The sequence below is a fragment of the Streptomyces sp. NPDC002125 genome, from assembly GCF_053593715.1.
The window spans coordinates 108,373-166,043 of record NZ_JBSFDD010000017.1 but is presented as its reverse complement, the minus strand read 5'-3'; the positions used below and the strand labels follow the sequence as shown (position 1 = coordinate 166,043).

The following is a 57,671-nucleotide window of genomic DNA, read 5'->3' as shown; positions in this document are numbered from 1 at the left end:
AGGACCAGGACGGTGACGAATCCGACGACGGTCTGGGAGTTCTGGCGCAGGATGCCCTGGTAGAGCTGGTAGCCGACTCCATGGATGTTGAAGATGCGCTCGGTGACGATCGCCCCGCCCATCAGGGCGCCCACGTCCGTGCCGATGAAGGTGACGACGGGGATCAGGGAGTTGCGCAGCAGATGCCGCACCACCACCCGTCGTCTGGGGAGGCCCTTGGCCACGGCGGTACGGACGTAGTCGGCGCGGGCGTTCTCCGCGATCGAGGTCCGGGTGAGCCGGGTGACGTAGGCCAGTGAGACGGAGGCCAGGACGAGGCCGGGCACGATGAGTTCGTCGACCGGGGCCTCGGAGGAGACGGAGGGCTTGATGATGCCCCACTCCACGCCCAGGAGGAGCTGGAGCAGCAGGCCGGTGACGAACGTGGGGACGGCGATGACCACCAGGGTCAGGATGAGCACCACGGTGTCGACGGGCCGTCCGCGGCGCAGTCCGGTGACCACACCGAGGCTGATGCCGATGACGATCTCGAAGACGATCGCGACGATGGTGAGCCGGATGGTGATGGGGAAGGCCGTGGCCATCAGCTCGGTGACCTTCTGCCCGTTGAACGCGGTGCCGAAGTCGCCGGTGAAGATGTTGCCCATGTAGGTCAGGTACTGCTGCCAGACCGGCTTGTCGAGGCCGAACTCGGTGCGCAGCTGGGCGGCGGTCGCGGGGTCGCACTGGCGGTCGCCGCAGAGGCCCGCGATGGGGTCGCCCATCACGTTCACCATGAGGAAGATCAACAGCGTGGTGCCGAAGAAGACCGGGATCATCTGCAGCAACCGCCGGATCACATAACGTCCCATGAGGGGCTCCGGGGGTTCGGGGGTGTCCTTCCGGGGCGACCGGGAGGGCACCTCTCAGGCGAACGGGCAAAGGGACCGGAAAGCCGCGTGGCCGGTGCGGTACGCCGCACCGGCCACCGGCTTCAACGGGTCACTTGACCTTGATCTGGTCGTACACCGGGACGCTGAAGGGGTTCAGCGAGACGTTCTCGACCCTGTCCGAGTAGCCGGCGCTGCCGTTCTGGTACCAGAGCGGAATGACGGGCATCTGCTCGACGAGGACCTTCTCCGCGTCCTGGAAGGTGGAGACGGCCTGGGCCTTGTCGCTCTCGGCGTTGGCCTTGTCGACCAGGTCGTCGAACTTCTGGTCGCTCCACTTGCCGTCGTTGGACGGGGCGTTGGTGTAGTAGAGCGGCTGGAGGAAGTTCTGGATCAGCGGGTAGTCCATCTGCCAGCCGGCGCGCCAGGCACCGGTCAGCTTCTGGGTGGAGACCTGGCTGCGGAAGTCGGCGAAGGTGCCGACCGGGCCGCCCACACAGGCCTTGTTGTTGCCCATGACGTTGTTGATGCTGTTGCAGACCGCGTCGACCCACTCCTTGTGGGAGCCGGTGTCGGCGTTGTACGAGATCTTCAGCTGGCCGCCGGGGATGCCGCCGCCCTCCTCGATCAGCTTCTTGGCCTGGGCCTTGTCGTACTCGCAGGGGGAGCCGCAGAGGCCCTTCTTGAAGCCGCCCTCCTCGCCGAGGACCGGGGAGGTCCAGTCGGAGGCGGGGGTGCGGGTCTTCTGGAAGATCTGGTCGGTGATCTGCTCGCGGTTGATCGCCATGGACAGGCCCTGGCGGACCTTGATGGCGCCCGGGGTGTCCCATGCCTTCTCGTAGAAGGGGAAGGCGAGCGTCTGGATGATGCCGGCCGGGGTGTTGATGTAGCGGTCGCCGAGGTCCGCCTCGACGTTCTTGAGCTGCGAGGCGGGCACGTCGTCGACCAGGTCGAGGTTGCCCGCGGTCAGGTCGGTGTAGGCGGTGTTGTTGTCGGTGTAGACCTTGAGGTCGATGCCGCCGTTCTGCGCCTTGTCGTCGCCGGGGTAGTCGTCCCACCTGCGCAGGTTCATCGACGAGCCCTTGGCGTACTGGTCGATGGTGTAGGGCCCGTTGCCGATCGGCTTGGAGAGCCAGGCGTCGTGGTCGTCGTAGAAGGCCTGGGGCAGCGGCACGAAGGCCGCGTAGCCGAGGGTGTCGGGCCAGAGCGAGAACTTCTGCGACAGCTTGACCGTGAAGGTCGTGTCGTCGACGACCTTCAGACCGGAGAGCTTCTCGGCGCTGGCGGAGCCCGACTCGGGGTGGACCTTGTCATAACCGTCGATGTACTGGAAGAAGTAGGCGTTCTTCTGGTTGTTCTTCAGCGCGGCGCCGTAGTTCCACGCGTCCACGAAGGACTTCGCCGTGATCTTCTCACCGTTGCTGAAGGTCCAGTTGTCCTTGATCGTGACGGTGAAGTTCTGCGAGTCCGTGCTGTCGATCTTCTCGGCGATCTCGTTCTCGGCCTCGCCGGTCTTCGGGTTGTAGCGCACCAGGCCCCTGAAGACCATGTCGAGCACCTTGCCACCCTGCACCTCGTTGGTGTTCGCGGGCTCCAGGGGGTTCTGCGGGTCACCCCAGGACGAGCTCACGATCCCGTCGGCGCCACCGCCACCGCCCCCGTCGTCCCCTCCGCCGCATGCCGTGGCCGTCAGGGCGACAGCGACGGCGCATGCGGCCCACCTGGCCTGTGTGGCTCCGCGCATGAAGTGCCTCCTAGGGTTCCCTTGAGTGGCTCAATGCCTCATATCACCTCATATGACACTTCGTCGCATGTTGGCCTACGCCGTACGCCGTACGTGGCCCGGGAACGCGAAAACGCCCGGCCCCTCGGGGGGAGGGCCGGGCGTCCTCGTCGGACCGGTCAGGTGCTACGCCGCGTGCACGACGTCCTTCTCCTCGGCGAAGTGGCAGGCCGACTCGTGCGCGGCCGGCGTGTCCGAGGCCTTGAAGCGCTCGGGGATCGCCAGCAGCGGCACCTCGGTGGCGCACTTCTCCTGGGCCTTCCAGCACCGCGTGCGGAAGCGGCAGCCCGACGGCGGGTTCGCCGGCGACGGGACGTCACCGGAGAGGATGATCCGCTCGCGGCCCTCACGGGCGTCGGGGTCCGGCACCGGGACAGCCGACAGCAGCGCCTGGGTGTAGGGGTGCGTCGGGTGGTCGTAGATCTGCGTGTCCGTACCGATCTCGGCCATCTTGCCGAGGTACATGACGCCGACCCGGTCGGAGATGTGCCGGACGATCGACAGGTCGTGCGCGATGAAGAGGTACGAGAGGTTGAACTCGTCCTGGAGCTTCTCCATCAGGTTGATGACCTGCGCCTGCACCGACACGTCGAGCGCGGAGACCGGCTCGTCGCAGATGATGATCTCCGGGTTGAGCGCGAGGCCGCGGGCGATGCCGATGCGCTGGCGCTGGCCGCCGGAGAACTGGTGCGGATAGCGGTTGATGTACTCCGGGTTCAGACCGACGACGTCCAGGAGGTCCTGCACCTTGCGGCGCCGCTCGCCCTTCGGGGCCACCTCGGGGTGGATCTCGAAGGTCTCCCCGATGATGTCGCCGACCGTCATGCGCGGGTTGAGCGAGGTGTACGGGTCCTGGAACACCATCTGGATGTTGCGGCGTACGGCCTTCAGCGCGCGGCCGGACAGCTTGGTGATGTCCTGGCCCTTGTAGAAGACCTCACCCGCGGTGGCCCGCTCCAGCGTCATCAGGAGCTTGGCGACCGTGGACTTGCCACAGCCGGACTCGCCCACGATGCCGAGGGTCTCGCCCTGGTACAGGTCGAACGAGATCCCGTCGACGGCCTTGACCGCGCCGACCTGCTTCTTGAACAGGATGCCCTGGGTCAGCGGGAAGTGCTTGACCAGGTTGCGCACCTGGAGGATCGGCTCCCCCTGCGACACCGGCGCCTCGATGGCGGCGACGGCCTCCGATTCGGTGGCGGCGTTGACCGTCGCCACCTCGGTGACGTTCGGGGTGGCGTCCACGGACTCCTTCTCGAGGTCAGCCATGGATCGTCTCCTTCCAGAAGTGGCACGCACTGCCGCGGCCGACGAGCTCGCTGCCGTCCTGCTCGGTGACCGGGCGCAGCGCCGGGATCTCCGTACGGCAGATGTCCTGCGCCATCCCGCAGCGCGGGTTGAAGGCGCAGCCGGAGGGCACGTGCAGCAGGTTGGGCGGCAGGCCCTTGATCGCGTAGAGCTCCTGGCCCTTCTGGTCCAGGCGCGGGATCGACTCCAGCAAACCCTTGGTGTACGGGTGCGCGGGGCGCTTGTAGATCTCGTGGACCGGGGCGGTCTCGACGATCCGGCCGGCGTACATCACGGCGATCTTGTCCGCGACGTCGGCGACGACACCGAGGTCGTGCGTGATCAGGATCAGACCCATGTTGAAGTCGCGCTGGAGCTCCGCGAGCAGGTCCATGACCTGGGCCTGGACGGTCACGTCGAGCGCCGTGGTGGGCTCGTCCGCGATGATCAGGTCGGGCTCCAGGGCCAGCGCCATCGCGATCATGATGCGCTGGCGCATACCGCCGGAGAACTGGTGCGGGTAGTCGTTGACCCGCTCCTTCGCCGCCGGGATGCGCACGCGGTCCATCAGCGCGATCGCCTTGGCCTTGGCGTCCTTCTTGGACAGGCCCTGGTGGACGCGGAACATCTCGCCGAGCTGGTAGCCCACGGAGAGCACCGGGTTCAGCGAGGACAGCGCGTCCTGGAAGATCATCGCGATCTTCCGGCCGCGGATCTGCCGGCGCTCCTCGCCCGACATCTTGAGCATGTCCTGGCCGCGGAAGAGGATCTCCCCCTTCGGGATGCGGCCGGGGGGCATGTCCAGGATGCCCATGATCGCCTGCGCGGTCACGGACTTCCCGGAGCCGGACTCGCCGAGCACGGCGAGGGTCTCGCCCGCGCTGACGCTGTAGTTGACTCCGTTGACGGCCTTGGCGATGCCGTCGCGGGTGTGGAACTCCACGTGCAGGTCACGGACTTCGAGCAGCGGGCCGCTCTCGTCGTTCGAACCACGCGGAGCAGGAACATCCGCCGTCTTGTCGATGATGGTCATGTACGCCTCCCTCAGCGCAGCTTGGGGTCGAGGGCGTTGCGTACCGCATCGCCGAGCATGATGAACGCCAGGACGGTGATCGACACCATGACCGACGGGATGATCAGCACGAACGCGGCGTTACGCAGCTGCTCCTGGCCGGAGGAGATGTCGACACCCCACGACACGGTCGGCTCGGCGAGACCGATGCCCAGGAAGGACAGGGTGGCCTCGGCCGAGATGTAGCCGCCGAGCGCGATGGTCGCGACGACGATCACCGGGGCGATCGCGTTGGGCAGGATGTGCCGGAGCAGGATGCGGGTGGTCGAGGCGCCGAGCGCCTTGGCCGCCATCACGTAGTCCGCCTGCTTGATCGTCAGGACGGAGCCGCGCGCGACACGGGCGATCTGGGTCCAGCCGAGGAAGGCCAGGGCCAGGATGACGACCCAGATCTTGCGCTCCTCGAACGAGGTCAGGACGACCATCGCGCCGAGGATGAAGGGCACGCCGAAGAAGATGTCGGTGACCCGGGACAGGATCGTGTCGATCCAGCCGCCGAAGTAACCGGCGAGCATGCCGACGACGGTGCCGAGGATCGTGACCAGGGCGGTGACGACGACGGCGACGGTGATCGAGGCCCGTGCGCCGTAGACGACACGCGCGTAGATCGAACGCCCCTGGATGTCGTACCCGAACCAGTCCTCCTGGAAGAAGTTCCCCCACTTGGGCTTCTGCAGGTAGTGGTGGGCCAGGTCCGCGTAGCGCGGGTCGGCGCCGGTGAACAGGCCGGGTGCTATCGCCATCACCAGGAGGAAGACGATGAGGATCGCCGAGACGACGAACAGCGGGCTGCGCCGCAGGTCGTGCCAGGCGTCCGACCAGAGGCTGCGCGGCTTGCCGACCGGGGCGGCGGCAGCGGGTGCGGCCACGGCCTCGGTCTTCTCCGCGGTGGTTTCCTTGAGCGTCTCAGGCATAACGGATCCTCGGGTCCAGGACCGCGTAGAGCAGGTCGACGACCAGGCTGGCGACGAGATAGACGATGACGATCAGCGTCACGATGCCGACGACGGTGGCGCCTTCGCGGTGCCGGAGCGCGTCGAAGACGTTGTAGCCGACACCCTTGACGTTGAAGATGCCCTCGGTGACGACGGCGCCGCCCAGCAGGGCACCGAGGTCGGTACCGAGGAAGGTGACGACGGGGATCAGCGAGTTGCGCATCAGGTGGACCCCGATGATGCGGCGGCGCGGCAGCCCCTTGGCCACGGCGGTGCGCATGTAGTCGGAGCGCAGGTTCTCGGCGACCGAGGTGCGGGTCAGTCGTGCCACATAGGCGAGCGACAAGGACCCGAGCACGACGGCGGGCAGGATCAGCTCGTTGGAGGTCGCTTCCAGACTGACGTTGGGCTCGACCCAGCCGAGCTGGAAGGCGAAGAAGTACTGGCCGAGGAAGCCGAGTACGAACGAGGGCACCGAGATGAGCAGGAGCGTCAGCACGAGCAGACCGCGGTCGCGAAGGGTGTCGGCCTTCAGACCCGCGAAGATGCCCATGGAGATACCGACGACGACCGTGAAGATGAAGGCAAACAGGGCCAGCCGGACCGTGATCGGGAACGCTTCCGAGATGATGTCGGCGACGGGCCGACCGCTGGCGATCTGCGTACCGAAGTCACCCTGGAACAGGTTGACGAGGTAGTTCCAGTACTGGTGCCAGAGCGGCAGGTCGAGCCCGAGCTCCTTCTTCATTGCGGCGATCTGCGTGGGGTCCACGGTCTGTTCACCCGCGAGTGCGCGCACGGGATCGCCGGGCAGCGCGTACATCATGGCGAAGACCAGCAAGGTTGACCCGAGGAAGACCGGGATCATCTGGAGCAGTCGCCGCGCGACGTAACGCCCCATGTTTGCCTCCGATAGGGGATAAAGCAGCCCAGGGGCCGCTCTCCCGATAGGAAGAGCGGCCCCCGGGACCTACTGCCTGGTGTGGGCGGCTGATGGCCGAGTGGGGGCCCTCAGGCGTGTGTTACTTGACGACCGTGACTTCGGTGATGTTGTAGTCACCGTGGAAGTCGATGGTCACGTTGTCGACCGACTTCGAGTAGCCACCGTTGGTCTTGTACTCCCAGAGCGGGATCGCCGGCATCTTGGCGAGGACGAGCTTCTCGGCGTCCTGGTAAGCCTTGATCGACTCGTCCAGGGAGGCCGCGTTGTCGCCCTTCTTGAAGGCCGCGTCGACCTCCTTGTCGGAGAACCGGCCGTTGTTGGCCTCGGCGGTGGTGCCGTACAGCTCCCGCATGAAGTTGACGTTCAGCGGGTAGTCGGCGACCCAGCCACCGCGGTACATCGACTTGACCTGGTCGTTGTCACGCGCCTCCAGGTCGGTCTGGAAGTCCGGCTTGGCGTCCGGGACGCAGTCGACCCCGGTCGAGTTGCGGATGGACTCGCAGACCGCGGTCACCCACTCCTTGTGGCCACCGTCGGCGTTGTACTGGATCCAGATCTTGTTGCCCGGAACGCCGCCGCCCTCGGTGACGAGCGCCTTCGCCTTGGCCGCGTCGAACTTGAACACGTCGGTGCCCAGGTCCTGGTTACCGGCGACGCCCGGAGGCGTGAAGCTGGTGGCGGGCTTGCGGGTGCCGTTGAGCACGGTCTTGGTGATCGTGTCACGGTCGATCGCCATCGACAGACCCTGGAGGACCTTCGGGTCGATGTCCTTGAAGGTCTTCGAGTAGAAGGTCGGGACCAGCGACTGGATGGCCGCGTACGGCTCGTCGATCGCGCGGTCGCCGAGGTCCTGCTTGTACTTCGGCAGGTCCTTCGGGCCGACCTGGCGGATCATGTCCAGGTTGCCGGAGAGGAGGTCCTGGTACGCGGCCTCGACGGTCGCGTAGTTCTTGAAGAGGACACCCTTGTTCTTGGCCTTGTTCGGGCCCTGGTAGTCAGGGTTGGCCTTGACCTGGATGAGCTTCTTGTGGTCCCACTTCTCGAAGATGTAGGGACCGTTGCCGACCGGCGCCTGGCCGAACGCCTTGGTGTCCTTGTAGAACACCTCGGGCAGCGGGGCGAAGGTGGTGTAGCCGAGCTTGTACTCGTAGTACGGAACCGGCTTGTTGAGCTCGATCGTGAAGGTGGTGTCGTCGACCGCCTTCAGGCCGGACATCTCCGTGGCCTTCGGGTCACCCTTCTCGGGGTGGACGTCCGCGTAGCCCTTGATGTCCTCGAACCAGAACGCGTTCTGCTGGGCGTTCTTGACGTTCGCGTACCAGTTCCAGGCCTTGATGTAGGACTCGGAAGTGACCGGGGTGCCGTCGTGGAACTTCCAGCCGGCCTTGAGCTTGACCGTCCACGTCTTGTTGTCCGTCGACTTCACGGACTCGGCGTTCGTGTAGACGATGTTGCCCTCGGCATCGAAGTCGAGCAGCTGGGTGAAGATCGACTGGATGACGTAGCTGCCGAGCGACTCGTTCGTGTCGGCCGGGATCAGCGGCTTCTGCGGCTCGCCGACGTCGATGGAGACGTAGCCCGCGGGCTTGCCCTTCTCCGTCGAAGCAGCCTTGTCCTCGTTGTCGCTGTCGCCCCCGCCACAGGCAGTCGCGGCCAGGGCGATGATTGCCGCTCCCGCGACCCACTTGGCGCTCTTGGCACCGCGCATGGGTTTCCTCCTCATGAGTCCACTTTTGACTACAAGAGGGGCACTGGAGTGATCGACCGACACCCCTGACGGCGATCGTTTCAGTGCCCCGAGTGTGCTCGTGAGTCCGCACTCCCCACAGTGCGACGACCCATTGACCCGAGCTCAATGGAGCCAACTATTAAGGAACACCGGGCTGTAAACCACACTTAAAGGGTCTCGGTTTGACAACATCGAGAAGGGCTGGTTGCCCGAAATCCGGACAAAGTGATCCCAGACAGACACCCCCGAAACGGACCGTTAACACATGTTCCGGAGAGCGACGCACGATATCCGGACACCTCGGTCAGGAAAACGGGTTGACGAAAGGCCCGGACCCCCACAGTGTCTGCGGGGGTCCGGGCCTCATGTCAATGACTCGTTCCGACGGTTCGCCGACCGGTTTCGGACGGCTCCGGCAGGTGTCAGCCGTTCTTGGCGCGCGAGGCCGAACGGCCGCGCTGCTTGGCGTCCAGGACGACCTTGCGGATACGGACGGTCTCCGGGGTCACCTCGATGCACTCGTCCTCGCGGCAGAACTCCAGGGACTGCTCCAGCGACAGCTTGCGGGCGGGCACCACGTTCTCCGTGGTGTCCGCGGACGCCGCACGCATGTTGGTGAGCTTCTTCTCCTTGGTGATGTTCACGTCCATGTCGTCGGCGCGGGAGTTCTCGCCGATGATCATGCCCTCGTAGACCTCGGTGCCGGCCTCGGTGAAGATGACGCCGCGCTCCTGGAGGTTGACCATCGCGAACGGCGTGACCGTGCCCGAACGGTCGGCCACCAGCGAGCCGTTGTGACGGGTGCGCAGCTCGCCGAACCACGGCTCGTGGCCCTCGAAGATGGAGTGCGCGATGCCGGTGCCACGGGTCTGCGTCAGGAACTCCGTACGGAAGCCGATGAGGCCGCGGGAGGGCACGATCCACTCCATGCGGACCCAGCCCGAACCGTGGTTCGTCATCGTCTCCATGCGGCCCTTGCGGGTCGCCATCAGCTGCGTGATGGCGCCGAGGTGCTCCTCGGGCGAGTCGATGGTCATGCGCTCGATCGGCTCGTGCGTCTTGCCGTCGATCTGCTTGGTGACGACCTCGGGCTTGCCGACCGTCAGCTCGAAGCCCTCACGGCGCATCTGCTCGACGAGGATCGCCAGCGCGAGCTCACCACGGCCCTGGACCTCCCAGGCGTCCGGGCGCTCGGTGTCGAGGACACGGAGCGAGACGTTACCGATCAGCTCGCGGTCCAGACGGTCCTTCACCTGACGGGCGGTGACCTTGTGGCCCTTGCCGCCCTTGCCGACGAGGGGCGAGGTGTTCGTACCGATCGTCATCGAGATGGCGGGCTCGTCGACCGTGATCAGCGGGAGCGCGATCGGGTTCTCGGGGTCGGCCAGGGTCTCGCCGATCATGATGTCCGGGAAACCGGCGACGGCGCAGATGTCACCCGGGCCCGCCTTCTCGGCCGGCTTGCGGGTGAGCGCCTCGGTCATCAGGAGCTCGGTGATGCGCACGTTGGAGATCGTGCCGTCGCGCTTGATCCAGGCGACCGTCTGGCCCTTGCGCAGCTCGCCCTGCTCGACGCGGCAGAGCGCGATACGGCCGAGGAAGTTGTCGGCGTCCAGGTTGGTGACGTGGGCCTGCAGCGGGGCGGCCTCGTCGTACTCCGGCGCGGGGACCGTGGAGAGGATGGTCGTGAAGAAGGGCTCCAGGTTGTCGCTGTCCGCGGGGACGGTGCCGTCCTCCGGCTTGGTCAGCGACGCGACGCCGTCACGGGCGCAGGCGTAGACGATCGGGAACTCGATCTGGTCCTCGTCGGCGTCCAGGTCCAGGAAGAGGTCGTAGGTCTCGTCGATGACCTCGGCGATCCGGGAGTCCGGCCGGTCCGTCTTGTTGATGCAGAGGATGACCGGCAGCTTGGCCGTCAGCGCCTTGCGCAGGACGAAGCGGGTCTGGGGCAGCGGGCCCTCGGAGGCGTCGACCAGCAGGACGACCGCGTCCACCATCGACAGACCACGCTCGACCTCGCCGCCGAAGTCGGCGTGGCCGGGGGTGTCGATGATGTTGATCGTGATCGGGTCCCCGCCGTCCTTGGGGTGATACTTCACCGCCGTGTTCTTGGCGAGGATCGTGATGCCCTTCTCACGCTCCAGGTCGTTCGAGTCCATCATGCGTTCGTCGAGGTTCTCGGCGGCGTGCGCGGCGAAGGCGCCGGCCTGCTTGAGCATGGCGTCGACCAGGGTGGTCTTGCCGTGGTCGACGTGGGCGACGATGGCTACGTTACGGATGTCGTGGCGCGTGGGCATGGGTGGCTTGCGCTTCTCTCGGATCGTGGGATCAGGCGTCTCAGTCGGTCTCGAGTCCTCGTACGCCCGCCGGGCGGCACGCCACGGCTAGTCCAATGGTACGGGCCCGACGAGTCCGGGGCTTCCCGGCCCGATCCACGGGGCCTGGCTTCAGCCACTATTCAGCCGATATTCAGCCGGTATTACGTCATCATCCGGCCGGAGAGCGGACGGACGGCAAGGGGTGTGAGAAGACGAGCAGCCCGGGTCTGGGCGGACACCACCTTGCCCGCCGGTGGTTCCGGCGGGCAAGGGAATTGAGCTGTATCTGAGCTTCGAATGTGGCTTTGACCTGCTACTTCTTACGATTCGCGGGGGAACCTGCCGCTTGTCGGGCGGTGTATCCGATGTCCTCGTACCGGGGAGCGGCGAAGCCGAAGGCGCCGACGTTCGCGAGCTTCTTGTCGACGGCGACCAGCTGTGGCCTCTGATACAGCGGAATCGATCCGGCAGCCGCCCAGATCCGGGCGTCGGCCTGCTTCAGGAGGTCCCGGGACTTCGTGGCGTCGAGCTCGGAGACGGCACGGTCGAAGAGCTGGTCGATGTGGTCCGAACCGACCCGGGTGTAGTTCTGCTCGACGAGCAGCGAGCCGTCGGTGGCGGGCTCCGGCTTGGCGAAGATCGGACGGCCGTCGGTCGCCGGGTAGGCGGTGGCGGGCCAGGAGTACAGCGCCATGTCGTAGTCCCCGGACGCGATGTGGTCCTTGAAGTAGCTCTCGTCGGAGACCTTCGTGATCTGCGTGCCGATCCCGATGGAGTCCAGCATCTCGACGATCTTCTCCCCGACGCTGCGCAGCGGCTGCGATCCCGGCCCCGACGGCAGGACGAAGCGCAGGGTCAGCGGCTTGCCGGCCTTGCCGATGCGGGTCTTCGCCGCCGCGGGGGCGGGCGCGGCGGTGCCTGCGGGGGCGTAGGCGCCGGCGGCGCCGCCCGTGCGCTTGTCCTGGGCATTCACCTCGCCGTCACCGGCGGGCAGGTCACCCGGCTTCTCGTCGCCGACGACGTACGTCCCCTCGTCCCGCGAGGCCGCGTCGTCCTTCTCCCCGGCCTTCCCCTCCTTCTCCGTCTTCTCCTTCTCCGTCTTCTCCTTCTCCGTCTTCTCGGCCTTCTCCCTCGTCTTCTCCCCGGCCCCGGCCTTCTCGTCGGCCTTCTTCTTCTCCGCCTCGCTGCCCGCCTTGGTGTCCTCGGTCCTGCGGACGGCTCCGGCCGGAGTCCATCCCGCGTCGGCCAGCAGGGCCTGCGCCTCCTTGGCGTCCCGGTCGCCGAGCGCTCCACTGCCGTCCTTGTACGCGGGCTGCCCGGCCAGGGCCAGGTGGCTCCCGGGCGGCTCGGCGGACAGGCCGAGCGGCTTCAGCACGATGTCGGCGAGCTCCTGCCGGTCCAGCGTGCGGGCGATGGCGCGGCGCACCCGGTCGTCGGAGAGGGCCCCGGACTCGCCGTTCAGCGCGAGCTGCGTGTAGGCGGGCTCCAGTGACTTGCGTACGTCGAAACCGCGCAGCGTCTTCTGCTCGGCCGCGTACACCGCGATCGCTTCCTGGTTCTTCTCCCGGGCGGCCCGCGCCGTCTCCGCGGCCTCCTCGTCCGAGCCGTTGGCCAGGGCCCAGGAGCGCAGGGCGGCGGCCGGGGTGATGTCGGCTCCGGGGCCGTGGGCGGGCGGCCCGGCGCTCCCGCCGCGGTAGCGGGCCGCGAGGGCGATGCGGCCGGCGGTCGCGGTGTCGATGTCGGCGACGTCCACCGTGCCCGCGGTCAGCGCGTCCGCCCGCTTGCCGGGCTCGACGGCACGGAACACCAGGGATTCGAGCTTGGCCTCGTTCCCCCACCAGCGCGGGTTCCGGTCGAGGACGACGGTCCCCTTGGCCTTGTTCACACTGCGCAGCCGGAAGGGCCCTGCCGTGTTCTTGAGGGTGGCCCTCGCGCCGTCGTTGAAGGTGCCGGGCGAACCGGTCACCTCCTTCGGGTAGAGCGGCGAGAAGAGCGAGCGCCAGTCGGCGTACGGCTTCGAGAAGGTGACCCGGACCTGGAGGTCGTCCTTGCCGCGTTCGATCTTCTCGATCCGCTCGTAGCCCGCGTTGCGCGCGGTCCAGAACGCCGAGTCCTTGCCGCTCAGCGCGCGCCACTGGGCGACGAAGTCGGGGGCGCCGATCTCGCGGCCGTCGCTCCACACGGCCTGCTGGTTGAGCTTGTAGAGGACGACCTGCTTGGGCTCCTGCTCGATGACCTTGGCGGACTCCAGGTAGTCGGGGTTGAGCCTGGGCTCACCCCTGGCGTCCATCGGGAAGAGGGAGGGCAGCACGGCACCGGCGACACGCGCGGTCGCCCCGTCGGCGTCGGCCTGGAAGGCGTTGAGGGTGGCGGGCACCGCGTCGATCGCCCAGGTGAGCGTGGAGCCCTCCGCCACCCGGTCCCGGGCGGCCGGGGAGATGTCCTGCGGGACGGCCACCGGGGCGGGGCCCTCGTTGTCCGAGGTGCAGCCCGCCAGTACCGGGATCGTGAGCACACCTGTCGCCAGGAGCGCGACCGAGCGGCGCTTTCGGGCCGTCCCGCGCGGGACGCCGACGTGGGCCATGGCTGATACCTCCGGGGCCGGCCCGGTCCACCCCGTACCGGAATGGACCGGATGATGCGTTCTGGTGGCATTTGCAGTTGATCACACTGATTCGCTGATCCACTGAACGCACTTTCACGCGCGGGCGGAGGCAGACGCGGCCGGTGGGGCCGCCGACGTCACCCGTGCGGCCCCCGTCCGGCCCCGGCCGGGAGGTCAGCCCAGCAGCTTCACGATCGCGTCGGTGGTGTCGGTCTCGCCGAGCCTCGGGAAGATCTTCTCGACGCTGTTGCGGTGGGCCTCGCCGTCCATGTCGGTGACGGCGTCCGTGGCGACCGTGACGTGGTAGCCGTGCTCGTGGGCGGCGCGGGCGGTGGACTCGACGCCGATGCTGGTGGCGATGCCGGTCAGCACGACCTGGGTGATGGACCGGCGGCGGAGTTCGAGGTCGAGCGCGGTGCCGTGGAAGGCGCCCCACTGCTGCTTGGTGATGACGGTGTCGCCGTCGAGCGGGCCGAGCTCGGGCACGATCTCGGCCCAGTCGGCGGCGGGCTCCCGGGACGGGACGCGGCTCTCGTTGCGGCCGGGGGCGCCGCCGGTCACACGGACCAGGAAGACCGGGAGGCCCTTGGCCCGGAAGGCGTCGGCGAGGGTGGCCGAGCGGGCGATGACGCCGTCCGCCGGGTGGGCCGTCGGCAGGGCGACGATGCCCTTCTGCAGGTCGACGACGACGAGCGCGGTGCGGGGGTCGAGGACGGTGGCAGTCATGTGCGTACTCCTTGGGGTGGTGCTGTGCGGGTGCGTGCGCGTGGCGCCGGGTCAGGCCCGGTCGGCCAGGGCGCGGTCGGTGAGGGTCAGGACGGTCAGCAGGACACCGAGGACGACGGCCACGGCCGCCATGAGGTGGAGTCCCGCGTCGCTCGCCGCGTCGGCGTAGGCGAGGGCGATCAGGCTGGAGGCGGTGATGGCGCCGATGTACTGCGCGGTGCGCTGGAGCCCGGCGGCGGCCCCGATGCTCTCGGGGGACGCGTAGGCCTGGACGGCCGCCTGGTTGCTGGTGCCGACGAGCCCCTGCGGGGCGCCGAAGCAGGCCCCGGCGACGAGCAGTACGGCGAGCGGGGTGTCGCCGGAGAGGAAGCAGAGGATTCCCGCGCCGGCGGTGAGCAGGACGCACGCGACGGTCAGCGGTCCGCGCAGCCCCTTGGTACGGGCCCCGAGCAGCGAGCAGACGAGCGCGGTGACGGACATCGGCAGCATCAGGAGCCCCGCGTGGCCCGAGGAGTAGCCGCGCACCTCCTCCAGCCACTGCGTGAAGCCGTACATCACGCAGTAGATGAGCAGATAGCTCAGCCCGTGGCGCACATACGTCCGCAGCAGCGCGCCGTTGCCCGCGAGCATCCGGAGGTCTATGAACGGCTGCGGGGCGCGCAGCTGCCACCCGGCCAGGACGGCGCTCAGCACGGCGAAGGGGGCGAGCAGCCACCACTGCGGGTGGGCGAGGTCGAGCAGGAAGAAGACCAGCACCGTCAGCGCGGCGGTGAACAGGCCGATGCCCAGCGGGTCGAGCGAGGTCTTCGGCTCGCTCCCGTCAGCGGCCCGCTCGCGCGGCGGGTCGGCGGGGACCCAGAGCAGAGCCGCGCCGAGAGCGAGCAGGGCGATCGGCACATTGACGGCGAAGATGCCGCGCCAGCCGACGAACGTCACGAGCAGCCCTCCGAGCGCGGGGCCGACGGCGGCGCTGCCGAGGGCGGCGAAGGAGAGCCGGGCGAGCACGGGGCGAGGGGTGGGGCGGCCGAGGCGCCGGGACTCGTCGCGCAGGACGGCCATGGCGGCCGGGTAGGCGGCCGAGGTGCCGATGCCGAGCAGCAGCCGGGAGACGATCAGCATGCCGAAGCCGGGGGCGAGGGCGCCGACCAGCCCCGACGCGATCACGACGAGGAGACCGGCCAGGAAGACCTTGCGGGGGCCGAGGGTGTCCGCGAGCTTGCCCAGGACGGGCTGGGCGACCGCGCTGGCGAGATAGAGGACGGAGATGAGCCACGCGGTGTCGGCGGCCCCGATGCCGAAGGAGTGCCCGATGGACACCAGGGCGGTGGAGATCATCGTGGTGTTGAGCGGGTTGAGCAGGGAGCCCATCAGGAGCGGGGCGGTGAGCCTGACGCCGAATCCGGGGGCGGTCCCCGCGTCCGCCGCGGCCGGACCGAATCCGGGGGCGGTCCCCGCGTCCGCCCCGGCCGGACCGGCTGCGGGCAAGGTCTCCGCGTCCGCCCCGGCCGGTGCGGCCGTACGCACTCCGGAGGCGCCCGGCCGGTTCACCTGTCGACCAGGCGGGCGATGAGTTCGGTGGCCTCGGCGAGCGCGCGGCGCTCCGCGCCGTCCAGCTCGCCCGCGATCGCGTCCGCCAGCCAGTTGCGCTTGGCGGCTCGCACCCCCGCCAGAGTGGCGCTCCCCCGCTCGGTGACGGAGACCAGCGACTTGCGGCCGTCGGCCGGATCGGGAGCCCGGCTGACGAACCCCTGGCTCTCCAGCGCGCCGAGCGTCAGCCGCATCGACTGCGGCCGTACGAGCTCGGCGCGGGCCAGTGCCGCCGTGGTGGCGGGCCCGCCGTCCGCGAGCCGGGCCAGGACCGACCGCTGCGAGGGGGTGAGCAGGCTGTCGGCCGATGAGCTCCGCAGCCGCCTGAGCAGCCTGCCGACCACGGCGGAGAGATCGGCGGCCACGGTCTCGGCGCCGGGATCGGAGTCGGCGGGGTGCTGGGCCTGGGGCCCCTCGGAGCTGCTGGACATGTTTTCCACCGTAAAGATGGACAGGGAAGCTTGCAAGGCAGCCTGTCTATTTTTGGGCAAACTCGACCTCGTCGGCACCCGGCATCGGGACGACGCGCGGAGCCGGTCGCTGTTGCCCGCAACCGGGCACGCGATCTAGGGTGAATGCGCTTTCAGAACAGGACGGCTCCCGCAGCGGCGGGCGTCGCGTACGGAATCAGAACAGGACGGCTCCCGCAGCGGCGGGCGTCGCGTACGGAACAAGAAGCGGACGGACCATCGAGTGAGCGCCCCCACGGTGTACGACGTCGCCGAGCGGTCGGGCGTCTCGATCGCCACGGTTTCCCGGGTCTACCGCAACCCCGATTCGGTGCGCGCCCAGACGCGCGAGCGGGTCCTCGACGCGGCGCGCGAGCTCGGTTACGTGCCGAGCGGGAACGCCCGGGGACTGGCCAGCCGCACCACCGGGGTGCTGGGGCTCTGCTTCCCCGACTACTCCGATCCGGACGCCGAGGCCGACGCGGAGTCCGACAGCGAGGCCGACGACGCGGCGATGCTGTACTCCGACCAGATCATCCGGGGCATGGAACGCGCGGCGCGCCGCCACGGCTACGCCCTGCTGATCGCGGCCTCGCTGGAGGGCGGCCCGGAGAGCCTCGTCGCGAAGGTCGCGGGGCGGGTGGACGGCTTCGCCGTGCTGGCGCAGACCGTGCCGACCGGGGACCTCGACGTCATATCGCGCCGGCTGCCCGTGGTGATGCTCGCCGGACCGCGCGGGATCGACCACCTGGACCACATCGTCGTCGCGAACGCGGCGGGGGAACGCGAGCTGACCCGCCATCTGATCGAGGACCACGGGCTGCGCAGGCTCGCCTTCGTCGGCGGCGATCCGGAGTCCCCCGACGCCGAGGCCCGGTTCCGCGGCTTCCAGGACGCCTGCCGGGACGCCGGGCTGTCTGTCCCCGAGGCACCGGACCTGCGGACCGGGATGATGATGCGGGCCGAGGGGGCGCGGGCCGTCGAGACGCTGCTCGACCGGGGCACCGAGCGGCCGGACGCGGTGCTCTTCGCCAACGACCAGATGGCGGTGGGCGCGCTGCGCGCGCTGGAGCGGCGCGGGGTGCGGGTGCCCGAGGACATCGTCGTGACCGGCTTCGACGGAATCCCGCTGAGCCGGATCGTGCGGCCGTCACTGACGACCGTGCGCCAGCCGATCCGCCTCCTGGGGGAACAGGCCGTGGAGTTGCTGGTGCAACGTCTGGCCGACCCGGGCCGCGATCCGGTGTCGCTGGAGCTCCCCGTCACCCTGGCCCGCCGGGCGAGCTGCGGCTGCGGCTGAGAGCGGCCCCCGCTCGGAGCCGCACCCCGGAGAAGCGGCCCTGCGGGCGGGGCACAGCGTGCCCCCGACCTCGGGGGCACGGCGAGGTGCGTACAGCGCGTGACCCGTCCCCGTAGCCGCGTACGCCTGCCGGGCCGGCCCTGCGAGCCGCGCCTCGGCAGGACCCGCGCCCCGACAGGACCCGCCCCACGGCTCGGAACCCCGCGTAACAAGCGGAACCGGTCACATCCACTTCAATTCCGCAAACAGTGCGCATACGGTGCCACGACGGGGCCTCCAGGTATCGAGCACGTTGCACGAGTGTGACCCAGCACCCTCTTGCGGATTCCCGAACGACTGCCGCAGAGTGATGTATGCGCTTACAGGCAGCGCATACATTCGGATTGCTCGAGGAGGAGCCCTCCATGTCCCGCACCGCCAGAACCGCCTCCGCCGCCCTCACCGTGGCGCTCGCTCTCGGCCTCTCCGCCTGCGGCAGCTCCGGTGGCGACGACGTCGCCGCGGACGCGAAGCAGACGCTCACCGTCTGGGCCATGGGCGCCGAGGGCGAGAAGCTCGCCGAGGTGGCCGAGGTGTACGAGAAGGCCAACCCGAACGTCACCGTCAAGGTGACGCCGGTCGGCTGGGACGTCGCCCACCAGAAGCTCGTCTCCGCCGCCGCGGCCGGCACCATGCCGGACGTGGCGCAGATGGGCGGCAGCTACATGGGAGAGTTCTCCGAGCTCGGCGTCCTGGAGCCGGTCGACACGAAGGTCTTCGACAAGGCGGACTTCTTCCCTGCCGGCTGGAACCAGGGCGAGGTGGACGGCACCGCGTACGGCGTGCCCTGGTACGTCGACACCCGCGTCCTCTACTACCGCACCGACCTCGCGAAGAAGGCCGGCGTCGACAAGGCGCCCGCCGACTGGCAGGAGATGCAGGCGCTGGCGACCGCGTACCAGAAGAAGGCCGGCACCAAGTGGGGCCTGTCCATCCAGCCGAGCGGCCTGGACACGGTGCAGAACTTCTACCCGTTCCTCTACTCCGCCGGCGGCACGATCCTCGACGACGACGGCAAGGCCGCCATCGACAGCCCCGAGGCGGTCGGGGCGCTGAAGGAGTACGGCTCGTACTTCGACAAGGGCCTCGCCAACAAGTCGGTGCAGCCGGGCTACGACGTCGTGAAGGACTTCGGCAACGGCCGCGTCCCCATGTTCTTCGGCGGCCCGTGGCACGTCACCCTGCTCGACGAGGGCCAGCCGCAGATCAAGGGCAAGTGGGCCGTGGCCCCCGTACCGGCGGACAAGTCCTCCGTGTCGATGGCGGGCGGCTCCTCCCTGGTGATCTCCAAGGACAGCGAGCACAAGGCCGCAGCCACGGAGTTCATCACGTACCTCACCGGCACCGAGGGCCAGGCCGACTGGTACGAGCGGACCAAGGACCTCCCCGCGAACACCGCGGCCTGGGAGTCCGGCGCGCTCGCCGACGACGCGAACCTCCAGGTCTTCAAGAAGCAGATGGACACCGCCAAGTCCTCCCCCTCCACCGCCACGCTGACGGAGATCACCGACAAGGTCGACCAGGCCATCGCGAAGGTGACGCAGGGCAAGGCTTCCGCCGAGGACGCGCTGAAGACCGCGCAGTCCGAGATCGAAGGCCTCGTGAAGTAGGAGCCATGGGCACCACGACCTCAACGGCCGCGCAGCCGGCCACGGTGAAGGACGGTTCCGGGGCGGTCCCGCCCGGGGCCGGCCCGGCCGGATCCGGACCGGGGCGCGGGAAGCGCTCGATGGGCGTACAGAACGCGGCGGGCTGGCTGTTCTCCATGCCCTTCCTCGTCCTGTTCACCGTCTTCATGGCGTTCCCGATCCTCGCCACGCTGCTGATGAGCTTCACCGACTTCGGGCTGCGCAACGTGACGCGCCCCTGGGAAGCGAACTTCATCGGCTTCGAGAACTACACCGAGCTGTTCGGCGACGAGAAGTTCCTCACGTCGCTCTTCAACACGGCGTACTTCGTCGTGGTGGGCGTCCCGCTCACGATCGCGATCGGGCTGGTCGTCGCCGTACTGCTGAACAACGGCATCGACCGGGCGAGGACCTTCTTCCGGGTCGGTTTCTACGCCCCGGTGGTCACCACCATCGTGGCCGTGGCCGTGGTGTGGCGGTTCGTGCTGGACCCGAGCGACGGGCTGATCGCGGGGCTCTTCTCCGAAGTGGGCCTCACCGCGCCCGACTTCCTCGGTTCCGAGGCGCTGGCGATGCCCTCGATGATCGCGATGGCGGTCTGGCGCAACGTCGGTACGGTCATGGTGCTCTTCATCGCGGGCCTTCAGGCCATTCCCACCGAGGTCCGTGAAGCCGCGCGGCTCGACGGCGCCGGAGTGTGGCAGGAGTTCCGGGGGATCACGGTGCCGCTACTGCGGCCGACGCTCCTCTACGCGACGGTGATCACCACCATCGGCTACCTCAACGTCTTCGAGGAGCCGTTCGTGATGACGCAGGGCGGCCCCTCCGACTCCACGCTGACCGTGTCGCTGAACATGTACCGCGAGGGCTTCAACTTCTTCCACATGGGCTACGCGAGCGCCATGGCGTATGTGCTCTTCGTGGTGATCATGGGCATCACGGTGCTGCAGCTCCGACTGCTGAAGGACAACACCAAATGACCGTCGGCCAAGCACCCGCGCGCACGGCTCCCCCGGGCAGGTCCCGGAACCTGAGGCGTCCTCTGGTCTACGTCCTGCTCTCGCTGGGCCTGCTGATCATGTCGGCGCCGTTCCTCTGGATGGCCGTGTCGTCCTTCAAGACGACGAGCGACCTCTCGGCCAGCCCGCCGGTGTGGATCCCTACCGAGTGGACCCTGGAGAACTTCCGGCAGCTGCTCGACAAGCTGGACCTGCCGCTCTACTTCATGAACTCCGTGATCGTGGCGGTGCTGGTCACCGTCTCGAACCTGGTCTTCTGCTCGATGCTCGGCTACGCCCTGGCCAAGCTGAGGTTCGTCGGCCGGAACAAGATCTTCGGCGTCGTCCTGGGCGCCCTGATGGTGCCCGGCAACCTGATGCTGCTGCCGCTGTTCGTGCTGATGAGCAAGCTCCAGCTGATCGACTCGTACGCCGGTCTGGTGCTGCCCTTCGCCGCCGGGGCCTTCGGGGTCTTCCTGATGCGGCAGTTCATGCAGTCGATCCCCGACGAGCTGCTGGAAGCGGCCCGGATGGACGGCGCCGGCGAGTGGTACATCTTCTGGCGGATCGTCATGCCGCTGGTGAAGCCCGCGCTCGCGACGCTCTCGATCTTCACCTTCCTCGGCTCCTGGAACAACTTCGTCTGGCCGCTGATCGCGACCAACGACCCGGACAAGTACACCCTCCCGGTCGCCCTGGCCACGTTCGCGACCGACCCCAACAAGGCGGGCGGCTCCAACGGCATGCTGATGGCCGGAGCCTTCCTCGTCGTCCTGCCGGTGCTGATCCTCTTCATCGCCCTGCAGCGGCACTTCACCCAGGGCATCGCCACGGCCGGCATGAAGTAGCCCGCCCGGCACACGTACGCACACGAGGCCGCACCCCGCACCGCGGCCGCACCCCTTCACGCACAGAAAGACACTCCGCGATGACGCACGCCTCCGTCCCGTTCCCCGAAGGCTTCCTGTGGGGGGCCTCCACGGCCGCCCACCAGATCGAGGGCAACAACACCAACAGCGACTGGTGGGTCAAGGAGCACTCCACCGGCACCCACATCCAGGAACCCAGTCTGGATGCCTGCGACAGCTACCACCGCTGGCCCGAGGACATGGACCTGCTGGCGTCCCTCGGCTTCACCGACTACCGCTTCTCCATCGAGTGGGCGCGCATCGAGCCCGCCGAGGGGCAATTCTCCCGGGCCGAGCTGGCGCACTACCGGCGCATGGTCGAAGGAGCGCACGCCCGTGGTCTGCGCCCGATGGTCACGCTGCACCACTTCACGGTGCCGCAGTGGTTCGAGGCGCGCGGCGGCTGGACGGCCGACGGTGCCGTCGAGCTGTTCGCCCGTTACGTCGCGGCCTGCGCACCGGTGATCTCCGAGGGCGTCAGCCATGTCTGCACGATCAACGAGCCGAACATGATCGCCGTCATGGCCGGCCAGGCGAAGCGCGGCGACATCGGCTTCCCGCCCGCCGGTCTGCCCACCCCGGACGACGAGACCACCGAGGCGGTCATCGCCGCCCACCACGCGGCGGTGAAGGAGGTCCGCGCGCTCGACGCCGGCATCCAGGTCGGCTGGACGATCGCCAACCAGGTCTACCAGGCCCGCCCGGGCGCCGAGGACGTCACCGCCGCCTACCGCCGGCCGCGCGAAGACGTCTTCATCGAGGCCGCCCGCGGCGACGACTGGATCGGCGTCCAGTCCTACACCCGTACGGAGATCGGCGCCGACGGCCCGGTGCCCGCGTCCGACGACATCGAGCGGACGCTCACGCAGTGGGAGTACTACCCCGCCGCCGTCGGGCACGCCCTGCGCCACACCGCCGAGGTCATCGGTGCCGACATGCCGCTGATCGTCACGGAGAACGGCATCGCCACGGCGGACGACACCCGCCGCGTCGACTACTACACGGGCGCGCTCAACGAGGTGGCCTCCGCGATCGAGGACGGGCTGAACGTCCAGGGCTACCTGGCCTGGAGCGCCCTCGACAACTACGAGTGGGGCTCGTTCAAGCCGACGTTCGGCCTGATCGGCATCGACTGGGAGACGTTCGAGCGGACCGCGCGTCCCTCGGCCGAGTGGCTGGGCTCCCTCGGCCGCACCCGTGAGCTGCCCCGCGACGCCGGCTGAGACCGGCCCCCGGACCGGGACCACCTGACAGGTCCCTCCGGTCCGGGCACCGTCGGCACCTGACCGCCGTCGGCGCCCGGACCACCGCGCGGTACGGGCGCCCGTCACGCAACGCCCCGCACCACGGGCGCCCGTGCCGGGCACCCGCCGGGTCGCGGGCGGCAGTGGGCGGACATAGCCTCCCACATGTGACGCCGCCTGCGAGCCGTACCGGGATGTCCCGGCATTCGATACCCGGCAGGGTCCTCCTCGCCACCCTGGCCGCGGTGCTCTGGATCGCCCTGCCGGGCGCCCCGGACGCCCGGTCCGAGGATCCCGTCGAGCTGTCCCGCGACGGGCAGATCACCGACAGGGTGGACGCGCTCGGCGACCGCGAACCCCAGGTCGCGGCCGCCCTCGACAACCTGTTCGACGAGCGCCGGGTCCAGCTGTTCGTCGTGTACGTACGCGACTTCTCCGGCCGCTCCGCCCAGACCTGGGCCGACGAGACGGCGAACCGCAACGGCCTCGGCCAGGAGGACCTGCTGCTGGCCGTGGCCACGCACGACCGGCAGTACGCCTACTCCGTCGACCAGGGCTCGCGGCTCACCGACGCCCAGCTCCAGGACGTGGCGAACACGGCGATCGAGCCGGCGCTCCGGCAGAACGACTGGGCCGGTGCCGCGATCGGCGCCGCCGACGGCTATGCGGCCGTCCTGGCGGGCGACCCCGTGCCGACCCCCGCCGTCACCCCGGGCGCGGCGGACCCCGGCGGCTCCGACAGCGGTGCCTCCGTGAATCTGGTCGTACCGCTGGCCCTGGTCGTCGTCGCGGGCGCGGTGGCCCTCTTCGCCTTCACCCGCCGCAGACGGCATACGGCGACCAGGACGACCCCGGCGGCGGGCGGCGGCTGGGGCAGCGGAGGCGGAGCGGCGGCCGAGCCCCAGGTCCCGCTGCCGGAACTGGACGCGCGGGCGAAGGCCGATCTCGTCGACACGGACGACTCCGTGCGCACCAGCGATGAGGAACTCGGCTTCGCGACGGCCCAGTTCGGCGATGAGGCAGCCGCTCCGTTCGCCGAGGCGGTCGCGCACGCGAAGACCGAGCTGACGGAGGCCTTCCGGCTGCGGCAGCAGCTGGACGACGCCTTCCCCGAGGACGACGCGACACGGCGCCGCATGCTCGACGAGATCATCAGCCGCTGCACGGACGCCAACGAACGCCTGGACGCCATGTCCGAGGACTTCGACCGGCTGCGCGCACTCGAACAGACCGCGCCCCAGGCCGTGAGCACCGCCGAGACCACCTTCCGCGAACTGATCGCACGCGTCTCCGCCACGGAGGACGCGCTCACCGCGATGCGCGAGCGGTACGCGGCCTCCGCCACCGCTCCGGCGGCCGAGGACATCGAACAGGCCAAGGACCGGCTGGTCTTCACCACCTCCAGCCTCAACCAGGCACGCCAGGCTGTGGACAGCGGGAACAACTCCGAGGCCGCGGTCTACGTCCGGGCCGCCGAGGGAGCCGTCAAGCAGGTCTCCACCCTGGTGGACGCCGTCGACCGGCGGGCCGGGGAGCTGGCCGAGGCGGCGGAGAAGCTCCCGGGCGCGCTCACCGAGACCGAGACCGACCTGGCCGATGCCAGGGGGCTGCTCGGCGGCACCCCGGAGGGCGTGTCCACCGCGGATCTGCGGGGCAGGGTGGCCCGCGCGGAGGCGGTGATCGCCGATGTGAAGGACGAGACGGCCTCCGGGCCCTACGACCCGATCGACGCGCTGCGCAGGGTGGAGAAGGTGGACGCGGCGCTGGACGAGGCCCTGGCAGGGGCGCGCGAGCAGGAACACGGGAACCAGCGGGCCCGCTCGCTCCTCGAACAGGCGATGCTCACCGCGCGGGCGGCGATCGGTGCCGCCGCCGACTTCGTCACCACCAACCGGGGTGCCGTCGGCAGCCAGGCGCGCACCCGCCTCGCGGAGGCCCAGCGGAGGTACGAGCGGGCCGGGGAACTGTCCGGTGCGAACGATCCGCAGGGTGCCCTGGCCGAGGCCCAGCAGGCGGACGCGCTGGCCGTGCAGGCCCGGAGCCTGGCCGAGCAGGACGTACGGAGCTACCGGGACCAGAGCGGCTTCGGCGGCCCGCGCGGAGGGGGCGGGGCGGGCGGCGCCGTCCTTGGCGGCATCATCCTGGGCGGCCTGCTCGGCGGGGGCGGGCGCGGCGGAGGGCTCGGAGGAGGCTTCGGTGGCGGGTTCGGCGGGTCCCGGGGCGGGTTCGGCGGCGGGCCCGGCAGCTTCGGCGGCGGGGGGACCCGCGGCCGGCGCGGCGGCGGAGGACGCTTCTGACCGCTCTCCCCCGGGCCTCGCCCTCATGTTCCGTACACACATCGCGCACGTCGCAGTCGTCCGTCGCACAAGGAGAGGTGCCATGAGCAAGCAGACCGTCCTCGGCCGCGTCACCCAGCTGGCGCGGGCCAACATCAACGCCCTGATCGACCAGGCGGAAGACCCGCAGAAGATGCTGGACCAGCTGATCCGCGACTACACGAACAACATCGCGGAGGCCGAGCAGGCGGTGGCCGCGACCATCGGCAACCTGCGGCTGATGGAGGAGGACCACAGGGAGGACGTGGACGCGGCCAGGGAGTGGGGCCAGAAGGCGCTCGCCGCGAGCAGGAAGGCCGACGAGCTGCGGGCCGCTGCGGCGGGCGCGGAGGCCGACAAGTTCGACAACCTCGCCAAGGTCGCCCTGGGGCGCCAGCTCCAGTCGGAGCAGGAGGCGAAGACGGCGGAGCCCACGATCGCGTCGCAGACCGTGGTGGTGGACAAGCTGAAGTCGGGTCTGGACCAGATGAGGAACAAGCTGACCCAGCTGAAGGCCAAGCGCGACGAACTGGTCGCCCGCGCCGCGTCCGCGCAGGCGCAGAACCGGATGATGGACGCGGTCAAGAGCATCGACGTCATGGACCCGACGAGCGAGCTCGGCCGCTTCGAGGACAAGGTGCGGCGCGAGGAGGCCAGGGCGGTGGGCAAGCAGGAGCTCGCCGCGTCCTCCCTGGACGCCCAGTTCGAGCAGCTGGACAGTCTCGGGGACAGCGCGGAGATCGAGGCCCGGCTCGCCGCGTTGAAGTCCGCCTCGTGACCGGAAGACACCGTGCATGACCCGGACGCCGTGCATCACCGGAGCACGCTGCATCACCGAGCGCGCTCCGGGGTCCGTTCCGGGACGGGAGCGCGCTCCGGAAGGTCTCTCCGTACCGCCCCGGTCAGTACATGCTGAGCAGCTGCTCCACGGAGAGTTCGGGCGCGGGCTCTCCGTCGGGCAGCGCCAGCTCGAACCACACCGTCTTGCCGCGCGGGGTACGCCGTGAGCCCCAGGCCACACTGAGCAGCCCGACCAGCTGGAGCCCTCGTCCGCCCTCGTCGGTGTCGCGGGCGCGCCGGCGCCTCGGCTGGACGAGGCCCGCGTCCCAGACCTCGCAGACGAGCGTGCGGTCGCGCAGGAGCCGGAGCCTGATCTCTCCCTCGCCGTAGCGCAGGGCGTTGGTGACCAGTTCGCTGACGAGCAGTTCCGTGGTGTCCACCAGGTCGCCCAGGCCCCAGTCGATCAGCTGTTCGCGGGCCAGCTCACGGGCCAGGCCGACGGAGCGGAGCTCACGCGGGAGCCGCCAGTCCCCCACCGCGTCCGGCGCCAGCCCCTGGACACGGGCCATCAGCAGGGCGATGTCGTCCTCGCCGTGGCGGGTGTCCAGGGTCGACAGCACATGGTCGCAGACGTCTTCGAGGGGCTGCGACGGCTCGGCCAGGGCCAGCCGGAACGCGTCCAGGCCCTCGTCGAGCGGATGGTCGCGGGACTCGACGAGCCCGTCGGTGTAGAGGGCGAGGAGGGAACCTTCCTTCAGCTCCACCTCGACCTCCTCGAAGGGTTCCCCGCCGACACCGAGCGGCATGCCCGGCGGTACGTCGAGGAGCAGGGCGGGTTCGCCCGGCTCGGCCACCACCGGCGGGAGATGGCCGGCGTTGGCGAAGGTGCACCGGCGGGTGACGGGGTCGTACACCGCGTACACACAGGTCGCCAGATAGACCTCGGAGAGGTCCGCCTCGCGTGACTTGTGGGCGGCCCTGGAGGGCCACTGGGCCCCGCCGCCCGCGCCGAACCCGTCGCTCCGCTCGCCCCCGCCGGGGGTGCCGAGCCCTCTGGCGACCTCGTCCAGGGCCGAGAGCACCTCGGCGGGTTCCAGGTCCAGGAGCGCCAGTGTGCGTACGGCGGTGCGCAGTTCGCCCATGGCGACGGCGGCGCGCAGTCCACGGCCCATGACGTCCCCGACGACCAGCGCCGTGCGGTGGCCGGGGAGCTCGATCACGTCGAACCAGTCGCCGCCGACCTCGGTCGCCGTGTTGCCCGGGAGGTAGCGGCAGGCGATGTCGAGCCCCGCCGCCTCGGGGTCGCCCGGCGGGAGCAGGCTGCGCTGGAGGATGAGCGCGCGCTCGTGCTCCCGGCGGTAGAGGCGGGCGTTGTCGATACAGACCGCGGCGCGTGCGGCGAGCTCGGTGGCCAGGGCGCGGTCCCGCTCTCCGAAGGGCTCGCTGCCCTTCGTACGGGAGAACTGGACGAGGCCGACGACGATGTCGTGGGCGACCATCGGCACGGCGAGCGTGGAGTGGACGAAGCCGCGGTCGTCCCCGGGTACGTCGGCGACGCGTCCGGTGCGCAGGGCCACGGCACAGGGTGAGTGGAACGGGTAGCGGTGGACGGAACCGAGTGCGGGCGGGCCGGTGTCCCCGTCGGACGCCAGGCCCTCGCCGGTGCGGGCGCCCGGGACGACCCCGGGAAGCCCGTCGGACACGGCGCTGGCGTGGGCCACCCTGCGCAGCTCCGCCGAACCCGTGCCCGTCTCCTGGTGATGCCGGCCCCAGCTCGAGGGCGAGGCCTCCTCACCCGTGAGCAGGCCTTGGTACAGGTCGACGGAGGCGAGGTCGCAGAAGCCGGGCACGGCGACGTCGAGCAGTTCCCTGGCGGTGGTCTCCAGGTCGAGGGAGTTGCCGATACGGGCGCTGGCCTCGTTGAGCAGGGCGAGATTGCGACGGGCGCTGGCGGCCTCGCGGGCGGCGATGTGCCGTTGCGTGACGTCGGTCGCCAGGCCCGCGATACCGATGGGACGCCCCGAACCGCTGTGCACGCGGTAGAGGTTCATGGACCAGTGACGCCGGGCGGGGGCACCGGGCGGAGTTCCGACGAGCTGGAGATCGGTGACGGCGTCACCCGTCTCCAGGACGCGCCGGAGCGTGGCCGAGAGTCGCTCCGCCTCCGGGCGGGCCAGGTAGTCCTCCACGGTGCGCCCGCGGTGGTCGTCGGCCTCGCCGCCGAAGACGGTGGCGAACCTCTTGTTGGCCCGCACGACGGTGAAGTCGGTGCCGAAGAGGACGAACCCGAAGGGAGATTGGCCGAAAATCGCCTGTGAGGCCGCGAGGTCGGTCTCGATGCGCCGCAACGCCCTGACGTCCACGACGATGCAGAGCGCGGCGCGCTCGCCCGCCCCGGTCTCGCTCGGCATGACATAGATCTCGGCGAGCCCGTGGACCCCGTTCTCACCAGGAATCCGGAACGGGACGAGGCCCGTCCACTCCTTGCCGTCGAGGATCTCGCCGACCCGTCTGTGGGCATCCGGACGCACCTCGGCGGGCATGAAGGCCTCGACCGGGTCCTTGCCCACCACCTCGTCGGAGGCCATGCCGAACAGACCCGCGGCCCGTCGGCTCCATTGCTCGATCAGCCCGTCGGGCCCGATCGAGAACGACGCGACCCTTATGTAGTCATAGATCGAGCCAGGCGGGCTGCTCTGCCACACGACGTCGCCCGCTGTCCCAGGTATCTCGCTCACGCGACCGTCCCCTCCAGCTCACACACCGGACCGGTCCTGCCCGCAGTATTCAGCACTACGGGCCTCACCGGCACGGCGTTCACGATCACAGCACGGTCTCAGTCCCTTTCAGCCAGGTTCTGCCCGACCTCTGGTGATCGCTGTGCGTCCCTCCCCACTCCTAACCAGACAGAGGGAGCTCGAACCACACGGTCTTGCCGGTCTTTCCGCGCCGGGTTCCCCAGCGGCGCGCAGAACAAGCCACCAGCTGCAGTCCACGGCCCCCTTCGTCCTCGGGTCCGGCACTGCGTTCGGTGGGCGGATCCGGAACCGGATCGGAGACTTCCACCAGCAGATGCCGCTCCCCGCCCGTGGCACCGGGCTCTTCGCCGTCGGGATGCGGCCACACCAGCCGGACGCCGATCGGACCCGAGGCATAGCGCAAGGAATTGGTCACCAGCTCGCTGACGAGGAGTACGGCGACATCGCCCACCGCCGCGTCGAACCCCCAGTAGTGCAGTGCGTCACGGACCGCGTGCCGGGCACTGCGCACGGAGCCCGGCACCGCCGGAAAGCTCCATTCGGCGCGATCGCCATCGGTATCGGTCACGCCGATCACTTCCCAGGGCCGGCTGCGGGGCGCATTCCCCTTCAAGGGTCTTATCGGCACATACCCGATATTCAGTACAACCTATCGCCGACAGTGACGGATGGGGCGTACGGGTGTATGCGGCCACGTCGGCGGCCGGACCCCTGACGGGTACTGGGGGCGCACCGAGCGCCCGGCGGCCGGGAGCCCTGACGGGCGACGGGGGAATGCCGGGCAGGCGCGCGGGCAGGTCGTCGCGCGCCCGGGCCGACAGCGCCGGTACGGGCAGAACGGCGTACGGGCGCGGAGGCGCAGACGCGCGGACAGGCAAGGCAGGCGCAGGCGCGCGGGCAGGCCGGCCCAGAGACAGTCTGAAGCAGCCGCACGCACAGGCGCGGACAGGCGGGGCGGACACGTACAGCCAAGGCAGGCGGAGCGAATGCGGGCGCACCGGGCAGCGCGGGTGCGCCGGGCGCGGGCGCCCGGTCGCGCCGACCGCACCGCCCCCGGATCAGACGCCGCGGTCCTCGCTCAGACGGCGTACCGCCTCGGCCACCGCCGGGCGGTCCTGGTCCAGCCAGTCGACGGCGTCCGCCTCCTCCGGTGCGAGCCAGCGCAGTTCGTCGTGGTCCTCCAGCGGGCTGGGCTCGCCCGACACCAGCCGGACCATCCAGACCCGCAGCACCAGCCCGGGCTTCAGCGGCCACTGACCCGGGATGCGCTCCAGCGGCTCGGCCTCCACACCGAGCTCCTCCCGGAGCTCCCGCACGAGCGCCTGCTCGCCGCTCTCGCCGGGCTCCAGCTTGCCGCCGGGCAGCTCCCAGCGGCCCTTCAGCTCGGGCGGGGCGCTGCGGCGGGCGGCCAGGAGCCGTCCGCGATCACAGACGGCCCCGGCCACCACCACGGAATCACTCATGCGCCGGAGCGTAACCGCTGTCCCGTCCTGTTACGGGCGCGCGCTCCGGCTCGTGCGTTCCACCCAGTAGAGCTGCTTGTGCCCGTTGCGGTCCAGGCCGTCCGCGATCTTCTGCGCCTCGTCCTGCGTCGCATAACGGCCGACGCGATACCTGTTGCCGTTGTCGTCCTGTCTGATCACCAGCCAGGGGAGCACGGCGCCGCTGTCGGTCATGGCGTTCCTCCCCAGCATCTCGCCCCTCTCCCCACTGGTGTGCACGTCTCTAAGGATCCCCAGGAAACCGCAGTACGCATATGCCCGAGCGTACGCCTGACCTTCACTCAGCGGATGCGTCTTTGCACAAAGAGACACGCATCCGGCCAATCCAAAGGGGGCGCACTCTCTCGAATGCGCCCCCGCCTCCCCTCTCGGGTCAGCCGGCCGGTGTCCGCGCGGGCGGCAGGGTCGGCACCGGCATCAGCACCGGGCCCGCGGCGGGTTCCTTGCGGCAGACGTCCCCGCACTCCGCGTCCAGCGAGCAGCACAGCGAGCAGATCGGCCCCGACTGGACCGGGCAGTCGGCGATGTCGGGCAGTTCGTAGGCGGTCTCGCAGACCGTGCAGTTGTGCGTGGCGGTGATGTCGGCGATCTCGACGTCCGGGCCGTTGACCGGGTTCGGCCGGGCCAGGTAGTACTTCCCCTTCGTCAGCCAGGCGATCAACGGGCAGAGGATGAGGGCGAGTCCGGCCGCGATGAAGGTGGAGAAGGCCTCGGCGTACCTGCCGAACAGCCCGAAGAAGGCGAGGATCGAGACGGTGGACGCGATGACCATCGCCCCGAAGCCGGCCGGGTTGACGGCGTAGAGGTAGGCGCGCTTGAACTCGATGTAGCGGGGGCTCAGCCCGATCCGCTTGTTGATGACCAGATCGGCGGCGACGGCCGCGATCCAGGCGATGCCCACGTTGGAGTAGAAGCCGAGCAGCTTGTTCAGCGCGGCGAACATGTTCATCTCCATCAGCGTCAGCGCGATGGCGAGGTTGAGGAAGATGTACCAGACCCGGCCAGGGTGCTTGTGCGTGATGCGGGAGAAGAAGTTCGACCAGGACAGCGAGCCGCTGTAGGCGTTGGTCACGTTGATCTTGATCTGGGAGACGATCACGAAGACGGCGGCGGCCGGCAGCGCGAACGATCCGAGCCAGGGCTTGAGGGCTTCGATCTGCGGTGCGATCGGCTCCAGGGCGTGGGTCTTGCCGACCGCCTCCAGCGCGACGAAGGCGAGGAACGCGCCCCCGAGCTGCTTGGCCGCCCCGATGATGACCCAGCCGGGACCGGCGGCAAGAACGGCCAGGTTCCACCGCCGCTTGTTGGCCTCCGTCTTGGCGGGCATGAAGCGCAGATAGTCGGCCTGTTCACCGATCTGGGCGATGAGCGAGAGCGCGACGCCGGTGCCGAGCCCGAAGGCGATCCAGGAGAAGCCGGAGCCTGCCCCCTCCGTACCGCCGAAGGAGCTGAACGCGCCCCAGGAGTCCGGGGCTTCGAAGGCGAGCACCACGAAGGGCAGCACCATGCCGATGATCCAGACCGGCTGCGTCCAGGCCTGCACCTTGGCGAGCGCGCCCATGCCCCGGAACACGATCGGGATGACGATCAGCGTGGTGACCAGGTAGCCGATCTCCACGGGCAGCCCGACCGCCTGGTGCATGGCCTGGGCCATGATCGAGCCCTCGAGGGCGAAGAAGATGAAGGTGAAGGACGCGTAGATCAGCGAGGTCAGGGTCGAGCCGAAGTAGCCGAAGCCCGCCCCGCGCGTGACCAGGTCCATGTCCAGGCCGTACTTCGCGCAGGCCCGGGCGATCGGTATGCCCGTGAGGAAGATGATCGCCGCCGCCGCGAGGATCGAGGCGAACCCGCTGGTGAATCCGTAGGTGAAGACGATGGAGGCGCCGATCGCGAAGTCGGCCAGATACGCGATGCCTCCGAGCGCCGTCCCCGCGACCATCGACGGTGACCACCGCCGGAAGGAGTGCGGGGCGTAGCGCAGGGAGTAGTCCTCGCGGCTCTCGTCGGCCGCGAGCCTGGCGTAGCTGCGCCGGGGCTCCCGAGAGCCTTCCTGCGGCTCCTGGGGCGGCGCCTCGCCCGGCGTGGGCGTTGCGATGTCCGTCATCGGTGACTTCCCGTTCGTCGGTCCGGTGTGCGGGTGACGAACGGGAAGGTAGGAGCTGAACATGACAAGCCGTCACGACGGGGCGTTGCCCGCCGGTTAAGCGCGGCGCACGGGGGTTAACTCCGCATCACGAGCGGCGGACACGCCATCTCTCCCACCGGTCACCACGACTGCCCCACCGGTCACTTGACCGGCAGATGGTAGGCGATCCTGTAGCGGTCGGCGGGCACCACGACATCGGCCGTCTCCACCGCGAGCCCCGACGCGTAGTACGTCCGGCCGATCACCATCACCACATGACCCGGAACGCCGCCGAGCGCCAGGAGCTCCTCCGCCAGCCCCGGGCGCGCGCCGACCTCCTCCGCGACGTTGTCCACGACGATGTCGATCGCCGCCATGCGGTCGACCACTCCGCAGCCGCCGAGCGGTCCCTCCTCCGGCAGCATCACCGGTGTGCGCCCGGTGACCGCCAGGGGCTCCCAGGACGTGGACAGCATGATCGCCTCACCCGCCTCCCGGAAGACGTATCCCGTGCGCATCACGCGGTCGCCCGGCTCGATCCCGAGCCGCTCGGCGATCTCCGCGCTCGCCCCCTCCTGCTCGCTCCGGGACTCCCAGGTCCCCCGGACCCCTTCCGCCGTCTGTTCCTGGCGGAACGGCGTGACTCCCACCCCCGGGCGATAACCGGAGCGGGCGATCCGGCGCGGCACCGGACGCTCCCGCACATACGTCCCCGAGCCCGAGCGCCCCTCGACGAGCCCTTCGGCCATCAGCACCTTGCGCGCCTCCAGCGCGACGGTGTCCGAGACCCCGTACTCCTCGCGGATGCGGGCCTGCGACGGCAGGCGGGTATGGGGCGGCAGCGCGCCGTTGACGATCTTCTCCCTGAGATCGCTCGCCACGCGCAGATAGGCGGGCTGCTCACCGAAAGGCACAGGCCACTCCCAACAGGTTGACAGACAGCAACAGCGTCGCAACCGTGGGTTGAGTACCGCAAGCACGGGCCAGAGTTTCACTCGATGTGATGATTCCCCGTCGACCAGCGCATACCTGGAGCAGGTGCGCGGCAGTTCCCCACCGAGCCTTGACCGTTTTTGGTCCAGACCAATACGTTTCCCTGTGCACAGCACGGCTCCCGCTGCCCGTCGGCACCGGAACATCCCTCGGATCACGCACCCGGACCAACTCCGGGACTACGCACAGGAACGAGCCCCATGCGTCGAAGAACCCTGACCGGAACCCTCACCGCCGCCTGCGCCCTCACCCTGCTCGCCGGACTCGCCCCCGCCGCCACGGCCGACGGCTCCGACCGCTCGTCCGGCCACCGCGACCGCGCGTACCGGACCGTCGGCTACTTCACCCAATGGGGCGTCTACGGCCGCGACTTCCAGGTCAAGGACCTGGAGACCAGCGGCACGGCGGCCAAGCTGACCCACATCAACTACGCCTTCGGCAACGTCAGCGCCGAGGGCCGGTGCTTCACGGGCAACGTGCCCGGTGAGGCCGACGCGTGGGCCGACTACGCCCGCCCGCTGGACGCCGCGGGATCGGTCGACGGGGTCGCCGACACCGACACGCAGCCCCTCGCGGGCAACTTCAACCAGCTGCGCGAGCTGAAGGCCGCGCACCCCGGCCTCAAGGTGATGATCTCCCTGGGCGGCTGGAGCTGGTCCACGCACTTTTCCGACGCCGCCAGGACCCCCGCCTCCCGCAAGGAGCTCGTCCGGTCCTGCATCGACCTGTACATCAAGGGCAACCTGCCGGTGGACGGTGCGCGCGGGGGCGAAGGCGCGGCTGCCGGGCTCTTCGACGGCATCGACCTCGACTGGGAGTGGCCGGGCTCCGCCGGTGACACGGACACGGTGTACCGCCCCGAGGACAAGCGGAACTTCACCGCCCTGGTCCACGAGTTCCGCACCCAGCTCGACGCCTACGCGAAGAGCAGCCGGAAGGGGAAGCCGAAGCACTACGAGCTCTCGGCGTTCGTCCCCACCGCCCCCGCCAAGATCGACGCGGGCTTCGACGTGCCGCGCATCATGCGGGACTTCGACTTCGTCAACCTCCAGGGTTACGACTTCCACGTGTCGGGCGAGAAGACGACGGCCCAGCAGTCCGCGCTGTACGCCAAGGGCGACTTCAGCGTCGACCAGACGGTCCGCGACTGGATCAGGCGCGGCGCCCCGGCCCGCAAACTCGTGATGGGCATGCCGTTCTACGGCCAGGGCTGGACGGGTGTCACCGGGGGCGGCGACGGGCTCGGACAGCCCGCGACGGCGCCCGCCCCGGCCACCTACGCCGCGGGCTACGAGGACTACAAGGCGCTCAAGAAGCTCGCCGACTCCGGGAAGTTCACGGTCCACAGGGACGCCCGCAACGGCCATGCCTGGCTGTTCGACGGCACCACCCTCTGGACGTACGACGATCCGCGGGTGCTGCACGGCAAGACCTCGTACATCCGCGACAAGGGCCTCGGCGGCGCGATGTTCTGGTCGCTGGACGGCGACACGGACGACGGGGAGCTGATGACCGCCGTCGACCGGGGGCTGCGCCGGGGCTGAGAGCCCTTCCGCCGGCCGAGGCCGGTGGGCGCGGGGCGGGGCCGCCGCCCCGCCCCGCGCCCACCCGCTCATCGAGCGGCCCGCATCAGAACTGCAGGGCCCACGAGTTGATCCGCCCGGTGTCGTAGGTGGCGTTGTCGGCCACCCGGAGCTTCCAGGTGCCGTTGGCGGTCTCGGACGAGGCGTTGACCGTGTACGTGGTGATCACGTTGTCGGCGCTGCCGCCCGTTCCGTACGCCTTCAGGTTGTAGACCGAGCCGTCGGGTGCGACCAGGTCGATCCTGAGGTCACCGGAGTAGGTGTGCGTGATGTTCACCGGGACGCTGAGCGCGGACGGCGCGCTGCCGGTGACCCCGGAGACGGTGATCGGGGACTCCACCGTGGAGTTGTCGGCGATGGCGTAGCCGGTCGTGCTCTCGAACTTGGTGCCGGTGGGCGGCGGGGTGGTGCCGCCCGAGCCGACGTTCAGCAGCTTGTTCGGGGAGCCGGTGCCCGGGCTCGTCACCACACCGCTGGTCGCGGCGGCCACCAGTCCCGCGGAGACCTGCGCGGGGGTCTGGCCCGGGTGGTCGGCGAGGTACAGCGCCGCCGCACCGGCGACGTGCGGGCTCGCCATCGACGTGCCGGAGATGGTGTTGGTGGCGCTGTCGCCGGTGTTCCACGACGAGGTGATGGAGGAGCCCGGCGCGAAGATGTCCACGACGCTGCCGTAGTTCGAGAAGCTGGAGCGGGCGTCCGTGCTGGTCGTGGAGCCGACCGTGATCGCGTCGGCGACGCGCGCCGGGGACTTGGTGGAGGCGTTGGTCGACTCGTTGCCCGCCGCGACGGCGAAGGTGATGCCGGAGTCGATGGCGCTCTGCACCGCGGCGTCCAGCACGGAGTCCGCGCCGCCGCCCAGGCTCATGTTGGCCACGGCAGGCTTGACCGCGTTCGCCGTCACCCAGTCGATGCCCGCGACGACCTGTGCGGTGGTGCCGGAGCCGCTGTTGTCCAGGACGCGTACCCCGACGATCTTCGCCTTCTTGGCGACGCCGTACGAGGTCCCCGCGACGGTGCCCGCCACGTGGGTGCCGTGGCCGTTGCCGTCCTGCGCGACGTTGTCGCCGTCGATGGCGTCGTAGCCGTTCGAGGCACGCCCGCCGAAGTCGCTGTGGCTGATGCGCACACCGGTGTCGATGATGTACGCGGTGACGCCCCCGCCCGCCGTGTCGGGGTAGGTGTAGCTGCTGTTCAGCGGCAGGGCGGTCTGGTCGATCCGGTCCAGGCCCCACGAGGGCGGCGAGGGCTGGGTGGCCGAGATCGTGAAGGTGCGGTTCTGGACGACCGACTCGACGGCCGGGTCCGCGGCGAACTTCTTCGCCTGCGCGGCGGAGAGTTCGACCGCGTAGCCGTTGACCGCCGCGCGGTAGGTCTTCTTGATCTTCGCCCCGTATTCCGCGGCGAGCGCCCTGCCCTCGCTGGAGTCGGCTTCGGCGGCGGACTCGTCGAGGGTGACGATGTAACTGCCGCTGATGGCGCCCGGGGCGCCCGCGTTCTCGATCACGCCTTCCGGCGTGCCGTCGGAGGCGGCGGCGGGGAAGGCCGCAGCGGTGGCGAGCGTCAGGACGGCGCCGGTTATGACGCTGGTCGCGGCCAGTCTTCGCGCGTAGCGTGAGGGACGTTCGGCTGCCATGGGGGGGTCCTCCTCGGTTGCGGTGCACTGAGTGGGGATGCATGGGGGTGCATGGCCCGCATCGCGTCGCCTGGGGGTGTGTCAGGTAACGCGGCAGGATCAATCATGCGCATGACAATTCAGACACGACGGAACCGCGCTCCATGTGGCTTCATGTGAGCGGCACGCCGTGCTGTGCGAAAGATTGGCCGATCCATAGGAATCCCACAAGGGCGTCATGCCCTGGGCAATACATTGGCCACATGCAGGACACACGGATGCCCACGGCGGCCTACGTCTGCCCCGAGGACGGTTCCCGGGCCGACGCCACCACGCTGACCTGGTGCTGTCCGGTCTGCGGCGGCCCCTGGGACCTCGACGCCGGTGACCCGCCACCGGTCCGTCGCGACGCGCTCCCCGGGCGCGTCAATTCACTCTGGCGTTACGAAGAGGCCCTTCCCCTCGCCGCCCCGTCCGTCTCCCTCGGCGAGGGACGGACCCCGCTCGTCCCCCTCACCGACCGGGTCTCGGCCAAGCTCGACTTCCTGATGCCGACGCTCTCCTTCAAGGACCGCGGCGCCGTCATGCTGGCCGAACTCGCCCGCAGGCTCTCCCCGGAGCGGGTCGTCGCGGACAGCAGCGGCAACGCGGGCACGGCCGTCGCCGCGTACTGCGCCCGTGCCGGCCTGCCGTGCACGGTGTACGTCCCCGAGGGGACCTCTCCCAAGAAGACCGAGCAGATCGGGGCCCACGGCGCCCGGCTGGTGACCGTGCCCGGAGGGCGCGAGGCGACGGCCGCCGCCGCCCGGACCGCCGCCGGGGAACCGGGCACCTTCTACGCCTCGCACGTCTTCAACCCGTACTTCCTGCACGGCACGAAGACCTACGTCTACGAGATCTGGGAGGACCTCGGCGGCACCCTGCCGGACGCCATCGCCGTGCCCGTCGGCAACGGCACCCTGCTGCTGGGCGCCGCCCTGGCCACGGCGGAACTCCTGGCCCACGGCCTGATCGACCGCCGCCCCGCGCTGATCGCCGTACAGGCCGAGGCGGTGTCACCGCTGGCCGCGGCGTTCCGTGCGGGGGCGGACGGCCTCCCCGGCGCGCCCGGGAGTGCGGGGCCCACCCTCGCCGAGGGCATCGCCATCCCCCGTCCGCCGCGCGCCCGGCAGATCCTGGCGGCCGTGCGGGAGTCGGGCGGCACCTTCCTGACGGTGACCGAGGACCAGCTCCGGCACGCGCAGAAGGACCTGGCGGCCCGGGGCTTCTTCGTGGAGACGACCGGGGTCGCCTGCTGGGCCGCCGTGCGCGAGGTGGAGGACCGCAGTGTGGTCGTCCCCCTCTGCGGGGCGGGCCTCAAGACCGGCCTGGCGACCTGAGCACCCGTCAGTCCGTCCAGTAGGTGTCGTGCTTGATGAAGAACTCCGCCCGCTGCTTCTCCGGCCAGTCGGAGACCTGGCCCACCTTCTCGAAGTACTCCTCGCGGGGCGCCCCCGGTGTGAAGAGCAGCAGCATCGACGCGGGCTCCTCGGAGTCGTTGCGGAAGGCGTGCAGGCCGCCCTGGGGTACGTACAGGAAGTCGCCCTGTGTGGCGTCGACCCACCGCTCGCCGTCGTAGATCCGCACCGTCCCGTCGAGGATGAAGAACGACTCCGAGATCGACCGGTGGAAGTGCTCGGCCGGGCCGCCGGCCTTCGGGCCCATGTTGATCCGGTAGAGCCCGAACTCGCCGTGCGTCGACCCGGCGGTGGCCAGGTAGTGGGTGCTGCCGCCGCCGCGTGTGAGCAGATTCGGGGCGGTGTCCGCAGGGCGGTAGTCCGCGCTGATCTCGCCCTCGCCGCCGGCGTAGATGGGTTCGGGATACGACATGCCGCTCTCCCTGCCTCCGGTCGTGGACCGGTCCGCTTCTCCCGCGCGCCGCTCCCGCACCGGCCGCGCCGTCTTCCCTACCTTCGTACGGTGAGCCTCAAGCGCATTTCCCTTCTCACGCCGTTGGTCGCGGGCGCGCTGATCGCGCCTCTGCCTCCGCTCTCGTACGCGGCCGGGCACACCCCGGAACCCGTGTGCGGCCGGGCGGACTCCCCTTCCGATCCCTCCTGGGCCCCGACGTCCACGGTCTTCGGCGAGGCCGCAGGATACGACCCCTACGTCGGCAACGGCTACCTGGGGCACCGCGTGCCCGCCGCCGGCGCGGGATACGCCGCCACGGGCGAGAAGACCGGCTGGCCCCTCTACACACCACGGTACGACGGAGCCTTCGTCTCCGGTCTGTACAGCCGCGACAAGGACCTCGCCGAGGGGCGCGAGGTGATCGCCGCGCTGCCGAGCTGGACCACGCTCGACGTCCGCGTGGGCTCCGAGACGTACGGCTCCGCGACCCCCACGGGCAGGATCTCGCGCTACCGCCAGACCCTGCGTCTGCGCTGCGGCGTCGTGGTCACCTCCCTGCGGTGGACCACCGCCGACGGCCGTGCGACCGACCTGACCTACGAGGTGCTCACCGACCGCTCCGACGTGCACACCGGCGCCGTACGCCTGCGGATGACCCCGCACTGGAGCGGCACGGCGACGGTCACCGGGCGGCTGGACGAGCGCGGGGCGCGCCGGGTCACGGTGGCGGGCGACGGCACGTTCCGCACGCTCGGCACGGGCGTCAAGGGGGCGATCGTCCAGCGGGGCACGGACGGCGCCCGCACCACCCGGGTCAGGGCGGGCCGCTCGTACACCTTCGAGAAGTACGTCGGCATCGACACCGCCCTCACCTCCCGCACCCCGCTCGCCTCGGCCGGGGCCGCCGCGGACCGCGCGGCACGGCGCGGCTGGTCCGGGGTCCTCGCCGGGAACGCGGCGGCCTGGCGCGAGGCCTGGGCCTCGGACGTCAGGGTGCCGGGCAGCCGGGACCTCCAGGCCTGGCTGAGGGCCGCGCAGTACGGGCTGCTCGCCAACACCAGGACCGGCTCGTCGGACAGCGTCGCCCCGGCCGGGCTGACCAGCGACAACTACGCCGGCATGGTCTTCTGGGACGCCGAGACCTGGATGTATCCGGGGCTGCTCGCCACCCGCCCCGAGCTGGCCCGCTCCGTCGTCGAGTACCGCTACCGCACCCGGGACGCCGCGCGCGCGAACGCCCGGAAGCTGGGCTACGAGGGGCTGTTCTACCCCTGGACGAGCGCGAGCAGGGGGCGGCTCGACTCGGAGTGCCAGAGCTGGGACCCGCCGCACTGCCTCACCCAGAACCACCTCCAGGGCGACATCGCGCTCGCCGTCTGGCAGTACTACCTGGCCACCGGCGACCGCGCCTGGCTGGCGGAGCGGGGCTGGCCGCTGCTGAAGGGCATCGCCGACTTCTGGCAGTCGCGCGCCACGGCGAACGCCGACGGCACCTGGTCGGTGAAGAACGTCGCGGGCCCCGACGAGTACAGCAACGGGGTCACGGACGGGGTCTTCACCAACGCGGTCGCCGCCACCGCCCTGCGCAACGCCACCCGCGCCGCCGCACTCCTCGGCCACCCGGCACCCGCCGGCTGGGCCCGGGTCGCCGACGGACTGCGCATCCCGTACGACGCCGGGCGGAAGGTCTTCCTCCAGTACGCCGGCTACAACGGCTCCACCATCAAGCAGGCCGACACGGTGCTGCTGGTCTATCCGCTGGAGTGGCCGATGGAGGAGGGCGCCGCGGCGGCGACGCTCGACTACTACGCCGCCCGCACCGACCCCGACGGCCCCGCGATGACGGACTCGGTGCACGCGATCGACGCCGCCGCGATCGGAGAACCGGGCTGCGCCACGTACACGTATCTCCAGCGCGCCGTACGCCCGTTCGTCCGTGGCCCGTACAGCCTCTTCTCGGAGGCCCGAGGCGAGAAGTCCGGTGCCGAGGACCCGCTCTCCGGTTTCCCCGCCGAGGACTTCCTCACCGGGAAGGGCGGCTTCCTCCAGGTCTTCACACACGGCCTGACCGGGCTCAGGCTGCGCGAGGACGGCGTACGCCTCGACCCGCTCCTGCCGCCGCAGCTCCGTGACGGCGTGGAGCTGACGGGCCTGCGCTTCCGGGGCAGCACGTACGACATCGCGGTCGGCCCCCGGAGGACCACGGTCCGGCTGACGGACGGCGCCCCCTTCACCGTCCACACCCCGACGGGCCCCCGCCGCCTCTCCGGCACCCTCACCCTCCCCACCCGCCGCCCGGACCTCACCCCGACGGCTGACGCGGCCCGCTGCCGCCCCGCGACGGCCACCTCCGAGTCCCCCGGTCTGTACGCCGAGGCGGCGGTGGACGGCAGTCCGTCCACGTCCTGGTCCCCGGACGGCGCGGCCGGCACCCTGACGGTCACCCTGCGCCGGGCGACCCGGATCGCGGCAGTCACCCCCCGCTGGACGGACATCGCCCCGGCGGCCCACACCCTGGAGACCTCCCTCGACGGCCGCGCCTGGCGCCCGTTCAGGCCCGGGGACACGGCGCGCCAGGTCCGGCTGACGGTCCGCTCGGCGGACGCGGAGAAGCCGACGGGGGTGACCGGGCTGACGGTCCGCCCGGACGAGCGGAGTGCCGGGGACTGACCGTGAGTTAGATCGCTTAACGCCGGTACGGGTTGCGGACGGGGATGGTTCTCATGTTCGGATGAGGTGATGCACACCCCGCACCGCACGGAATCGCCTCACCGCACGCACGACCCGTACGAGGAACTCGGAGTCCTGGCCGACACGGTTCCGGGCGAGCACCCAGGACCGTTCCCGGACGAGCGCCCAGGACCGCTCCCGAACGGGTTCCGCGGCTCGGACGATGGCTTCCCCGGTTCGTACAACGGCGGGAACGCCGAAGGGGACGACGGTGGGAACACCGGCGGGGACGACGGCCGGTGGCGGGCCCGGCGGGCACGGGAGAGGACCCCACGTGCGGACCACCGCGGCTCCCGGCGCCGGCGCCGCCGTTTCACGGCGCTGCCGCTCGCCGCGAAGGCGGTGGTGGGCCTGGTCGCCCTCACCGCCTTCGTCGCTCTGGCCGACCGCTGGGCCGTGCTGTACGCCGAGGACAAGGCGGCCGACACGCTCAAGGACCAGCTGAGCCTGACCGCGGCCCCCGAGGTGGAGATCGGCGGTTTCCCCTTCCTCACCCAACTCGCCGACAAGAAGCTGGACTCGGTGAAGGTGACCGTGCCCGACCTGGCGGCCGACCGGGTGTCGCTGGCGAAGGTGTCGGCCACGGCCCACGACATCAGGCTGGAGACGGACGGCCTCACATCGATCCACGGCGCCGGCATCCCCCGGCTCGACGGTGACGTCCTGCTGTCGTTCGGCGACCTGAACCGCGAACTCGGCGCCTCCCAGGTGACGTTCAGCGGAGACGGAAACGACCGGGTCAAGGCCCGGGGCACCCTGCCGGTCGCCGGGCACGATCTGCGGCTGTACGCGGAGGCAACGATCCGCCGGCAGGCCGAGCGGGGCATCGCCACGGACATCGGCGGCATGCGCCTGGACATCGGGGACCTGGCCACCTTCCGCCCCGGCCCGCGCGCCTCGGACGGCCTGCACCTGACGAAGAAGGCGTCCGACGACCTCGGCCGGGAGACCCGCAAGGCGAAGGCCCTGCTGTCGGTGCCGGCGCTCGTGCAGCGGCTGGGAGTGCCGGAGACCACCGTGCGCGAGAGCCTGAGCGACGACGGGAAGCTCGCGGAACTGACCGGTTCCCCGGACTTCGCCCGTGAGGCCCGAAACCTCAACCTCATCGACCTGGCGATGGACAACCCCGAGGTGCTCAGCGGCCTGAGCCTCGACCCGGACCTCCTCGACGCCCTCTCCCGCCTGACCCGCCCGGCCCTCGCCGACAGGCTGTCCCTGGCCTTCGAACTGCCGGAGCCCGAACACGGCGACGTGAGGCTGCGGGACGTCCGGGTCGGGGAGGACGGCATCCGCGTACGCCTCACCGGCTCGCAGCTGACCGTGGGCGGCTCCTGAAGACGGGCCTCCCGCAACGGACCCCCGAGGTCGTGCCGCCGGGCGATCAGGGCCGGGACGCGGCGGCGCGCTCGACGACGATCATCGCGGCGTCGTCGTCCAGGTGTCCGCCGACGTGCCGCAGCAGATCGCGCCGGAGGCGGCCGAGGAAGGCGTCGGGGTCGCTCTCGGCCCAGCCGGTGACGCGCTCGGCGAGCGGATAGAAGGCGCCGGTGGAGTCGCGGGCCTCGGTGACACCGTCCGTGTACAGCAGCAGAAGGTCTCCGGGCCCGAAATCGAAGCTGTCGACGTCGTAGCGCGGATGCGCCAGTTCACCCAGCCCCAGTGGAGGCGCGGGATGACGGGCCTCCATGGTCGTCGGCCGGCCGTCACGCAGGACGACCGGCGGCGGGTGCCCGCAGGCCACCATCTCGACCCGGCCGCCCCGGTCGGGGATGTCCAGGATGGTGGCGGTGATGAACGTCTCCCCGTAGCGGTCCGCCCCGCCCGGCTCCATCAGGTCCCCGCACACGCTCCGGTCGAGGTGGGCGACCACCTCGCCGAGGCTCGCCCGACGGTGGGCCGCGCCCCGGAACGCCCCGAGCAGCAGGGCGGCGTCGTTGACCGCGGTCAGCCCCTTGCCCCGTACGTCGCCGACGATCAGCCGGGTACCGGAAGCGGTGCGCACCGCCGCGTACAGATCCCCGCCGATCTGGGCCTCGGCCTCCGCCGCGAGGTAGAGCGAGCCGACGCGCAGCGGTCCGATCTCCCTGGGCAGCGGCGGCAGCACGACACGCTGGGCGGCCTCGGACACGTACCGCACCTGCGCCAGCTCTCTCGCGCGGCGCTCCCGCAGCACACAGAAGATCACGAGACTCGCGCCGACCAGTACGAGGGCGATGATCTGAGCCTCGTGGTTGGCCGAGAACAACTCGTCGGGATCGCGCAGCACCCCGATGACCGTCTGGGCGACGACCGCCAGCGCGGCCACCAGCCCCACCGTCCGGGGCCCGCCGAACAAGGGCGTGATGGCAGGGGCGGCGACGAGCAGCGGACCCAGATGGATGTCGGGCGGTGCGAGGACGTCGATCACGGACACCGCGACGATCCACGCGATCGGTACGACGACCAGGGCCCGCCCCGCCCGCGCCGCCCGGCGAGGCCCTTCGAGGCGCTGCGACATGACTCCTCTCTACACCGCCCCCACAGGGCTCGCACGCCCACCCGGTCAGGCACGGACACGACTACCTGCCGGACCGTCGGTACTCATCCAGCACACCAGATCGCGGCGAAGGACCAGGATCGACCGACTGCTTTGTGTACACATGGGACACTTGGTACGCTTGAGCGCATGACGCAGCCGTTGCCCATAGAGTCCATCCGCGATGTGCGCGCACATCTTGCCGAGGTCGTGGAGCGGGCCGACCGGGATGATCTACCCACCGTGATCACGCGCCGAGGCAAGCAGGTCGCCGCGGTCGTGTCCATCGAGGTACTTCGGAAGTATCAGGAGTGGGAAGAGCGCGAGATCAACCGGATCATCGATGAGCGGATGGCAAATCCGGCAGAGGGTATCCCGATTGAGGAGATCATGAGGGAGACACTCGCGCGCCATGAGTGACTACCGCACCGTCTTCCGGCCCGAGGCCCAATCGGAACTACGCAAGATCCCCCGGGACATGGCACTCCGCATTCTGGCCAAACTGACCGAGCTGGAAAGCGATCCACTCGGCTTAAACACCACGGCACTCGTGTCCCAGCCAGAACGCCGCCGCCTACGAGTGGGTGACTACCGCGTCGTCTACACGATCGACAACGGTGAACTGGTGGTGTGGGTCGTGCATATCGGGCATCGCTCTACCGTGTACGGCACCTGATCCTGAGCTGGGGCACGCACGATCGGCCAGGACCTGCTGGAGTCAGGGACGCCACCGTCCGGACCGACAGACCGGGTTGTCAGTGGCACTGCTTTCATGACGCCATGAGCACTGTGCACGCGCTCGCAAAGGCCGCCCGACCCACTCCGCCGCAGGTCAGACGGCCTTTCGCCGAACGTATTACACGTTGAAGCGCCATGTCTGAAGCCAGATCCTGACCTGCGGCGGAGCCCCGCCCAGGGCTCTGACCTGGGATTTCCCGGTTGGCACGCGTTGGCTCCCGACGGCCGTTTACGGGTGTCCTGCGGACTGGCCGGGCACCCCAGTCAGAGAAATGCATGGCTCACCAGCGGGACCTCCAAGGAGACTGCGCAGGTGAGCAACTCCTACCCCTGCCCGTGCTGCGGACATCGCGTGCTGGACGCGATGCCCGGCTCGTACGAGATCTGCCCCGTCTGCTTCTGGGAGGACGACGGGGTCCAGTTCCGCTGGCCGACCATGGCCGGCGGGGTGAACAAGGTCTCCCTGATCGAGGCCCAGCGCAACTACCAAGATTTCGGCGCCTGCGACGAGCACGGCCGACGGTACGTCCGCCCGCCGGCCGAGGACCGCGCCCCGTGGCCCGATGACCACTCGGTGCTCTGCTGGTGGCTGCCCACTTTCTGGCGCCGGGACCACCCACATCGAGAGACTCATCCAGCAGCTCGACGACTCGGCCAGCCCAAGCCGACGCGCCACGTTCCGCGAACGCATCGGCGACGCTGCTCCTGTCCAGCGAATTCAGCTACTCCGGCAGCGTCTACGGCTTGGCCCTGGCCCGCTTCGGCACCCACGCGGACGCCGAGATCCTCACCAGCAGCCTCGACCGCTGCCTCCCCCGCACCGACCTCCGTCAGGACCAGCCCGCCGTGCTCGGCGCCCTCCTCCGCCTCGGCACCCCCACGCCGGCCGCTTCACCGAGCCCGACGGCCCATGGAACCAGTGGGTCAACGCCCTGGCCCACCTCCGCGGCCACCCCGGCTCCACCCCTGTCGAGCAACACCGCTGTTCGGACCTCCACCGTGACTACGCCCATGGATGGACCCGCCCGTGATCCTGTCATTCCCGATCGCGTCGCCACGCTCGTCGTCGACCCGGTCACTCCGATGAATGGACAGGGAACAACGGAGCACGAAAGAGGCAACGGGCAACACCGCCGAACCTCGATTCTCCAGGCGCGCCTCATGCCAAACTCGCTCTCGGATGCGAACCGAAACGACGCCGTCACAGCAGGTGTTGACCGTCGGGTTCCGTGCCGCCCGGTGGTCGTCGGATGACGGCTCCCCGTGAGGGCTTACGGCTCTCGCGATCAGTATAAAGGGGAGGTTGATGATGAGCACGACTTCCAGTTTCGGCCCAGAACTCCGCCGTTTACGAGTGGAATCGGGTCTGACTCTGACCGAGTTCTCCGTGGCTCTCAACTACGACAAGGGGCACCTCAGCAAGGTGGAGCGCGGGGAACGTTCTGCGTCGCCCGAACTGGCCCGGCGGTGCGATGCCTTCCTCGGCGCGGACGGCGAGCTGCACCGCCTGGTCACCCGCCCCGAGACGGACTCGGACTCGGGCACCGCCGGGCCGAGGCGCTGGCTTGTCGGGCGTCGGGCGGTCCTCTCAGCGGGTACGGGAGCGCTGATCGACCTCGGCCTGACACTCGGCGGTCAGGCGGTGTCCTCCTTGTCCTCCACCGTTGACCCCCTCCTGCCCTCCTTCCGCATGCAGTTCGACCAACTGCGGAAACTGGGCCAGTCCACCGCGCCCAGGGCCCTGCTGCCCCTGCTGGAGACGCAGACCCGCATGATCACCGGGCTGGCTGCCGACGCCCAGCCCGTTTCTCGGACCCCCGCGCTCCTGCTCGCCTCGCGGTTCGCGGAGTTCACCGGTTGGATGGCCCAGGAGGCCGGGGACAGCGGCGCGGCACTCGGCTGGACCGGCGAGGCCGCCGAACTAGCACGCGCCGGGGGTGACCCGCACCTCGGTTCCTACGCACTGGTGCGTCGCGCCCTGATCACGATGTACGGCGGGGACGGCGCCAGCACCGTCGCCCTGGCTCGCCGCGCCCAAGGCAGCGAACTCCCGCCGCGCATCCGGGGACTCGCGGCCCAACGGGAGGCACAGGGGCACGCGCTCATCGGGAACGAAGTCGACTGCCTCCGCAGCCTCGATAAGGCGCGGGAACTACTCGGCAGCGACGACACCCGCAGCGGCGCCGAGCCCGTGATCGGCACCTCCCATGTGAGTGATCCGGCGGCGATGTCGACCGGCTGGTGCCTGCACGACCTCGGCCGCCCCAAGGCAGCCGCCGACGTACTCGACCGGGAGTACCGCCGCCTCCCGCCGCACGCGCTGCGCACCCGTGCCCGGTACGGCTTCCGCCGGTCCCTGGCTCATGCCGCCTCCGGGGAGGTCGAGCACGCGTGCGCGATCGCCGGGGATCTCCTGGGAGTGATGCCGACCGTGCCCTCAGCAACGGTGAACAGCGACGTCCGGCGTCTCGCACGGGAGCTCTCCCGGTTCCGGAGCAGTCGCGCCGTACGTGATCTGCAGCCCGCGCTGGCACGCGTACTCGCCCCCGCGCACGACTGACAGCCGTTCCACGACCGAAACCGACTCGAACCGCCCGGCTCGCCGGACCACCCCATCCCCCCGGCCCTCCGGATCCCACGGTCTCCGACGGATCCCCTCTGATCACCGCTAGACGCGTCGCATCGCGCCCCCGGCTTCTTCAGGCTGTCCCCGACCCGTGACGCACCAGGCGGCACACCTCAATCCGCACGCCTTCCAGTGGATGCGCCATGCCGTCCACACGGTCAGAACCTCATGCCCTGGGCGGACCGTAAACCCCGGTCCACAGCCCCGCGCCCGTTCACCCCGTCCTCCTTCACGAAGGGAACCTTCATGCCCGACGTCTTCGTCAACTACCGCACAGGCGACGAGGAGTCCGCAGCGACCATGATTGCTCGGGAACTCACCCGTCGGTTCGGCGACGAGCGGATCTTCTTCGCCAGCAACTCGATCGAGCCCGGACGCCGTTTCCCGGTGGAACTGGTCAGGGCGGTGGAGGAGTGCGAGGCCCTCCTCGCCGTGATCGGCCCGCGCTGGGCGGAGGTACGGGGGGCCGACGGCCGCCCCGCCCTCGAAGCCGAGCAGGACTGGACCCGTCGCGAGATCCATACTGCGCTCGCCCGCGGGGTCCTCGTGATCCCCGTGCTCGTCGGAAAGGCCACGAGGATCGACCACGCAGTCCTTCCGGACGATCTGCTGGAGCTGGCGGACTGCCAGTACAGGCGGTTCGACCACCGCAACGCCGAATCAGACCTGACGGCGCTCGGCGACACCCTCGCCCGGCTCCTGCCCGAGCTCGGTGCGGTGGACCGGGACGCCCGTACGGTGCGGGAGCGGGAGGAGGCGAAATCCCGTAAGAAGTCGGCCCCGGACCCCGGGTCCCCCAGGATGCGGACGCGCGACGTCGAGCAACGCGTGCGCGGCGGCATCGGAAACCTCAACGGAGACCTGTCCGGCACCTTCGTCAACGAGCCTAAGGGGCCTGTGAACACCGGTCGGGGCCATCAGTACAACGCACCTCACTTCGAGGGCGACAACACCGGGGTCCAGTTCACAACGGGCGACAACAGCGGTACGGTCCACCAGCGTTTCGAGCGTGAGCGCCGGCATGGGACGACGGACGATGAGTGAGCAGGACCGCGTCACCGTCAACGATCCACGCGGCCCAACGAACAACGGCGAGGGGCACCAGTACGTCTTCTACGGCGTCGGCACGGACTGGATGATCCGCAAGGGGGTCGAGTTCCTCCGGATCACCCGCGAGGACCGAGTGCGCCTGGCCGACCGGTTCGTTCCGCCGGTGGGCTACCGCGTTGCCGCCGACCGTCTGGAGAAGCCCGGATCCGTGGTGCTGCTGGAAGGGCTGCCCGGCAGCGGCCGCCGCGCTGCGGCGATCATGCTGCTGCACGGGTTCGGTGAGGACGGGGGCGCAGACGATGAGGGTGTCCGGTTCGAGGAGCTTCCCGTCACGGGCAAGGACGAGAACCCTCTTGTTCCCGGTATGGGGGACCGTTTCCTCCTCGACCTCTCCGGAATCGCCGACGAGGAGACGTACGACAAGGCTCAGCGCCGCCTGGCCGTGCGCCGGTCACAGGTCCAGGAGTCGGGGGCCCACATGGTCGTTGTCCTGCCGTCGGGCATGGATCACGCTCACTCGCCGGACCTCGACCCGCACACGGTGAGGCTAGGACGCCCCAGGGGCGTCGCCGTCGTCACCCGGTACCTCCGCATGGACCGGATGCCCTTCCGCCCCGCGAACCTGGTGAGCGCCGACCTCCAGCACCTGTGCGACCGCTCCCCCATGCGGGAACTGGCGCGGCTCGCGGGACTGGTGAGAGCCGCTCGCGACAGCGGCCGGTTCGGCGCCGACTTCGCGGGATGGCTAGACCAAGCGATGCACGCGGTGACCGACCGTGCCGGCGAGGTGGGCCGGCAGGTGGCCACAGTCCGCACCGCGCCCGAGCGGGCCCTGCTGCTCGCGACGGCAATGTTCGAGGAGGCCCGCGGTGACACCGTCTACGAGGCGTGGCACGGTCTTATGAAGACGGTGAAGCACGAGGAGGAAGTGACGACCGAGCTCGCGCGGACGGATTTCGGAGAGCGGTTGGAAGGGCTCGGGATCGAGCGGGATCCGGACGGACGGCTTCGCTTCGCACGGCTGGCCTATGCCGACGCGGTACGGAGGTACTTCTGGGCGAACTTCCCCGGGGTACGCGATGACCTCAGGGACTGGATCGGCTGCGCCGCCGGGCTACGCGGTCTGACCACCGACGACCGGGTGAACGTCGTCGTCCGCTTCGGTGAGCGAGCCCTGGCTGTCGAGCGGCCCGACCACCTCTTCGACCTCGTGGCGCGCTGGGCGGACCACGCGACCGGAACGTCTTGCGATCCACGAGCCGTGGCCGCCCTCGAACTGGGGCTCGGCCACGAGAGGTTCGGGGGGTGGTTCCGCAAGCGGATGTACGAGTGCGTCGTGAGATCCGGCTCCTTGTCGAACGGTCTCGCCCGCGTCCTGACCACGGCCTGTGTCCAGAGCCTCATCGTTACGCACCCGGATCAGGCGGTGGTACGGCTCCACTACCTCGCCGTACGGAAGGGAAAGGCTGCGCGCGAGGCCCGGGAGGCTCTTCTCGACCTCGCCGGCCGCGACCGCCGGCTCTACCGACTGCTGATCGACCGCTTACGGGACCGGGCGCGTCGGGAGCCGCACGGGGCAGAGCCCCATCTCCATCTGCTCACAGACCTGTTGAGGAATGACCGGGCACCGGACCCGCCGCCGTGGCCGGACCTGTTCCTGGGCTGGGAGACGGTGTTCTCCCAGCCGCCGACGGAGCTCTGGAAGCCGCTGGTGAGCAGCTGGCTGAACGCCGTGGCGGGCGACAGCGCACGGAAGATGGCGCTGGAAGTGATGGTAGGGGCGACGCGCAGCCGCGCAGCCGCCCTCCACCGCCTCTACGCCATCGCTTGCGACTGGGCTGGGTCCACGCGCCACCCATCCCGGGCAGCGGTCGCCGCCCTCTTCTGGCGGTACATCGACCAGGTGCAGTACGGCCGCACAGAGCGTGCGGCCACCGGACCACAAACCACGGAAGAGGCACGATGAGACACCGTTTTTCCAGCTTGTTGTTCGTCGTCCTCTGTGGCCTTGCACCGGTTGTGCTCGGAAACCTCCGCGACTGGTCAGCCTGGCTGTGGGGCTTCATGTCCATGGTCACGGCCTCGGGCTCCTTGCTGCTCGTGATGACGGTCCTCAGCAGCGGCCGCACGTCGGCCAACCCGTACGAGCCCGGGGAACCCGAGCCGCCCGCGGTGCCAGTGGAGCAGCCGTACCAGGAGACACGGGTGATCGACGCAGTATTGCCGAGCGCGACGGGCGGCTACGACTTCCTCTTCTCCGCCACTGTGTGGTGGAAGCCTGTTCCCGACCACGCCGACCGGTCGGACGACGCCTCCTCGGCCTTGGCCGTCTCCTCGGTCGTCAGCCGGGCCCGGGAGGTCGTCCGCCACGAGGAACCCGACCGGGCGAGCTTCGCGCAGTATCTCCTGGACGGGGAGTTGGGCGTCCTGCTCCCGGACCGGAACGATCGGGTGAAGGCCCTGGCGACCGATGTGACGCTGACCCTCGCTCCCGCCGACCGCGAGCGCCTTCGGAAGCTAAACGATCTTCGCAAGGACGAGGAGATCTGGGAATGCGAGCGCGAGCACGAGCGCAACAAGCGGCGCTACCTCGGGGACGACGTACTCAAGAGTGCGGGCAGCGCGGTGGTGTGGTGGCTGGCCCGCCACGAGAACGAGATTGAGAAGGCGGTCCACATGATCGGCCCGCTCGCCCAGATCGCGGCGGCCGCAAACGACGAGGAGGTGCCCGCGCTCTTCCGACACCTGCTCGTTCCGCCCGTGGGCGCGCGGAGCGAGGCGACCGTCGGGGGACCGCCGTGGGACGAGGGTGGCCTCGGAGGGGAGATGTTCGACCGCGAGGAGGAAGTGGGGGTCTCGGATCGGCTGAGGCTGTTGCTGACGGCTGCGGGCGTCAAGCCCGACATGGACGGGTACACCGTGTTCGTGCACCGTGTGATGCGGTTCCTCCAAGCCGAGGGGCTGGACGAAGCCGCCGACGAGATCAGGCGGGCCTTTGGCCTGGCCCCCGACGAGGGGCCAGAGGGCGGCCCTTCTAACGAGGGGGACACCACGGGGCCTTGGCCTCCCCGCTCCCCAACCCACGAAGGCCCGCCGTTCACCCACACGGCTGCGCACCCGGATGCCGATGGGGGCGCGGACACGTTCACGCCCTGGACGGCGGAGAGCAGCGCAAACGACAGGAACAGAGACCAGTGGGAGACGAGTGAGGAAGAGCTGACGTCTCCACACCTGTGGGACCCCTCGCACAGCCCGCACCGGCCCGCCGAACCCCGCACACGGGACGAGGACGGAAACTGATCCGACAAAAGGGTCGACTCTCCAAGGTTCCCCTTCGCCGCACACCGCGGCAGGGGATCCCTTCCCGTCCCGAGACGGGGCAGGTCGGAGGGAGCCTTACCTCGAAAGACCAGGCTCTCCCTCCGACCTCCACATTGCTAGATCATCGACGTGGTGGTGTCATCCACTTGCCGTTCAAGCCCAGCGCCTGACCAGGCACTTCGCTGTTTGGTTGCATTGGCTTGCAACGGTCGCTCTGCGAGCATCCTGCGGATTGTGGAGGCAGCGGGCATCACGTCGTCACCGGTTCGGCGAAACGCTTTCAATGAGCTCTTGGTACGCGTCCATGACGTCGCCCACGTGCAGCGTAGTGACCTCGTCTTGAGATGGGACCTCGGAGCTGCCATACAAGTCGAACACACGCAGGTCCCGCACTGAGGCAGCCTTCCGAGCGAGTTCGCGCGCGCGAAGCGACCATTGCCAAGCCGATCGATCAAGCCATCGGTGACGGCAAGGTCACATGACGTCCGCAGCGCAAGCGCTGCCTCCTCAGTAGGGGCGTCGCCTTGGGCTCCCAGGAATGACTCCGCGATCAATACCAGCTCGTCAGCCGAATAGGCGGGAAAATCCACCCGAGTGTTGAAGCGGGAGGCAAGACCCGGATTGGTGGACAGGAGCTCGGCAATTTCGTTCGGATATCCGGCAAGAATAACAACCAGACGATGCCTGTCATCCTCGGCTCGCTTGAGAAGCACCTGCAGGGCTTCCTTACCGAAGGCGTCACCACCGGAGTACCCGGTGTTGGACAGTGCATACGCCTCGTCGATGAAGAGAACACCGTCCAGCGCCTCGTCGATGATCTTAGATGTCTTGATCGCCGTCTCTCCAAGGTGCTGTCCCACGAGGTCAACGCGCTGGGCCTCGACGACGTGACCTCGGGCAAGCAAGCCGAGCCCTGCGAAGACCTTGCCTACGACGCGAGCCACCGTGGTCTTGCCTGTGCCGGGCGGCCCGGCAAATACCAAGTGCTGTGGAGCCGGCGCCGCGGCCAGACCCTGACCTCTTCGCACCGCCGCCATCCTCAGTTGTGCCGACAGGCTTCGCACCTTGGCGTTTCACCGGGGTCAGGCCGACCATCTCGTCCAGTTCGGCCATAGCCTCGTCCAGCAATGCCGAACGTTCCTCGTCGCTCAGTGTGGCACCGGAGGAGTCCTCACGCTGTTCCTGAGCAACCCCAGCGGCCTGGGCGGGCACACGCGCAGCAGGCGAGGAAACCACCTTCGCTCGCTGAGCCACATCACCCAAAGTCGGGCTGTACCGGAAGGCTGTTTGGAACTGCTTCAGAGCTTCCTCCGCCCGGCCGAGCTGCTCGTACGCACGGCCACGCAGATAGGCAGTTTCCCCGAGGAAGCCAGCGTTGTCGGCAAGGGCTTGCGGTAGTGGATTCAGCACGTTGAGCGCCTCGTGATGGACGCGTTGGGCGATGAGGCTGGCTGCAACACAGAGCTGCGACTCATCCCGCAGGAAGGAGTCCCTGATTCCCTCAGCAAAGGTCAGAAGGAGTGGCCAGTCCTTCTTCAGGAAGGCGTAACGTGCGCAGACGAAACGGGTCTCGTCGCAATCGAGCACAGCGTGGGAGAGCATGTTCCATGCTTCATCGAGTAGGCCGTCGTCCAAGAACTTCGCCGCCCGCGCGAGCCACAGGTCGCGGGACGTCTCAAGACGGAAGGTGACGTACGTCCCGATCTGAAACCGCGAGGACAACGGGGCCTGGAACCTTGTGCGCATGGTGCCGAAGGACTGGGCTTGGCCGTGCATGGCCTCGATCGCCTGGCCCTGGAGCTGCCCCGTCGCATGCAGTCCCAGCCAAGCGTCAGCGGCAAGCGGGTTGTACTCGACGGCCGCGCGAAAGGATTCGGCCGCAGCGGCCCGATTACCCATCCTCAGCTGCGCAACCCCTTGGAGCCACGCTTGCTCGCAATTCTTGATCGAACGCCGTGATACGGACTGCCCCTGCACCCGGGCCTCCACTGCTGTCGTTGGTTGATTCAGGATCCGCCCGCGTAGGACAGGCGGACTACCTCCACCCGTCTAGTGATACCTGAGAGTTGCCATCCAAGTACTGGTGTAGGGCACTGGCCGTAGTGTCGACAAAGACTTTGGGGATGGCGTCGGCGTCGACCCAGCGGACCTGGGAGTGCTTGCGGGGTTCGCGGTTTTCCGGTTCGCCGGTCCATTCATGGGTAGCGAAGACGACCGTGAGGAAGCCGTTGGGGGCTTCGACGCCCCAGGCGCCGTGGATGATGTGGGCGACTTTGAGGGCCTCGGGCTTCACCATGAGGCCCGTCTCCTCGTAGAGCTCGCGGACCGCGGTCTCGGTGATGGGCTCGCCAGGTTCGCTCTTGCCGACGGGCAGGTCCCACATGCCCTGGGCGAACTTGGCGTTCTCGCTGCGCTGGAGGAGGACGACGCGGTTGGTGGCCTTGTCGTGGACGATGACGGCCGCGACCAGCAGCGTCATCGAGTTGAGCGCCGGCTTGAGGGCTGGGGGGCGGCTGTCGGTCTGCTGAGCCACGGGGTTCCCTTCGTCTGGCGGGTTGTTGGGCATGTTAGGCGAGGGCCTCGCGGGCGAGATCGGCGGCGCCGGGGACGTGGCGGCGCTGGTAGACCGCGAGCGTGGAGCGGATCGAGGCGATCGCCTTGTGGGTGCGGTCGGAGGTCATGCCCTCCATGAGGACCAGGGCTTGAGCCCAGGCCGCGACCGCTTCGTCGGCGCGGGCCTGGGCGGCGAGGCTGTCGCCGAGGTCGGCGTGGGTGAGGGCGTGGACTCGCTTGTACTTTTCCGGGTCCCGCCTTCACTGGGCCCGGCCTGATCGACCTCGCCTCGTACCACGGCACCACCGACGTACCGAGCCCCTTCCGCATGCGGGTCCTCCTGGAGCAATACGTCACCGCAGGCGGTCATGAAGACGCCCTAGCAGCTCGGGGCGGCCTCGCCGCCGAGGCATGGGCCCTGGGTTGGCACCGCATGTGGGCCGTGGAGTGGTTCATGGAGCAGGCCATCCGCTGGATCGACGACCCGGCCAAGGACCCCGCATACATCCCCGTTGTCCGCCGCCACCTGAACGACGTGGTCCAACTCCTGGAGGTCTAGGTGCTCGCCCAGATTTCCCCCTGGTACGCCCACGCAGCCCAGCACACAGCCGCTGCCCCCGCGCACGCCCTCACCACACCGGCCCGGATGGAATGGAGCACCCACGTCGGCATCGGTCCCGGCGCCGAGATCCTGGGCCAGGACCTGTGCGGCAAGCGCGTCCTGGAGCTGGGCTGCGGCCCCGGCCACAACGTGGCCCACCTCGCGAAGCACCACCAGGCCCGCGTCACCGGCGTGGACCTGGTCGGCCTCCAGGTACGCCGCGCCCGCTCCCACTACGGCCACATCGACGGCGCCACCTTCGCCGTCGGCCATGCACTGCACCATCTGCAAGCCACCGGCCAGACCTTCGAAGCGATCTACTCCGTCTTCGGCGCCGTCGGCCTCGTCGCCCCCGAGCTCCTCCTCACCGCCATTTCCCGACGCCTGAGGCCTGGCGGTGTGCTGGCCTTCTCCGTCCCTCACCCGGCACAGGCCGGAAGACATCCATCCACGGACGACCGTCCGCGCGAGGACTACGTCACCATGCCCGACCGCACCCGACTTCCCCTCGCCCGATGGGAGTTCGACGCCCGCCGCTGGGGAGCCCACCTCTCCCGGACCGGCCTGCGCATCACCTCGACGGTGGAGCTGCGGCACCCGCGCCGCGACCCGTGGGCCACCACCCTCCTGATCACCGCCCGCAAACGCTGACCGACGGAGGCACCGATGCCCCTCCCCTACCTGCTCTTGGACATCGACGGCGTCCTCATCCCGTTCCCGGCCGCCGACGGCAGCACCCCGCCCACCCACGTTCGCCACACCGTCCTGCCCGCCGGCCGACACCCCGACGACCCCGTGCCCATCTGGCTCGACCCGAGCCAGGGACGCATTCTCGCCGACCTCCTGACCAGCGGGCTCGTCACTCCCGTGTGGTGCACGAGCTGGCGCAGGGACGCCACCACGATCATCGGCCCCCTCCTGGGGCTGCCCGACTTCCCTTACCTCGACCTGCCTCATCCTCAGATCACCACCAGTCACCCCGACGGCTACCTCTGGAAACGAGACCACGTCGAGGCCTGGCTGGCAGACGCCCCCGCCGTCTGGATCGACGACGACTTCACCGACCTCGACCATGAATGGGCAGCAGAGCGCACCGCCGAGGGGACGCCGACCCTCCTCGTTCAGCCAGACCCACACCTCGGGCTGCAGCCCGAGCACCTCACCGAGCTCGCGACATGGGTCTCGCAGGTATACACAGCCCGCGCCGCCTGATGACTGATGCCCTCGCTGTCGCGAGCGATGAGGGCATCAGAGTGTTAGTCGAGCGTCTGCGGTCCACGGCAGAGATCGGCACCGCTGAATGAGCAGGGGTGATGAAAGGTGATGTGGTCAGGTTTACCAGCACCATCCCTGCACGGGAAACGGCAAGGGGTCCGACTCATAAAGCCAGACCCCTTCTGACCTGCATGTTTGCCAGATCAGCAATGTGACGCCATGTCACGCATCACACGTTGAAGCGGAACGTTCATGGAGCTCCGTCCTCCCCAGTGTTCCCAAGGGTTTCAGCCCCTTCGAGGGGCACAGGGTCAGCACCAAGTCAGCACCGTGTCGCCGAGTCAGCACGTCATGCCGCCATGGCGACGGCGCGTGCCGGCGACGGCCGAAGGGCCTGCTGCATCACGTCCCGGCATCGGTCCCACGCTTCCGGCACGAGGTGCCCGTACGTGTCGACGGTGGTCTTGATGTTCCGGTGACCGAGCCAGCGGCTCACTTCGTGGATCGGGACGCCGTTCGCGAGTGCCGTAGAGGCGAAGAAGTGGCGCAGCGAGTGGGGGGTGTACTTCGGCTTCTTGTCCGGGGTGAACACGCCCGCCGCCGCGCATGCCTTCCGCCAGTGGTAGCCGTAGGTCGAAGCCGTGGGCATCTTCCCCTTGCCCCGCTCGCGCGGCGCGAACAGCGCCTCCACGCCATCGACCTCGACCGTGCCCCAGCGCTTCAGGTGGTTGCCGATCTCCTGGTCCAGGAACGTCGGCGTGGGCACGTCCCGGTACTCGTCCACCGTTCGGTGCTTGAGCGGTACGAACCGCGTCACGCAGTCCCCCTGGTTCGCCTTGGCGCTGATCTGCCTGCGCAGCCGCAGGAAGCCTTCCCGCTGGCAGTCGGAAGTCAGCCCAAGGGCCTCGCTGATACGCAGCCCAGCGCCCGCCTGGAGCCACACCGTGAGCCGGTACTGATCGGACATGGCGGCTGCGATGGCGTACACCTCTGCCAACGTCGGTATCGCGTCCGGGTCGACGGCCGCGCCCGCCGTCTTGATCGGCGGCATTCCGTCGCACGGACTCTCGGGTATGCGCCTTTCCTTGACGGCCGTCGTCATCATGGCGCGCAGGATGTTCATGCGGTCGTTGACCGTCGATGCCGCCAACCCACCGTTCATCATCGCGGTTTGGAGCTTCTTCACGTCTGAGACGGTGACGCTGGCGAGGGTGCTCGCACCCAGCGCGGGAAGCAGGTGGTTCGAGATGAAGCCCTGGTAGTTCCGTCGGGTCGACTCGTTCACCTGGTGCTGCGCCAGCCACTCCTCCGACCACTTGCGCATGGAGATCTGCCCGAGCTGGTGGTCGATGTAGACCCCTGCCCGCTTGTCGTTCTCCGCTTTAACGCCGAAGCTCTCGGCTTCCTTCTTCGTGGGGAACGACTTCTCCCGCTGGGGCCCGGTCCGCCCGCCGGGCTCGCGGTAGCGGACGGTCCACAGGTGCGCGCACCTGGTCTTGTTCCGGCAGTCACACTTCTTCAGTACCTGCGCCACTCTTCATCCCCCTAAGTATCTGCACTGCCTTGTCCGTGAGCTGCCCGCCCGCCTTGCCTTCGACCTTGGTCAGGAAGCCTCGCTGCCGCGCGGCGCGTAGGTGCCCCTTCACCGTGGCCGGATTCAAGTCGAACCCCACCGCCAAGCGTTGAGCGGGGGCGCGCTCTCCTGCATCGACGAAGTGCACGTAGAGGGCGGAGAGCACCGCAAGCCGCTCATCCGTGAGGCCACCCGGAAGGGAAGCCAGTCGCTCGCCAAGCTTGCGGATCTCCAAGTCTGTGGCCTTCGCCAGCGACCGCATCGCAGCGAAGTCCGCGCTTGGCGTGGTGTTGATCCGCCGAAGGACGGTGCTGGAGATGCCGCGCGCTACCTCCTGTGGGTCGGCATCATCCGCAGGAGCAATGTGGATCTCTCGCGGCCCCACGGTTCCGGCGGTGCCCTTGGGCCAGTGCATGGTCACTGCCCAGGCACCCATGCGCTTGATGACCGTCACACCGTCTCGCGGCTCGGCATCCAGTGGCTTAGGTGTCGGGTTCATAGCTGCACCGTAAGTAGCCACCACACCCCAGTCAAGTCCGGATTAAGCAACACCGGACTTGACCAAGCCAGACTGATCCACTCAAGATGTGAAGGCCCCGCCCACCATCGACAGGAGTCTGCCTTTGCACCACCACCGCCTCATGACCGTTGACGAGCTGGCCGAGTACCTGGGCAAGAAGCCCGCGTGGATCTACAACAACCACCGGGCTCTCGGCATCCCGTCCCGGAAGGTCGGCGGAAGCCTCCGCTTCCGACTGTCAGAGGTCGAC

At 69.5% G+C, this 57,671-nt stretch carries 47 protein-coding genes and 3 pseudogenes (2 of these 50 only partly in view); 23 read left to right on the top strand and 27 right to left on the bottom strand.

The window, feature by feature from the left end:
- The 12 genes from ACWCQM_RS26720 to ACWCQM_RS26665 form a co-directional block, all read right to left on the bottom strand.
- Nucleotides 1-851, bottom strand: partial view of an ABC transporter permease gene (locus ACWCQM_RS26720; protein WP_014154263.1) — the 5' portion only. Its footprint begins 73 nt before the window's first position; only the first 851 of its 924 coding nucleotides appear in the window; it begins with the start codon at nt 849-851; its stop codon lies off the left edge, out of view.
- Nucleotides 852-981: 130 nt separating this feature from the next.
- Nucleotides 982-2,613 (bottom strand): peptide ABC transporter substrate-binding protein, encoded by a 1,632-nt coding sequence (locus ACWCQM_RS26715; protein WP_450917647.1) that lies wholly within the window; start codon nt 2,611-2,613, stop codon nt 982-984.
- A 165-nt stretch (nt 2,614-2,778) separates the two neighbouring features.
- Nucleotides 2,779-3,921 carry an ABC transporter ATP-binding protein gene (locus tag ACWCQM_RS26710; protein ID WP_450917646.1) on the bottom strand — a complete coding sequence of 381 codons (1,143 nt, stop codon included), beginning with the start codon at nt 3,919-3,921 and terminating at the stop codon, nt 2,779-2,781.
- Entirely contained in the window at nt 3,914-4,972 is a 1,059-nt protein-coding gene (locus ACWCQM_RS26705; protein ID WP_450917645.1) for an ABC transporter ATP-binding protein, read from the bottom strand. Before ACWCQM_RS26705 ends, ACWCQM_RS26710 begins: the two co-directional genes overlap by 8 nt.
- An 11-nt stretch (nt 4,973-4,983) precedes the next feature.
- On the bottom strand, nt 4,984-5,925 hold the full coding sequence (locus tag ACWCQM_RS26700) for an ABC transporter permease (RefSeq protein ID WP_073744858.1): 942 nt from the start codon (nt 5,923-5,925) through the stop codon (nt 4,984-4,986).
- Nucleotides 5,918-6,847, bottom strand: coding sequence for an ABC transporter permease (locus ACWCQM_RS26695; RefSeq protein ID WP_450917644.1), 930 nt, complete (start codon nt 6,845-6,847; stop codon nt 5,918-5,920). Before ACWCQM_RS26695 ends, ACWCQM_RS26700 begins: the two co-directional genes overlap by 8 nt.
- 121 nt (nt 6,848-6,968) lie before the next feature.
- On the bottom strand, nt 6,969-8,597 hold the full coding sequence (locus tag ACWCQM_RS26690; RefSeq protein ID WP_450917643.1) for a peptide ABC transporter substrate-binding protein: 1,629 nt from the start codon (nt 8,595-8,597) through the stop codon (nt 6,969-6,971).
- A 443-nt stretch (nt 8,598-9,040) separates the two neighbouring features.
- Nucleotides 9,041-10,915 carry a translational GTPase TypA gene (gene typA / locus ACWCQM_RS26685; RefSeq protein ID WP_450917642.1) on the bottom strand — a complete coding sequence of 625 codons (1,875 nt, stop codon included), beginning with the start codon at nt 10,913-10,915 and terminating at the stop codon, nt 9,041-9,043.
- A 334-nt stretch (nt 10,916-11,249) separates the two neighbouring features.
- On the bottom strand, nt 11,250-13,520 hold the full coding sequence (locus tag ACWCQM_RS26680; RefSeq protein WP_450917641.1) for an ABC transporter family substrate-binding protein: 2,271 nt from the start codon (nt 13,518-13,520) through the stop codon (nt 11,250-11,252).
- A gap of 195 nt (nt 13,521-13,715) precedes the next feature.
- Complete coding sequence (locus ACWCQM_RS26675; RefSeq protein WP_450917640.1) at nt 13,716-14,267, bottom strand: isochorismatase family protein; 552 nt, start codon at nt 14,265-14,267, stop codon at nt 13,716-13,718.
- 51 nt (nt 14,268-14,318) lie between these two features.
- On the bottom strand, nt 14,319-15,752 hold the full coding sequence (locus ACWCQM_RS26670; RefSeq protein WP_450917666.1) for an MFS transporter: 1,434 nt from the start codon (nt 15,750-15,752) through the stop codon (nt 14,319-14,321).
- A gap of 59 nt (nt 15,753-15,811) precedes the next feature.
- Entirely contained in the window at nt 15,812-16,285 is a 474-nt protein-coding gene (locus tag ACWCQM_RS26665) for a MarR family winged helix-turn-helix transcriptional regulator (protein WP_450917639.1), read from the bottom strand.
- Between the two features lie 262 nt (nt 16,286-16,547).
- Here ACWCQM_RS26665 and ACWCQM_RS26660 point away from each other — a divergent pair, with 262 nt between their 5' ends.
- The 7 genes from ACWCQM_RS26660 to ACWCQM_RS26630 all read left to right on the top strand — a co-directional run bounded on the left by ACWCQM_RS26660 (nt 16,548) and on the right by ACWCQM_RS26630 (nt 25,513).
- Entirely contained in the window at nt 16,548-17,603 is a 1,056-nt protein-coding gene (locus ACWCQM_RS26660) for a LacI family DNA-binding transcriptional regulator (protein ID WP_450917638.1), read from the top strand.
- Between the two features lie 404 nt (nt 17,604-18,007).
- Nucleotides 18,008-19,252, top strand: a complete 1,245-nt coding sequence (locus ACWCQM_RS26655) for a sugar ABC transporter substrate-binding protein (protein WP_450917637.1) — start codon at nt 18,008-18,010, stop codon at nt 19,250-19,252.
- Nucleotides 19,253-19,257: 5 nt separating this feature from the next.
- Entirely contained in the window at nt 19,258-20,250 is a 993-nt protein-coding gene (locus ACWCQM_RS26650; protein WP_450917636.1) for a carbohydrate ABC transporter permease, read from the top strand.
- Nucleotides 20,247-21,116 carry a carbohydrate ABC transporter permease gene (locus ACWCQM_RS26645; protein ID WP_450917635.1) on the top strand — a complete coding sequence of 290 codons (870 nt, stop codon included), beginning with the start codon at nt 20,247-20,249 and terminating at the stop codon, nt 21,114-21,116. Before ACWCQM_RS26650 ends, ACWCQM_RS26645 begins: the two co-directional genes overlap by 4 nt.
- 80 nt (nt 21,117-21,196) lie before the next feature.
- Complete coding sequence (locus ACWCQM_RS26640) at nt 21,197-22,399, top strand: glycoside hydrolase family 1 protein (protein ID WP_450917634.1); 1,203 nt, start codon at nt 21,197-21,199, stop codon at nt 22,397-22,399.
- A 215-nt stretch (nt 22,400-22,614) separates the two neighbouring features.
- Nucleotides 22,615-24,717: a TPM domain-containing protein gene (locus ACWCQM_RS26635; RefSeq protein WP_450917665.1), complete on the top strand. Its 2,103-nt coding sequence runs from the start codon at nt 22,615-22,617 to the stop codon at nt 24,715-24,717.
- Nucleotides 24,718-24,799: 82 nt separating this feature from the next.
- Nucleotides 24,800-25,513 carry a PspA/IM30 family protein gene (locus tag ACWCQM_RS26630; RefSeq protein ID WP_450917633.1) on the top strand — a complete coding sequence of 238 codons (714 nt, stop codon included), beginning with the start codon at nt 24,800-24,802 and terminating at the stop codon, nt 25,511-25,513.
- A 124-nt stretch (nt 25,514-25,637) separates the two neighbouring features.
- Here ACWCQM_RS26630 and ACWCQM_RS26625 read toward each other — a convergent pair whose 3' ends face one another.
- From ACWCQM_RS26625 to ACWCQM_RS26600, 6 genes are all read right to left on the bottom strand, one after another.
- Entirely contained in the window at nt 25,638-28,220 is a 2,583-nt protein-coding gene (locus tag ACWCQM_RS26625) for a SpoIIE family protein phosphatase (RefSeq protein WP_450917664.1), read from the bottom strand.
- A 193-nt stretch (nt 28,221-28,413) separates the two neighbouring features.
- Nucleotides 28,414-28,851, bottom strand: coding sequence for an ATP-binding protein (locus ACWCQM_RS26620; RefSeq protein WP_450917663.1), 438 nt, complete (start codon nt 28,849-28,851; stop codon nt 28,414-28,416).
- Between the two features lie 481 nt (nt 28,852-29,332).
- The gene (locus tag ACWCQM_RS26615; RefSeq protein WP_450917632.1) at nt 29,333-29,737 is read right to left on the bottom strand and encodes a (deoxy)nucleoside triphosphate pyrophosphohydrolase; all 405 of its coding nucleotides are present in this window, start codon (nt 29,735-29,737) and stop codon (nt 29,333-29,335) included.
- A 30-nt stretch (nt 29,738-29,767) separates the two neighbouring features.
- Nucleotides 29,768-29,950 carry an SPOR domain-containing protein gene (locus ACWCQM_RS26610; RefSeq protein WP_241839470.1) on the bottom strand — a complete coding sequence of 61 codons (183 nt, stop codon included), beginning with the start codon at nt 29,948-29,950 and terminating at the stop codon, nt 29,768-29,770.
- A 199-nt stretch (nt 29,951-30,149) separates the two neighbouring features.
- Nucleotides 30,150-31,880, bottom strand: coding sequence for a purine-cytosine permease family protein (locus ACWCQM_RS26605; RefSeq protein ID WP_450917631.1), 1,731 nt, complete (start codon nt 31,878-31,880; stop codon nt 30,150-30,152).
- Between the two features lie 182 nt (nt 31,881-32,062).
- A complete protein-coding gene (locus ACWCQM_RS26600; protein WP_450917630.1) occupies nt 32,063-32,815 on the bottom strand; it encodes a GntR family transcriptional regulator in 753 nt (250 codons plus the stop codon).
- Nucleotides 32,816-33,094: 279 nt separating this feature from the next.
- On the opposite strand from ACWCQM_RS26600, the gene ACWCQM_RS26595 reads away from it, so the two are divergent.
- On the top strand, nt 33,095-34,438 hold the full coding sequence (locus ACWCQM_RS26595; RefSeq protein ID WP_450917629.1) for a glycoside hydrolase family 18 protein: 1,344 nt from the start codon (nt 33,095-33,097) through the stop codon (nt 34,436-34,438).
- Between the two features lie 85 nt (nt 34,439-34,523).
- On the opposite strand, the gene ACWCQM_RS26590 is transcribed toward ACWCQM_RS26595, so the two are convergent.
- On the bottom strand, nt 34,524-36,110 hold the full coding sequence (locus ACWCQM_RS26590) for a S8 family peptidase (RefSeq protein ID WP_450917628.1): 1,587 nt from the start codon (nt 36,108-36,110) through the stop codon (nt 34,524-34,526).
- 242 nt (nt 36,111-36,352) lie between these two features.
- Here ACWCQM_RS26590 and ACWCQM_RS26585 point away from each other — a divergent pair, with 242 nt between their 5' ends.
- Complete coding sequence (locus ACWCQM_RS26585; protein ID WP_450917627.1) at nt 36,353-37,468, top strand: threonine synthase; 1,116 nt, start codon at nt 36,353-36,355, stop codon at nt 37,466-37,468.
- Between the two features lie 7 nt (nt 37,469-37,475).
- Here the strand turns inward: ACWCQM_RS26585 and ACWCQM_RS26580 are convergent, their stop codons facing one another.
- A complete protein-coding gene (locus ACWCQM_RS26580; RefSeq protein ID WP_450917626.1) occupies nt 37,476-37,958 on the bottom strand; it encodes a cupin domain-containing protein in 483 nt (160 codons plus the stop codon).
- A 90-nt stretch (nt 37,959-38,048) separates the two neighbouring features.
- Here ACWCQM_RS26580 and ACWCQM_RS26575 point away from each other — a divergent pair, with 90 nt between their 5' ends.
- Together ACWCQM_RS26575 and ACWCQM_RS26570 are read left to right on the top strand one after the other, a co-directional pair.
- Nucleotides 38,049-40,649 (top strand): glycosyl hydrolase family 65 protein, encoded by a 2,601-nt coding sequence (locus ACWCQM_RS26575; protein WP_450917625.1) that lies wholly within the window; start codon nt 38,049-38,051, stop codon nt 40,647-40,649.
- 69 nt (nt 40,650-40,718) lie between these two features.
- Complete coding sequence (locus tag ACWCQM_RS26570; protein WP_450917624.1) at nt 40,719-42,044, top strand: LmeA family phospholipid-binding protein; 1,326 nt, start codon at nt 40,719-40,721, stop codon at nt 42,042-42,044.
- A 46-nt stretch (nt 42,045-42,090) separates the two neighbouring features.
- Here the strand turns inward: ACWCQM_RS26570 and ACWCQM_RS26565 are convergent, their stop codons facing one another.
- Nucleotides 42,091-43,206, bottom strand: coding sequence for a PP2C family protein-serine/threonine phosphatase (locus ACWCQM_RS26565; RefSeq protein ID WP_450917623.1), 1,116 nt, complete (start codon nt 43,204-43,206; stop codon nt 42,091-42,093).
- A 168-nt stretch (nt 43,207-43,374) separates the two neighbouring features.
- Between ACWCQM_RS26565 and ACWCQM_RS26560 the strand changes: the two genes are divergently transcribed.
- The 8 genes and pseudogenes from ACWCQM_RS26560 to ACWCQM_RS26525 all read left to right on the top strand — a co-directional run bounded on the left by ACWCQM_RS26560 (nt 43,375) and on the right by ACWCQM_RS26525 (nt 50,938).
- A complete protein-coding gene (locus ACWCQM_RS26560) occupies nt 43,375-43,644 on the top strand; it encodes a type II toxin-antitoxin system Phd/YefM family antitoxin (RefSeq protein ID WP_450917622.1) in 270 nt (89 codons plus the stop codon).
- Nucleotides 43,637-43,900 (top strand): type II toxin-antitoxin system RelE family toxin, encoded by a 264-nt coding sequence (locus ACWCQM_RS26555; RefSeq protein ID WP_450917621.1) that lies wholly within the window; start codon nt 43,637-43,639, stop codon nt 43,898-43,900. The genes ACWCQM_RS26560 and ACWCQM_RS26555 overlap by 8 nt, the downstream gene beginning before the upstream one ends.
- Before the next feature lie 375 nt (nt 43,901-44,275).
- Nucleotides 44,276-44,581: pseudogene (locus ACWCQM_RS26550) on the top strand (CPCC family cysteine-rich protein); the annotation flags it as partial.
- Nucleotides 44,548-45,216 carry a DUF6000 family protein gene (locus tag ACWCQM_RS26545; RefSeq protein WP_450917620.1) on the top strand — a complete coding sequence of 223 codons (669 nt, stop codon included), beginning with the start codon at nt 44,548-44,550 and terminating at the stop codon, nt 45,214-45,216. The pseudogene ACWCQM_RS26550 and the gene ACWCQM_RS26545, both read left to right, overlap by 34 nt.
- Before the next feature lie 55 nt (nt 45,217-45,271).
- A complete protein-coding gene (locus tag ACWCQM_RS26540) occupies nt 45,272-46,522 on the top strand; it encodes a helix-turn-helix domain-containing protein (RefSeq protein WP_450917662.1) in 1,251 nt (416 codons plus the stop codon).
- Between the two features lie 312 nt (nt 46,523-46,834).
- Nucleotides 46,835-47,632, top strand: a complete 798-nt coding sequence (locus tag ACWCQM_RS26535; RefSeq protein ID WP_450917619.1) for a toll/interleukin-1 receptor domain-containing protein — start codon at nt 46,835-46,837, stop codon at nt 47,630-47,632.
- Nucleotides 47,625-49,604: a hypothetical protein gene (locus ACWCQM_RS26530; RefSeq protein WP_450917618.1), complete on the top strand. Its 1,980-nt coding sequence runs from the start codon at nt 47,625-47,627 to the stop codon at nt 49,602-49,604. The genes ACWCQM_RS26535 and ACWCQM_RS26530 overlap by 8 nt, the downstream gene beginning before the upstream one ends.
- Nucleotides 49,601-50,938: a hypothetical protein gene (locus ACWCQM_RS26525; RefSeq protein ID WP_450917617.1), complete on the top strand. Its 1,338-nt coding sequence runs from the start codon at nt 49,601-49,603 to the stop codon at nt 50,936-50,938. The genes ACWCQM_RS26530 and ACWCQM_RS26525 overlap by 4 nt, the downstream gene beginning before the upstream one ends.
- Before the next feature lie 137 nt (nt 50,939-51,075).
- On the opposite strand, the gene ACWCQM_RS26520 is transcribed toward ACWCQM_RS26525, so the two are convergent.
- The 4 genes and pseudogenes from ACWCQM_RS26520 to ACWCQM_RS26505 form a co-directional block, all read right to left on the bottom strand.
- A complete protein-coding gene (locus tag ACWCQM_RS26520) occupies nt 51,076-51,903 on the bottom strand; it encodes an AAA family ATPase (RefSeq protein WP_450917616.1) in 828 nt (275 codons plus the stop codon).
- Entirely contained in the window at nt 51,824-52,936 is a 1,113-nt protein-coding gene (locus ACWCQM_RS26515) for a tetratricopeptide repeat protein (protein WP_450917615.1), read from the bottom strand. Before ACWCQM_RS26515 ends, ACWCQM_RS26520 begins: the two co-directional genes overlap by 80 nt.
- A 58-nt stretch (nt 52,937-52,994) precedes the next feature.
- Nucleotides 52,995-53,525 carry an NUDIX domain-containing protein gene (locus tag ACWCQM_RS26510; protein WP_450917614.1) on the bottom strand — a complete coding sequence of 177 codons (531 nt, stop codon included), beginning with the start codon at nt 53,523-53,525 and terminating at the stop codon, nt 52,995-52,997.
- Between the two features lies 1 nt (nt 53,526).
- Nucleotides 53,527-53,772: pseudogene (locus ACWCQM_RS26505) on the bottom strand (tetratricopeptide repeat protein); the annotation flags it as partial.
- Between ACWCQM_RS26505 and ACWCQM_RS26500 the strand changes: the two are divergent.
- The 3 genes and pseudogenes from ACWCQM_RS26500 to ACWCQM_RS26490 form a co-directional block, all read left to right on the top strand.
- Nucleotides 53,769-54,071 (top strand): annotated as a pseudogene (locus ACWCQM_RS26500) (aminoglycoside phosphotransferase family protein); the annotation flags it as partial. The pseudogenes ACWCQM_RS26505 and ACWCQM_RS26500 sit on opposite strands and share 4 nt — an antisense overlap.
- Nucleotides 54,072-54,764 (top strand): SAM-dependent methyltransferase, encoded by a 693-nt coding sequence (locus ACWCQM_RS26495; protein WP_450917613.1) that lies wholly within the window; start codon nt 54,072-54,074, stop codon nt 54,762-54,764.
- A gap of 15 nt (nt 54,765-54,779) precedes the next feature.
- Complete coding sequence (locus ACWCQM_RS26490) at nt 54,780-55,325, top strand: HAD domain-containing protein (RefSeq protein ID WP_450917612.1); 546 nt, start codon at nt 54,780-54,782, stop codon at nt 55,323-55,325.
- A 352-nt stretch (nt 55,326-55,677) separates the two neighbouring features.
- Here ACWCQM_RS26490 and ACWCQM_RS26485 read toward each other — a convergent pair whose 3' ends face one another.
- A complete protein-coding gene (locus ACWCQM_RS26485; protein ID WP_450917611.1) occupies nt 55,678-56,862 on the bottom strand; it encodes a tyrosine-type recombinase/integrase in 1,185 nt (394 codons plus the stop codon).
- Entirely contained in the window at nt 56,837-57,400 is a 564-nt protein-coding gene (locus tag ACWCQM_RS26480) for a hypothetical protein (protein ID WP_450917610.1), read from the bottom strand. The genes ACWCQM_RS26485 and ACWCQM_RS26480 overlap by 26 nt, the downstream gene beginning before the upstream one ends.
- Before the next feature lie 142 nt (nt 57,401-57,542).
- Between ACWCQM_RS26480 and ACWCQM_RS26475 the strand changes: the two genes are divergently transcribed.
- Nucleotides 57,543-57,671, top strand: the 5' portion of a protein-coding gene (locus ACWCQM_RS26475; RefSeq protein WP_382850460.1) for a helix-turn-helix domain-containing protein. 36 nt of this gene lie beyond the right edge of the window; only the first 129 of its 165 coding nucleotides appear in the window; it begins with the start codon at nt 57,543-57,545; its stop codon lies off the right edge, out of view.

Excerpts from the sequence above, each read along its gene's own strand:
- ACWCQM_RS26715 (WP_450917647.1), bottom strand. The coding sequence starts at position 2,613 with ATGCGCGGAGCCACACAGGCCAGGTGGGCCGCATGCGCCGTCGCTGTC.
- ACWCQM_RS26710 (WP_450917646.1), bottom strand. The coding sequence starts at position 3,921 with ATGGCTGACCTCGAGAAGGAGTCCGTGGACGCCACCCCGAACGTCACC.
- ACWCQM_RS26705 (WP_450917645.1), bottom strand. The coding sequence starts at position 4,972 with ATGACCATCATCGACAAGACGGCGGATGTTCCTGCTCCGCGTGGTTCG.
- ACWCQM_RS26700 (WP_073744858.1), bottom strand. The coding sequence starts at position 5,925 with ATGCCTGAGACGCTCAAGGAAACCACCGCGGAGAAGACCGAGGCCGTG.
- ACWCQM_RS26695 (WP_450917644.1), bottom strand. The coding sequence starts at position 6,847 with ATGGGGCGTTACGTCGCGCGGCGACTGCTCCAGATGATCCCGGTCTTC.
- ACWCQM_RS26690 (WP_450917643.1), bottom strand. The coding sequence starts at position 8,597 with ATGCGCGGTGCCAAGAGCGCCAAGTGGGTCGCGGGAGCGGCAATCATC.
- typA (WP_450917642.1), bottom strand. The coding sequence starts at position 10,915 with ATGCCCACGCGCCACGACATCCGTAACGTAGCCATCGTCGCCCACGTC.
- ACWCQM_RS26680 (WP_450917641.1), bottom strand. The coding sequence starts at position 13,520 with ATGGCCCACGTCGGCGTCCCGCGCGGGACGGCCCGAAAGCGCCGCTCG.
- ACWCQM_RS26675 (WP_450917640.1), bottom strand. The coding sequence starts at position 14,267 with ATGACTGCCACCGTCCTCGACCCCCGCACCGCGCTCGTCGTCGTCGAC.
- ACWCQM_RS26665 (WP_450917639.1), bottom strand. The coding sequence starts at position 16,285 with ATGTCCAGCAGCTCCGAGGGGCCCCAGGCCCAGCACCCCGCCGACTCC.
- ACWCQM_RS26655 (WP_450917637.1), top strand. The coding sequence starts at position 18,008 with ATGTCCCGCACCGCCAGAACCGCCTCCGCCGCCCTCACCGTGGCGCTC.
- ACWCQM_RS26650 (WP_450917636.1), top strand. The coding sequence starts at position 19,258 with ATGGGCACCACGACCTCAACGGCCGCGCAGCCGGCCACGGTGAAGGAC.
- ACWCQM_RS26645 (WP_450917635.1), top strand. The coding sequence starts at position 20,247 with ATGACCGTCGGCCAAGCACCCGCGCGCACGGCTCCCCCGGGCAGGTCC.
- ACWCQM_RS26640 (WP_450917634.1), top strand. The coding sequence starts at position 21,197 with ATGACGCACGCCTCCGTCCCGTTCCCCGAAGGCTTCCTGTGGGGGGCC.
- ACWCQM_RS26635 (WP_450917665.1), top strand. The coding sequence starts at position 22,615 with ATGTCCCGGCATTCGATACCCGGCAGGGTCCTCCTCGCCACCCTGGCC.
- ACWCQM_RS26630 (WP_450917633.1), top strand. The coding sequence starts at position 24,800 with ATGAGCAAGCAGACCGTCCTCGGCCGCGTCACCCAGCTGGCGCGGGCC.
- ACWCQM_RS26615 (WP_450917632.1), bottom strand. The coding sequence starts at position 29,737 with ATGAGTGATTCCGTGGTGGTGGCCGGGGCCGTCTGTGATCGCGGACGG.
- ACWCQM_RS26610 (WP_241839470.1), bottom strand. The coding sequence starts at position 29,950 with ATGACCGACAGCGGCGCCGTGCTCCCCTGGCTGGTGATCAGACAGGAC.
- ACWCQM_RS26605 (WP_450917631.1), bottom strand. The coding sequence starts at position 31,880 with ATGACGGACATCGCAACGCCCACGCCGGGCGAGGCGCCGCCCCAGGAG.
- ACWCQM_RS26595 (WP_450917629.1), top strand. The coding sequence starts at position 33,095 with ATGCGTCGAAGAACCCTGACCGGAACCCTCACCGCCGCCTGCGCCCTC.
- ACWCQM_RS26590 (WP_450917628.1), bottom strand. The coding sequence starts at position 36,110 with ATGGCAGCCGAACGTCCCTCACGCTACGCGCGAAGACTGGCCGCGACC.
- ACWCQM_RS26585 (WP_450917627.1), top strand. The coding sequence starts at position 36,353 with ATGCAGGACACACGGATGCCCACGGCGGCCTACGTCTGCCCCGAGGAC.
- ACWCQM_RS26580 (WP_450917626.1), bottom strand. The coding sequence starts at position 37,958 with ATGTCGTATCCCGAACCCATCTACGCCGGCGGCGAGGGCGAGATCAGC.
- ACWCQM_RS26570 (WP_450917624.1), top strand. The coding sequence starts at position 40,719 with ATGCACACCCCGCACCGCACGGAATCGCCTCACCGCACGCACGACCCG.
- ACWCQM_RS26565 (WP_450917623.1), bottom strand. The coding sequence starts at position 43,206 with ATGTCGCAGCGCCTCGAAGGGCCTCGCCGGGCGGCGCGGGCGGGGCGG.
- ACWCQM_RS26560 (WP_450917622.1), top strand. The coding sequence starts at position 43,375 with ATGACGCAGCCGTTGCCCATAGAGTCCATCCGCGATGTGCGCGCACAT.
- ACWCQM_RS26555 (WP_450917621.1), top strand. The coding sequence starts at position 43,637 with ATGAGTGACTACCGCACCGTCTTCCGGCCCGAGGCCCAATCGGAACTA.
- ACWCQM_RS26540 (WP_450917662.1), top strand. The coding sequence starts at position 45,272 with ATGAGCACGACTTCCAGTTTCGGCCCAGAACTCCGCCGTTTACGAGTG.
- ACWCQM_RS26535 (WP_450917619.1), top strand. The coding sequence starts at position 46,835 with ATGCCCGACGTCTTCGTCAACTACCGCACAGGCGACGAGGAGTCCGCA.
- ACWCQM_RS26530 (WP_450917618.1), top strand. The coding sequence starts at position 47,625 with ATGAGTGAGCAGGACCGCGTCACCGTCAACGATCCACGCGGCCCAACG.
- ACWCQM_RS26525 (WP_450917617.1), top strand. The coding sequence starts at position 49,601 with ATGAGACACCGTTTTTCCAGCTTGTTGTTCGTCGTCCTCTGTGGCCTT.
- ACWCQM_RS26510 (WP_450917614.1), bottom strand. The coding sequence starts at position 53,525 with ATGCCCAACAACCCGCCAGACGAAGGGAACCCCGTGGCTCAGCAGACC.
- ACWCQM_RS26490 (WP_450917612.1), top strand. The coding sequence starts at position 54,780 with ATGCCCCTCCCCTACCTGCTCTTGGACATCGACGGCGTCCTCATCCCG.
- ACWCQM_RS26480 (WP_450917610.1), bottom strand. The coding sequence starts at position 57,400 with ATGAACCCGACACCTAAGCCACTGGATGCCGAGCCGCGAGACGGTGTG.